Annotated in this window: 54 protein-coding genes, 1 tRNA gene and 3 pseudogenes (1 of these 58 only partly in view); 24 read left to right on the top strand and 34 right to left on the bottom strand. The window is 66.0% G+C overall.

Annotation, left to right across the window (positions count from 1 at the left end; all coding sequences use genetic code 11):
- The coding region (locus ACW2Q0_RS25880; RefSeq protein ID WP_457193514.1) for a hypothetical protein at positions 1–429 on the top strand (429 nt) is incomplete at its 5' end.
- A gap of 27 nt (positions 430–456) precedes the next feature.
- Positions 457–882 (top strand): DUF4870 domain-containing protein, encoded by a 426-nt coding sequence (locus ACW2Q0_RS25885; RefSeq protein WP_457193515.1) that lies wholly within the window; start codon positions 457–459, stop codon positions 880–882.
- A 155-nt stretch (positions 883–1,037) separates the two neighbouring features.
- Here ACW2Q0_RS25885 and ACW2Q0_RS25890 read toward each other — a convergent pair.
- Positions 1,038–1,250, bottom strand: a pseudogene (locus ACW2Q0_RS25890) (VOC family protein); the annotation flags it as partial.
- Between ACW2Q0_RS25890 and ACW2Q0_RS25895 the strand changes: the two are divergent.
- Complete coding sequence (locus ACW2Q0_RS25895) at positions 1,225–1,839, top strand: type II toxin-antitoxin system PemK/MazF family toxin (RefSeq protein ID WP_457193516.1); 615 nt, start codon at positions 1,225–1,227, stop codon at positions 1,837–1,839. The pseudogene ACW2Q0_RS25890 and the gene ACW2Q0_RS25895 sit on opposite strands and share 26 nt — an antisense overlap.
- 154 nt (positions 1,840–1,993) lie before the next feature.
- On the opposite strand, the gene ACW2Q0_RS25900 is transcribed toward ACW2Q0_RS25895, so the two are convergent.
- The 6 genes from ACW2Q0_RS25900 to ACW2Q0_RS25925 all read right to left on the bottom strand — a co-directional run bounded on the left by ACW2Q0_RS25900 (position 1,994) and on the right by ACW2Q0_RS25925 (position 7,832).
- On the bottom strand, positions 1,994–2,323 hold the full coding sequence (locus ACW2Q0_RS25900; protein ID WP_457193517.1) for a helix-turn-helix domain-containing protein: 330 nt from the start codon (positions 2,321–2,323) through the stop codon (positions 1,994–1,996).
- Positions 2,320–2,673 carry a type II toxin-antitoxin system RelE/ParE family toxin gene (locus tag ACW2Q0_RS25905; RefSeq protein WP_457193518.1) on the bottom strand — a complete coding sequence of 118 codons (354 nt, stop codon included), beginning with the start codon at positions 2,671–2,673 and terminating at the stop codon, positions 2,320–2,322. Before ACW2Q0_RS25905 ends, ACW2Q0_RS25900 begins: the two co-directional genes overlap by 4 nt.
- 142 nt (positions 2,674–2,815) lie before the next feature.
- Positions 2,816–3,370 (bottom strand): lantibiotic dehydratase, encoded by a 555-nt coding sequence (locus tag ACW2Q0_RS25910; RefSeq protein WP_457193519.1) that lies wholly within the window; start codon positions 3,368–3,370, stop codon positions 2,816–2,818.
- Positions 3,371–3,435: 65 nt separating this feature from the next.
- Positions 3,436–4,245, bottom strand: coding sequence for a tyrosine-protein phosphatase (locus ACW2Q0_RS25915; RefSeq protein WP_457193520.1), 810 nt, complete (start codon positions 4,243–4,245; stop codon positions 3,436–3,438).
- A gap of 3 nt (positions 4,246–4,248) precedes the next feature.
- Positions 4,249–6,840: a PEP/pyruvate-binding domain-containing protein gene (locus ACW2Q0_RS25920; RefSeq protein ID WP_457193521.1), complete on the bottom strand. Its 2,592-nt coding sequence runs from the start codon at positions 6,838–6,840 to the stop codon at positions 4,249–4,251.
- The gene (locus ACW2Q0_RS25925; RefSeq protein ID WP_457193522.1) at positions 6,840–7,832 is read right to left on the bottom strand and encodes a hypothetical protein; all 993 of its coding nucleotides are present in this window, start codon (positions 7,830–7,832) and stop codon (positions 6,840–6,842) included. Before ACW2Q0_RS25925 ends, ACW2Q0_RS25920 begins: the two co-directional genes overlap by 1 nt.
- Positions 7,833–7,912: 80 nt before the next feature.
- Between ACW2Q0_RS25925 and ACW2Q0_RS25930 the strand changes: the two genes are divergently transcribed.
- The 3 genes from ACW2Q0_RS25930 to ACW2Q0_RS25940 all read left to right on the top strand — a co-directional run bounded on the left by ACW2Q0_RS25930 (position 7,913) and on the right by ACW2Q0_RS25940 (position 10,938).
- Complete coding sequence (locus tag ACW2Q0_RS25930; protein ID WP_457193523.1) at positions 7,913–8,581, top strand: TetR/AcrR family transcriptional regulator; 669 nt, start codon at positions 7,913–7,915, stop codon at positions 8,579–8,581.
- 247 nt (positions 8,582–8,828) lie between these two features.
- Entirely contained in the window at positions 8,829–10,007 is a 1,179-nt protein-coding gene (locus ACW2Q0_RS25935) for a phosphotransferase (protein WP_457193524.1), read from the top strand.
- Between the two features lie 25 nt (positions 10,008–10,032).
- Complete coding sequence (locus ACW2Q0_RS25940) at positions 10,033–10,938, top strand: nuclear transport factor 2 family protein (protein ID WP_457193525.1); 906 nt, start codon at positions 10,033–10,035, stop codon at positions 10,936–10,938.
- Positions 10,939–11,629: 691 nt separating this feature from the next.
- Here ACW2Q0_RS25940 and ACW2Q0_RS25945 read toward each other — a convergent pair.
- The 9 genes and pseudogenes from ACW2Q0_RS25945 to ACW2Q0_RS25985 all read right to left on the bottom strand — a co-directional run bounded on the left by ACW2Q0_RS25945 (position 11,630) and on the right by ACW2Q0_RS25985 (position 20,094).
- The gene (locus tag ACW2Q0_RS25945; protein ID WP_457193526.1) at positions 11,630–12,853 is read right to left on the bottom strand and encodes a site-specific integrase; all 1,224 of its coding nucleotides are present in this window, start codon (positions 12,851–12,853) and stop codon (positions 11,630–11,632) included.
- Positions 12,854–13,286: 433 nt separating this feature from the next.
- Positions 13,287–13,613, bottom strand: a complete 327-nt coding sequence (locus ACW2Q0_RS25950; RefSeq protein ID WP_457193527.1) for a helix-turn-helix domain-containing protein — start codon at positions 13,611–13,613, stop codon at positions 13,287–13,289.
- Entirely contained in the window at positions 13,610–14,803 is a 1,194-nt protein-coding gene (locus ACW2Q0_RS25955) for a tyrosine-type recombinase/integrase (RefSeq protein WP_457193528.1), read from the bottom strand. Before ACW2Q0_RS25955 ends, ACW2Q0_RS25950 begins: the two co-directional genes overlap by 4 nt.
- Positions 14,804–14,952: 149 nt before the next feature.
- A pseudogene (locus tag ACW2Q0_RS25960) lies at positions 14,953–15,352 on the bottom strand (ATP-binding protein); the annotation flags it as partial.
- A gap of 95 nt (positions 15,353–15,447) precedes the next feature.
- Positions 15,448–15,520, bottom strand: a tRNA-Ala gene (locus tag ACW2Q0_RS25965).
- 93 nt (positions 15,521–15,613) lie between these two features.
- On the bottom strand, positions 15,614–16,756 hold the full coding sequence (sepX, locus tag ACW2Q0_RS25970; protein WP_457193529.1) for a divisome protein SepX/GlpR: 1,143 nt from the start codon (positions 16,754–16,756) through the stop codon (positions 15,614–15,616).
- Positions 16,757–17,088: 332 nt separating this feature from the next.
- On the bottom strand, positions 17,089–17,739 hold the full coding sequence (locus tag ACW2Q0_RS25975; protein ID WP_457193530.1) for a GNAT family N-acetyltransferase: 651 nt from the start codon (positions 17,737–17,739) through the stop codon (positions 17,089–17,091).
- Positions 17,740–17,751: 12 nt separating this feature from the next.
- Complete coding sequence (gene glp / locus ACW2Q0_RS25980; protein ID WP_457193531.1) at positions 17,752–19,011, bottom strand: molybdotransferase-like divisome protein Glp; 1,260 nt, start codon at positions 19,009–19,011, stop codon at positions 17,752–17,754.
- Positions 19,012–19,137: 126 nt separating this feature from the next.
- Positions 19,138–20,094 (bottom strand): UTP--glucose-1-phosphate uridylyltransferase, encoded by a 957-nt coding sequence (locus ACW2Q0_RS25985; RefSeq protein ID WP_457193532.1) that lies wholly within the window; start codon positions 20,092–20,094, stop codon positions 19,138–19,140.
- An 86-nt stretch (positions 20,095–20,180) separates the two neighbouring features.
- Between ACW2Q0_RS25985 and ACW2Q0_RS25990 the strand changes: the two genes are divergently transcribed.
- The 4 genes from ACW2Q0_RS25990 to mscL all read left to right on the top strand — a co-directional run bounded on the left by ACW2Q0_RS25990 (position 20,181) and on the right by mscL (position 22,461).
- Complete coding sequence (locus tag ACW2Q0_RS25990; protein ID WP_457193585.1) at positions 20,181–20,768, top strand: 5-formyltetrahydrofolate cyclo-ligase; 588 nt, start codon at positions 20,181–20,183, stop codon at positions 20,766–20,768.
- Between the two features lie 69 nt (positions 20,769–20,837).
- Positions 20,838–21,134 (top strand): FmdB family zinc ribbon protein, encoded by a 297-nt coding sequence (locus ACW2Q0_RS25995; RefSeq protein WP_457193533.1) that lies wholly within the window; start codon positions 20,838–20,840, stop codon positions 21,132–21,134.
- A 110-nt stretch (positions 21,135–21,244) separates the two neighbouring features.
- Entirely contained in the window at positions 21,245–21,943 is a 699-nt protein-coding gene (locus ACW2Q0_RS26000; RefSeq protein WP_457193534.1) for an SAF domain-containing protein, read from the top strand.
- A gap of 110 nt (positions 21,944–22,053) precedes the next feature.
- Positions 22,054–22,461: a large conductance mechanosensitive channel protein MscL gene (gene mscL, locus ACW2Q0_RS26005; protein ID WP_457193535.1), complete on the top strand. Its 408-nt coding sequence runs from the start codon at positions 22,054–22,056 to the stop codon at positions 22,459–22,461.
- A gap of 133 nt (positions 22,462–22,594) precedes the next feature.
- Here mscL and ACW2Q0_RS26010 read toward each other — a convergent pair whose 3' ends face one another.
- The 7 genes from ACW2Q0_RS26010 to ACW2Q0_RS26040 form a co-directional block, all read right to left on the bottom strand.
- Complete coding sequence (locus ACW2Q0_RS26010; RefSeq protein ID WP_457193586.1) at positions 22,595–22,912, bottom strand: MspA family porin; 318 nt, start codon at positions 22,910–22,912, stop codon at positions 22,595–22,597.
- A 325-nt stretch (positions 22,913–23,237) separates the two neighbouring features.
- Positions 23,238–23,909 (bottom strand): MspA family porin, encoded by a 672-nt coding sequence (locus ACW2Q0_RS26015; RefSeq protein WP_457193536.1) that lies wholly within the window; start codon positions 23,907–23,909, stop codon positions 23,238–23,240.
- 62 nt (positions 23,910–23,971) lie between these two features.
- Positions 23,972–24,640: an MspA family porin gene (locus tag ACW2Q0_RS26020; RefSeq protein WP_457193537.1), complete on the bottom strand. Its 669-nt coding sequence runs from the start codon at positions 24,638–24,640 to the stop codon at positions 23,972–23,974.
- 692 nt (positions 24,641–25,332) lie between these two features.
- Entirely contained in the window at positions 25,333–25,827 is a 495-nt protein-coding gene (locus ACW2Q0_RS26025; protein ID WP_364392993.1) for a MogA/MoaB family molybdenum cofactor biosynthesis protein, read from the bottom strand.
- A gap of 80 nt (positions 25,828–25,907) precedes the next feature.
- Complete coding sequence (locus tag ACW2Q0_RS26030; protein ID WP_457193538.1) at positions 25,908–27,341, bottom strand: S1C family serine protease; 1,434 nt, start codon at positions 27,339–27,341, stop codon at positions 25,908–25,910.
- Between the two features lie 188 nt (positions 27,342–27,529).
- Positions 27,530–28,933, bottom strand: a complete 1,404-nt coding sequence (locus ACW2Q0_RS26035) for an ATP-binding protein (RefSeq protein WP_457193587.1) — start codon at positions 28,931–28,933, stop codon at positions 27,530–27,532.
- An 84-nt stretch (positions 28,934–29,017) separates the two neighbouring features.
- Positions 29,018–29,704, bottom strand: a complete 687-nt coding sequence (locus tag ACW2Q0_RS26040; protein WP_457193539.1) for a response regulator transcription factor — start codon at positions 29,702–29,704, stop codon at positions 29,018–29,020.
- Positions 29,705–30,060: 356 nt separating this feature from the next.
- Between ACW2Q0_RS26040 and ACW2Q0_RS26045 the strand changes: the two genes are divergently transcribed.
- The 6 genes from ACW2Q0_RS26045 (at position 30,061) to ACW2Q0_RS26070 (ending at position 36,237) form a co-directional block, all read left to right on the top strand.
- Entirely contained in the window at positions 30,061–32,865 is a 2,805-nt protein-coding gene (locus ACW2Q0_RS26045) for an ATP-binding protein (protein ID WP_457193540.1), read from the top strand.
- The gene (locus ACW2Q0_RS26050; protein ID WP_457193541.1) at positions 32,862–33,269 is read left to right on the top strand and encodes a roadblock/LC7 domain-containing protein; all 408 of its coding nucleotides are present in this window, start codon (positions 32,862–32,864) and stop codon (positions 33,267–33,269) included. The genes ACW2Q0_RS26045 and ACW2Q0_RS26050 overlap by 4 nt, the downstream gene beginning before the upstream one ends.
- Before the next feature lie 8 nt (positions 33,270–33,277).
- Positions 33,278–33,652, top strand: a complete 375-nt coding sequence (locus ACW2Q0_RS26055) for a DUF742 domain-containing protein (RefSeq protein WP_457193542.1) — start codon at positions 33,278–33,280, stop codon at positions 33,650–33,652.
- A gap of 88 nt (positions 33,653–33,740) precedes the next feature.
- Positions 33,741–34,298, top strand: coding sequence for a GTP-binding protein (locus ACW2Q0_RS26060; protein ID WP_040695543.1), 558 nt, complete (start codon positions 33,741–33,743; stop codon positions 34,296–34,298).
- Positions 34,291–35,121 (top strand): MHYT domain-containing protein, encoded by an 831-nt coding sequence (locus ACW2Q0_RS26065; RefSeq protein ID WP_457193543.1) that lies wholly within the window; start codon positions 34,291–34,293, stop codon positions 35,119–35,121. Before ACW2Q0_RS26060 ends, ACW2Q0_RS26065 begins: the two co-directional genes overlap by 8 nt.
- 90 nt (positions 35,122–35,211) lie before the next feature.
- Positions 35,212–36,237: a glycoside hydrolase domain-containing protein gene (locus ACW2Q0_RS26070; RefSeq protein WP_457193544.1), complete on the top strand. Its 1,026-nt coding sequence runs from the start codon at positions 35,212–35,214 to the stop codon at positions 36,235–36,237.
- Between the two features lie 431 nt (positions 36,238–36,668).
- On the opposite strand, the gene rpmF is transcribed toward ACW2Q0_RS26070, so the two are convergent.
- On the bottom strand, positions 36,669–36,842 hold the full coding sequence (gene rpmF, locus ACW2Q0_RS26075) for a 50S ribosomal protein L32 (protein WP_457193545.1): 174 nt from the start codon (positions 36,840–36,842) through the stop codon (positions 36,669–36,671).
- Between the two features lie 159 nt (positions 36,843–37,001).
- Here rpmF and rpmG point away from each other — a divergent pair.
- From rpmG to rpsR, 3 genes and pseudogenes are all read left to right on the top strand, one after another.
- Positions 37,002–37,082, top strand: a pseudogene (gene rpmG, locus ACW2Q0_RS26080) (50S ribosomal protein L33); the annotation flags it as partial.
- Positions 37,082–37,387 carry a 30S ribosomal protein S14 gene (gene rpsN / locus ACW2Q0_RS26085; protein ID WP_457193546.1) on the top strand — a complete coding sequence of 102 codons (306 nt, stop codon included), beginning with the start codon at positions 37,082–37,084 and terminating at the stop codon, positions 37,385–37,387. The pseudogene rpmG and the gene rpsN, both read left to right, overlap by 1 nt.
- Before the next feature lie 33 nt (positions 37,388–37,420).
- Entirely contained in the window at positions 37,421–37,675 is a 255-nt protein-coding gene (gene rpsR, locus ACW2Q0_RS26090) for a 30S ribosomal protein S18 (RefSeq protein ID WP_355176510.1), read from the top strand.
- A 181-nt stretch (positions 37,676–37,856) separates the two neighbouring features.
- On the opposite strand, the gene ACW2Q0_RS26095 is transcribed toward rpsR, so the two are convergent.
- Positions 37,857–38,435, bottom strand: coding sequence for a LysM peptidoglycan-binding domain-containing protein (locus ACW2Q0_RS26095; RefSeq protein ID WP_457193547.1), 579 nt, complete (start codon positions 38,433–38,435; stop codon positions 37,857–37,859).
- 252 nt (positions 38,436–38,687) lie between these two features.
- Between ACW2Q0_RS26095 and ACW2Q0_RS26100 the strand changes: the two genes are divergently transcribed.
- Positions 38,688–39,146 carry a hypothetical protein gene (locus tag ACW2Q0_RS26100; protein WP_457193548.1) on the top strand — a complete coding sequence of 153 codons (459 nt, stop codon included), beginning with the start codon at positions 38,688–38,690 and terminating at the stop codon, positions 39,144–39,146.
- 462 nt (positions 39,147–39,608) lie between these two features.
- Here ACW2Q0_RS26100 and purH read toward each other — a convergent pair whose 3' ends face one another.
- From purH to ACW2Q0_RS26120, 4 genes are all read right to left on the bottom strand, one after another.
- Positions 39,609–41,183: a bifunctional phosphoribosylaminoimidazolecarboxamide formyltransferase/IMP cyclohydrolase gene (gene purH, locus ACW2Q0_RS26105; protein ID WP_457193549.1), complete on the bottom strand. Its 1,575-nt coding sequence runs from the start codon at positions 41,181–41,183 to the stop codon at positions 39,609–39,611.
- Positions 41,180–41,869 carry a phosphoribosylglycinamide formyltransferase gene (gene purN / locus ACW2Q0_RS26110; RefSeq protein WP_457193588.1) on the bottom strand — a complete coding sequence of 230 codons (690 nt, stop codon included), beginning with the start codon at positions 41,867–41,869 and terminating at the stop codon, positions 41,180–41,182. The genes purH and purN overlap by 4 nt, the downstream gene beginning before the upstream one ends.
- Before the next feature lie 59 nt (positions 41,870–41,928).
- Complete coding sequence (locus tag ACW2Q0_RS26115) at positions 41,929–43,455, bottom strand: cell division protein PerM (protein ID WP_457193550.1); 1,527 nt, start codon at positions 43,453–43,455, stop codon at positions 41,929–41,931.
- 84 nt (positions 43,456–43,539) lie between these two features.
- Entirely contained in the window at positions 43,540–44,580 is a 1,041-nt protein-coding gene (locus ACW2Q0_RS26120) for a DUF5336 domain-containing protein (RefSeq protein ID WP_457193551.1), read from the bottom strand.
- A gap of 133 nt (positions 44,581–44,713) precedes the next feature.
- On the opposite strand from ACW2Q0_RS26120, the gene ACW2Q0_RS26125 reads away from it, so the two are divergent.
- Complete coding sequence (locus ACW2Q0_RS26125) at positions 44,714–45,061, top strand: hypothetical protein (protein WP_457193552.1); 348 nt, start codon at positions 44,714–44,716, stop codon at positions 45,059–45,061.
- Between the two features lie 186 nt (positions 45,062–45,247).
- Here the strand turns inward: ACW2Q0_RS26125 and sucD are convergent, their stop codons facing one another.
- On the bottom strand, positions 45,248–46,162 hold the full coding sequence (sucD, locus tag ACW2Q0_RS26130; protein WP_457193553.1) for a succinate--CoA ligase subunit alpha: 915 nt from the start codon (positions 46,160–46,162) through the stop codon (positions 45,248–45,250).
- An 11-nt stretch (positions 46,163–46,173) separates the two neighbouring features.
- Positions 46,174–47,340 carry an ADP-forming succinate--CoA ligase subunit beta gene (gene sucC / locus ACW2Q0_RS26135; protein WP_457193554.1) on the bottom strand — a complete coding sequence of 389 codons (1,167 nt, stop codon included), beginning with the start codon at positions 47,338–47,340 and terminating at the stop codon, positions 46,174–46,176.
- A gap of 529 nt (positions 47,341–47,869) precedes the next feature.
- Between sucC and ACW2Q0_RS26140 the strand changes: the two genes are divergently transcribed.
- Both ACW2Q0_RS26140 and ACW2Q0_RS26145 read left to right on the top strand, forming a co-directional pair.
- Complete coding sequence (locus ACW2Q0_RS26140; protein ID WP_457193555.1) at positions 47,870–49,129, top strand: M23 family metallopeptidase; 1,260 nt, start codon at positions 47,870–47,872, stop codon at positions 49,127–49,129.
- Positions 49,130–49,920: 791 nt separating this feature from the next.
- On the top strand, positions 49,921–50,766 hold the full coding sequence (locus tag ACW2Q0_RS26145; RefSeq protein WP_457193556.1) for a M23 family metallopeptidase: 846 nt from the start codon (positions 49,921–49,923) through the stop codon (positions 50,764–50,766).
- Between the two features lie 355 nt (positions 50,767–51,121).
- On the opposite strand, the gene ACW2Q0_RS26150 is transcribed toward ACW2Q0_RS26145, so the two are convergent.
- Together ACW2Q0_RS26150 and pcrA are read right to left on the bottom strand one after the other, a co-directional pair.
- Positions 51,122–51,547, bottom strand: a complete 426-nt coding sequence (locus tag ACW2Q0_RS26150; protein WP_457193557.1) for a hypothetical protein — start codon at positions 51,545–51,547, stop codon at positions 51,122–51,124.
- Positions 51,548–51,599: 52 nt separating this feature from the next.
- On the bottom strand, positions 51,600–54,227 hold the full coding sequence (gene pcrA, locus ACW2Q0_RS26155; RefSeq protein WP_457193558.1) for a DNA helicase PcrA: 2,628 nt from the start codon (positions 54,225–54,227) through the stop codon (positions 51,600–51,602).
- A 375-nt stretch (positions 54,228–54,602) separates the two neighbouring features.
- Here pcrA and ACW2Q0_RS26160 point away from each other — a divergent pair, with 375 nt between their 5' ends.
- Positions 54,603–54,896, top strand: a complete 294-nt coding sequence (locus ACW2Q0_RS26160; RefSeq protein WP_327093861.1) for a chorismate mutase — start codon at positions 54,603–54,605, stop codon at positions 54,894–54,896.
- Between the two features lie 119 nt (positions 54,897–55,015).
- Here the strand turns inward: ACW2Q0_RS26160 and ACW2Q0_RS26165 are convergent, their stop codons facing one another.
- Positions 55,016–56,082 carry the 3' portion of an NAD-dependent succinate-semialdehyde dehydrogenase gene (locus ACW2Q0_RS26165; RefSeq protein WP_457193559.1) on the bottom strand. 388 nt of this gene lie beyond the right edge of the window, so the window shows 1,067 of its 1,455 coding nt (coding positions 389–1,455); its start codon lies beyond the right edge, outside the window; its stop codon occupies positions 55,016–55,018.

The following is a 56,082-nucleotide window of genomic DNA, read 5'->3' on the forward strand; positions in this document are numbered from 1 at the left end:
TGGTTGGCGATCCCCGGCGCGCTCCTGTGGGCCTTTCAAGCCTTCGGCGCATGGATACAGTCGCAGGAAGGCAAGTGGCAGAACGCCGAATACCTGCCGGTCGGCGACTCGATGGTCACCGCCGACCGCCTGCTGACGCTGCTCTCGTTCGCGTTCCTACTCATCGCGGGACTGCTTGGCTCCGGCGCGACACTTCTCCTGCGAGGCAAGATGTCCGGGCGCTATCAGCTTTTGTCAGGAGCGTGGCTGGTGGTCCTCGGCCAGTTGTTCGCGGCAGTGCTTGCGTGGATCCCGATCGACGCCTTCTACTACTCCACCCCCGCCAACCTCGTCTTCGTGACGCCGTTGGTGGTCTTCCCCCTGATGACGATCCTGTGTCTGACCCAAGGTAGGCGGTCATCCCGGTCGCCGGCTGGCCCGGACCTGTAGGTTCGGGCTGAAACCTGGGATCGGTAGGTGGCGCGCGCGGTATCTACTTGCCCCATGACATCTTCTCAACCTCCCGCGAACCAACCGCAGTCCGCCGGTTTGGACAAAAAGACCAGCGCGATCCTGTCGTACGCACTGGGATGGCTCACCGGAATCATCTTCCTGTTCGTGGGAAAGAACGATCCCGATGTGAAATTCCATGCCTCGCAATCGATCGTCTTCTTCGGGGCCGTCTCGGTGGTCAATATTGTTTTGAGCATCGTCGGCTCGCTCCTCGGAGTCCTGGGGATCATCTTCAGCCTCGCCGGACTCGCGGTCGCGCTCTTCGCGGTCGTCGTCTGGATCATGGCCATGGTCCAGGCAAACAGCACCGGCGGTGTCCGCGCAGAGCTTCCCATCGTCGGAAAATTCACTGCCCCCTATGCCGATCAGTTGGCCAACTCGGTCAAGTAGCGGCATATTCGAAGTCCCCAGTCATCGAGGATGCTGTCGGCACTCCTGCCTGCAGGCCAGATGCGACAGTCCGAAGATCAACGGCCCGAGGCTATCTCGGGCCGTTGGCGTCCGCGTGGAACGTCCGAGAATGCCGGCGAGCGGATGAGCGGCTGTCAGCTGGCGAATTTCGCGATGGCCCGCGCGGTGACCGGGGTGAAGAGGTTGATCAGGTTGCCGTCGGGATCGCGAAACAGCAACGACCGGTTTCCCCACGGCATCGTCGTGGGCTCGTTGACGAAATCCTGGACCGTATCCCGCAAGCGCCGGTAATCGGCGTCGACGTCGGGGACCAGGAATTCGATGATCGCGGTGTGGTTGTCGGCCGGACGCCTGGTGATCCGCGCAGCCGTCCATCAGGTAGATCTCGGTCAGGTCAGCCGCGGCCGCGAGCAACGCGGCAAACGCTATGGGGTAGTCCTATCCGAAATCGATTGGTCCATGGTCACGGTGGTACCCACCTCGACCTCGGCTCGAGATTCACCGTTCCGTCCGCGGGTTGAATTGCTCGGCAGCTCAACGCTTCTGCTGGTGGACCAGATCCGTTCCTTGGATACCCAATGTGTCCAGGACATGGTCGGGTACCTGTCCCGGAAGACTTGGAACGCGTGGAACGCGTGGAACGCGCCGTGCGGCTGTACCTCAGGCTGTAGACAAACCCACTGGTTCGAGCCAGTCCGGCTCGCGAGGCAGCGACGACGTTCTGTAACAGATACCCGACAAATCGGGTGTCCGGGAGCGAATCCGGCCGGCGCAAAGACATGCCGGGAACCGAACCGCAGTCCGCGCAAATCCGCAGGTACAGGCATAGGTCAAAGCGGACATACCAAGGTCACAATGGTTCCGCTTCTCGACGTGCAAGCTACATTTCAGCGGTCGACCTGCCAAGACGTACCGACAGCCCACGACTCTGCTTGACTGAACCCGCGCCCCTCCAAGCACCGACACCATATCCGTGCGCTCGATACCCTGGACCTGGCCGCCATCTCGTCACCGCGGACCAACCGCAGTCGCATGCCGCTGTCCTAGTGCATGCCGAATCCATCCGCGACTCCGCCGTCAGGCTTGCACGCTAGGCGACTTTGACGCTCCAATCACCAACGTGAGCAACAACATCCAGGGTTCCTCCGAGCGCGACGACGTATTCGCGAACCAAGTCCATGGACGTGATCTTGCCGTGCTCGATCTGCGACACCCGGGCCTGCGAAACCCCCATCAGCTCAGCGACCTTGGCCTGCGTCACTCCGCACTGCTTGCGGAGTTCGGCAAGCTGGTGCCCGCGCTGCTCCGCGCGCATCTGCTCGCGGCTTTCATCTCGCGCTGCGATGCGCTCAGGGGAATCCCATGTCGGGTCGATTTCACGAGCGCGATGCTTGGCCTCTTCCCAAGACACACCCTTCATGACTCCTCCTTCGTTGCCCGGTAGGCGTGGTAGCGCTGTTCAGCGAGGGGGATCGCATCTCGGTACCAACGATTCCACTGGCCCGACTTGTCCCCAGCGACCAACACGATCGCTTCCCGCGTTGGGTCGAAGACGAACAGCATCCTGATCTCGGAACCCACCGGGGTTCGAGGACGAAGCTCTTTGAGATTGTGCAGCGCCTTGCTGTAGTGGATTCGATCGACCAACGGCCTTCCTAGCTCCGGTCCACGCTTAGCCAGTTCGTCCAAGGCTTCCTCAATCTTGTCGGCGATCATCGGCTCGTTCTTCACCAGGTCGAGGAACCAGTCGTTGACCGGCTCGAGCAGCACAATGCTCCAACACACCGGACGATTATAACTAATCCTTATGTCTGTCGGGATTCGATTCAGCCTCAGAGACATGCTGGGAATCAATCCGCGGTCGGTGCAAATCCGCAGGTACAGGCATCGTCAACCACACAACTCGATCTAGTCACCAGAAAACAGAAGACCCGTAGGTCGTTGACCTGCGGGTTCCTATGAAGTGGAGGTTAGGGGAGCTTACTCGAACACAAAAGACCAGGTCAGAGCCCTGGAAGAGCTCCGCGAGAAGCTTCCCAGCCTCGATACGCCCGAGCCACTGTCGATCAAGCGCGACCGCCCCGCACCGGCAGCGAGTAGCCAGCGCGCCGAAGAGGATCGTTCGCCGGTAACGAACTCGGGGAAGGTACGAGAGCCTGGCTGCGGCCCCGAAGTGAAACGCCTTGTATGCCGAAGCCCTTGCGGTCGTGATGTCGGCGAGGAACCGGGCCAGCGGCGGAGTCTGGATGCTGGCTTCCAGAGCATGTGCGACGCGCGACTCGACCTGTCGACCGGTGGATATCTGAACGAGGTAGAAGCGGCGATCGTCTGCGGTGACGGCAAGGTCTGCCATCGTGATCAGGTTTTCGCCCGATTCGCGGTGTTCGGCAATGGGAATCGCGTGCGGCACCAGTTGTTCGGAGCGGACTAAGTTCTCGTTTCGTCGCTTGCGTGGCGTGAATGACATGCGGCCGCCCGAGCCGAGGTCCTCGACTCGAATGGCCGTCTGCTGCTCCTCGCGACGATGACGACCTACGCGGGACTCACCGCCGCGTGAGTCGTCCTTCCATCGACGGTCAGCCGGTCACGCAGCCTTTCGAGACCGACCGCGGACAGGCCGGCCCGCCTCAGCCAGCCGGCCGGCCCCCCCGGTGCCGCTGAGATCTCCCGGAGCACGGCGACGACGGCGTGCTCCGGAGCCTGGGACACGTCGCGACTGGGGTCCGCAGCGACCTCGCGCATCGCTCGGCGTTCCTCGGGGGGCCGCCCGAGAACCATGCGTGCGACGATCCCCGGCATGTTCGCCTCGGTGGCCCGGTAGTCCCGGACGATCTCCGACTCGGAGACGCCGACGGCGGCGAGCAACACCGCGACCACGACACCGGTGCGGTCCTTGCCCACGGCACAGTGCACCATCACCGGCGCCGGAGCTTCCGCCACGAGCCGCGCGATCCGGGCGATCCGCTCCGCACCGTCCTGCAGCATCGCCGTGTAGAGCCCGACAAGATGACCCATCTCCCGGTCGAGCGCCATTCGGACCGGATCGGCGTTGAGCAGCGGGATGTGCACATAGTCCGGAGGCCCCGCCGCCCACGGGTGCTCGCGATGGATCTCCGTGGGCGACCGCAGGTCGACGACCGTCCGGGGCGGCCAGGGCTGCAGCTCGGGGTCGAGGTCACCGATGAACGGTGCATCCGACCGGATGAGGATCCCGGACGCCGTCGTCCGCCCGTCGTCGGTGTGCAGGCCACCGATGTCGCGAACGTTGGCCAACTGGACGGGTGCGGGTCCGACCAGTCGCTCCGTGGCACCGTGGGTGGGGGTGGGCACGTCAGTCGTCATCCTTCACTCCGTGGCGAGCAGGTCGGGCTCTGGTATCGAGGCCGTCTCGTCGAGCTCCGCCCGTGCGACGACGGTGACCTGGCCGAGATCGCCGTCGACCCGGATCCGGTCGCCCGACCGGATCCGCGCGGTGCCGGTACGGGTGTTGACCACGCAAGGCTGGCCCAGCTCTCGGGCCACGACGGCCGCGTGGCTCAGCGCTCCGCCGACGTCGACCACCAGTCCCGAGGCGAGGAACATTGCCCCGCACCACGCGGGGTCGGTCACCGGCGCGACGAGGATCTCGCCTTCCGCGATTGCCGAGGGATCGGGGTGTTCCAGCACCCGCGCGATGCCCTCGACGACACCTGCGCTCACCCCGACACCGGTCAGGACGTCACCTTCCGCGGCGGACATCTCCGCGCGCGGGAGAGCCTCCGGTGTGCCGCTCCACGCGTCCGGGACGGCCAGTTCGGCGTAGCGGCGATGGGTGGCCCGACGAGCGGCGACCACCGCGGCCACCTGCTCGGGAAGCTCGCCGGTCAACTCCTCCACGGTGAGGAAACAGACGTCGTCGACCTCGCGCAAGACGTCCTGCTCCACGAGGTGCTCGCCGATCCGGCGAGCGGCCCCGCGTGCCGCGTCGAGCGACTGCAACATCGAGCGCTTGGCGAGCCCACGCAGGGGCAGCCGGGCACGCACGAGCGCAAGTACGCCTCGCGCCAGTGGACGAGCCGCACGCGGCAGTCCTCGGACGAACTCCTTCTCGTACTCGGCGCGCGCTGAACGGCGGGCCGCCATGTCGGCGATCGGACTCGAGGAGTCGTCCTGTTCGGCGTACCGCCGCACGAGCTCGGCCAGCGGGCTCGGGTCCTCACGCCACACCCGCGACGAGGCCTCGCCCTCCCGTGGGCCGTGGAAACCGTGGCGGGCGATGACGTCCGCCACCGTCAGCTCACCACGCGACGCCCGCCAGATGTCGGCGATGACGTCCATCTCCGGGCCACCGGGAACGGCACTCAGCGTCGACAGATCGGTTCCCGGTCGTATCTTCGCCACGGAGGCCAGCGCATCGTAGGCGGGCTGGATGGCGACCAGCGTGCTCACACACTGCATCGCAACCGCATCGGAGTGCCGCCGAACGGCGTGGGCCAGCGCACGGCGGGCGCCCGCCAGATCGAGCGCCGAGAGACCGTTGATCTGCTCGCTCCACCAGCGGTTCTGCTCGTCGGCGAACAGACGCACGGCCTTCGCCTGACGCCGGAAGCTCCGCGGCAGCCGCCAGGCGATGATCGGCAGTCGCCGGTTGGTGGGAGCCGAGACGAGATCCTCGGGCACTCCCCCGAGGTACGCCGTGATGATCTCCGCGCCCGTGGTCCCCGGAATCCGGTCACCTAGGAGCCCGAGAAAGCTCACTCGCTCGGCCACCCGGCCGAAAAAGATGTCGACCAGCATCTCGTCGTCGGCATCCCGCTCCGCGGCCGAGAAGGCGCCGAGTGCGTAGGCCCCCTCGCGCATCCCTCGATCGACCGTTCCGCGCCAGATCGTCCAGCTGAGCGGGGTCTGGACCCCGGGCATGGCCTCGCCGACGTTCGCGGTGGTCCAGTGGCTCCCGTCGACCCCCGAGTCACTGTGGATCGGGTCGGTCACCGCCACCGGGGCGGCTCGCCTCGCCCAGACGGTCTCCGGCCGGGCCTGCAGCAGGGCGACCTCCCCCTTCTCCCGGACGGCCCACTCGATGTCCATGGGCCGTCCGAACGCCTCCTCGACGGCCAGGGCGACTTCGGCGAGACGTCGAGCGGTACCCGCGTCGAGCGAGGGCTCGGATCGACGGTCGCCCTCGACCGACACCGGAACCACGGCCCCGGCGGTGGGGTCGAAGCGATACTCGATCGCCTTGTTCCCGACGCTGTGCGCCGTCAGGCCGAGATCGTTCTTGGCCAGTGTGTAGGTGTCCGGTTCGATCTCGCCGCGCACGATCGCCTCGCCCAGTCCGAAGGCCGACTCGAGGTAGACCACGGACCGGTCGCCGTTGGCCGGGTTCAAGGTCATGAGCACACCCGATGCGGCGGCCGGGACCATCTCCTGGACCACGACCGCCATGGCGGGTAGCTCCCCCGACCCGTCCTGCCCGGTCCGTGTCCGGTACTCGACGGCCCGCGCGGTGAACAGGCTCGCCCAGCACCGTTGGACGTGGGACAGGACCTGGTCCGCCCCGACGATCCACAGGTAGGTGTCCTGCTGTCCGGCGAACGAGGCGTCCTCGGAGTCGTCCGACGTCGCGCTCGACCTGACCGCCACGGGCACGTCGTCGCCGAGTGCGGCGTAGGCGGCACGGATCTGGAGGGCGAGCTCGCCGTCCAGGATGCCGTCCTCGGCGAGGATGGACTGGGCCTGCTCCGCGACCTGCTCAGGCCCACTCTCGCGAAGCGCCGCAGCCAGCCTGTCTTCGAGGCCGGCGGTCGCGCTCCGGTACGCCTCGCTCGTCACGACGAAGCCGGGCGGGACCGGCAGGCCCTGCCGGACGAGCCGACCCAGACCCGCTGCCTTGCCCCCGACCAGGTCGGTGTCCAGCGATGTCGACTCCAGGGTCGCCACCCATGGGTTGCGGGCCATCACGCTGTCGCCTCTCGTCGGGGGAACGCCTGCATACCGGCGAGCGGATGGGTGGTGATCGGCCACCCGACGTTCGCGTAGCCCCAGCCGTCACGCCCGTCGGCGTCCCTCAGCACGAGATGATGGTTCATCATGGCGATCAGCCGTTCGTTGTCCGCCGAATGAGCCTCGTGCATGGACAGGAACGTGGCGGTCAGATGCTGTTGACGCACGAGGTGCAACTCACGGCCGTCCGCCTCCGTGAGCCGGATCTCCGTCGGGATGGCGGCACCGTCGAGGACGATCTCCGCGTCGACGGCGGCGCGCACTCCCTCGGCGTCGGCCACCCAGCCGTACATGCGGCCGCCCTCCCCTTCCCGAGCCTCACCGCGGTAGAAGCCGATGGCGGAGTATGAGGCGTCGCCCGCGTGCCCCATGACCGAGATCCACCCGTGCCGGAGCAGGTCGTTGTGCTCGCGCCAGCCCCAGGAGCGATCACGGAACGCGTCGCCGGACACCTCGATCCGCTCGCCCCCGAAGTCGACCCACCCGCTGAACCGCATGGCGTGCTGCAGGTTGCGCATGACCGTGCCGCTGCTCTGGTCGACCGGCAGGAAGCCCGGGGCCAGCGCGGTGTTGTCCGTCGCGTCGAACCGCCCCGTGAGCGTCAGTTCGAAGGCGGCTCCGGGGATCGCCCCGTGGAGGGTCACCCGCTTGTCGTCCGTCCATCGTGGATCGTCGACCTCCACTCGGACCTCATCGGTGCCGTGTGACGGCGCGGCGATGGTCGACCGGCCCCGCCACACACTCTGCCGCTCCGCGGCGCCACGCCGCACCAGGGTCGCCGAGCGAGCCGCATCCGGCGCGATGAGCGTCAGATGGGTCTCCACGATGACGTCGGCCTTCTCGTCTCGACAAACGAACCACCACGTGTCGGTCCATGGCGCCGTACTCGTGCCGACCGGCTCGTGGGGGAACTCGTCGCTAGTCTTCAGGGGTTCCAGAACGCCCATGCCTCACCTCCGCGTGATAGAGGCCCACGATAAACTGTGAGTGGACACTAACAGCAAGTAGGAAGGGAGGCAACGGGTCGATGAGCGGAGCACGCGCCACCGCAGGCGACGACGCCCGGGAGCCCGACATCGCCGAGCCCCGCACCCGACGCCGCCAGCGCGAGGAGAGCCGCCGACTCCTCCTGGTGGCCGCAGGCGAGGTCTTCGGGGCCAACGGATACCGCGGCAGCACGACGAAGGAGATCGCCCTCCACGCCGGAGTCTCGGAGATGACGCTGTTCCGACACTTCCCCTCGAAGGCCGAGCTGTTCGACAGCGCCGTCCTCGAGCCGGTCCGCGAGTTCGTGGCCGCCCAACTCGTCGACCGGGTGTCGGGCGCGAACACCGGGACTACCGAGGAGAAAGTGCTGAGCTTCGTGTCAGCCCTGCTCGACCTGGTCCTCGAGCCGTCACATCCCCTCCTCACGGTGACCGCAGAGATCAACCAACCCTCGGGCGACGATGAGGTACTGGAGAAGGCGCGCGACACCATGACCGCCTTCCTGGCCCGCTTCGAGGCCGAGATGCAGTCGCGGACCATGCGCTACGGGTTCGAGACGGACCCCGTCCTGGTCCCTCGCATGATCCTGGCCGCGGTACTCAGCGTCGCCGAGCACCGCAGCTGGCTCCTCCCGGTCACCGTCGGACGGGCGACCCTGGCCTCTGAGATGGCGAAGTTCATCGTCTGGGGCCTGTCCGGGCGAGGCTGAACCTCACCCGTTGACCGGCCACGCAACTGCTGTTAGCGTGCACTCACAGTTTTTGTGAGTCGAGCGTCACACAGGGGTGCGGCGACCACTTCGGTCCGCCTGGACCTTCGTCGACCCCTTGCCGGCGCCACCGACCTAGTGCGTACGACCTCGACACGCCGGGTGCCCACTCCCCGACGACCGTGCGCACGACTGTGCGATCGCGACCGCGTTCCGCGCAGAGATGGCCGAACACGAAGGGGCACCGATGTCCGTTACCGCCAAGTTCGAGCTGGGCGCCAAGATCGCGCGAGTGGCGATCCAGGTGACCGAGGACCGCTTCCGCAACGCGACACCGGTCGACCTCCGCGACGTCCCGCACTCCGTTCGCCACCTCAGCCCGGAATGGCTCACCGCAGCCCTCTGTGCAGAGGTCCCCGGAGCGCGAGTCCTGGCCTACGAGATCGGATCCGGCAGCAACGGCTCGACCTACCGGGACCGGTTGACCGTCACCTACAACGAGACCGGCCGAGATGCCGGTCTGCCGGAGAACGTCTTCGCCAAGAGCAGCCCGGGCTTCACCTCCCGCCTGGTCTGCGGGCTGACCGGGGCGCTGGAGAGCGAGGCCGGCTTCTATCGCGACCTCCGCCCGAAGGTGGAGATGAACACGCCGCAGACCTACCACGTCGGGCTGAACATGGACCGCTTCCACTCGATGTTCCTCCTCGAGGACGTCGCGGCGGCGCGCGGCGCGGAGTTCGGCAACCCCATTTCGATGTACGTCGACCGACCGATGGCCGAGAGCATGGTCACCAACCTGGCCGCACTCCACGGCACCTTCTGGGACGACGAGATCCTCCGCACCACGCCCTGGATCCCCAGCTCACTGGAGTTCCAGGAGCGCGTTGAGGAGACCATCTCCTACAAGGGCCGGTCGCTGATCGGGGTGGAGCGCGCGCGTTCGATCGTGCCCGACGAGCTCTACCGCCGGCGGGCCGAGATCTGGCCTGGCCTGCTGCACTCGCTGCGCGCGAACACCTCCGGCATCCAGACCCTGCTGCACTGCGACGTCCACATCGGCAACTGGTACCGCGATGCCGATGGCGGCATGGGGCTGTACGACTGGCAGTGCATGGCACACGGCGGCTGGGCACTGGATGTCGTCTACACCCTCACCTCCGCCCTCACCATCGACGACCGACGCGCATGGGAGGAGGACCTCGTCCGCCTCTACCTGTCGGAGCTCACGCGCCACGGGGTGCAGGCCCCGGCCTTCGACGACGCCTGGATCGACTACCGGCAGCAGATCTTCCAGGCGCTCGGCAAGTGGCTTTACACCATCGGCTCCGGCCGGCTGCAGCCCAAGATGCAGCGCGACGACATCACCGCCGAGAACGTCAAGCGCCTCGCCCAGGCGACGATCGACCTCCGCAGCCTGGACGTCTGACCCACCGACGAGTCTGGAGACACCGATGTCCACCGACACTGGCACGACCACGTTCCACCCGCTGGCCGAGCGTTGGCGCGACCTGTGGAACACCGACCCGATGAGGATGGTCGACGAGGTGTACGCCGAAGACCTGACCGCCGGCGCACCCCAGACCGTCCGCTTCCGTACGCGGGCGCAGCTGCGCGTCGTCGAGACCATCTTCGTCGAGGCCGCGCCGCACAAGGAGATGATCATCGAGCGGACCACGGCCGACGACGAGGTGGTCGTCGTGGAGGCGACGATCGTCGACGGGGACCGTCCCGGGTGGTCGGTCCCGCTCTGCGCGCTACTCACCCTGGATGAGCACGGGCAGGTCATAAACGATACGTCCTACAGCGACTTCGCGGCCTGGCCCAGCGCGCCGGGTGGCGACGTGAAGATGCTCGAGGCGGGTGTCGAGTTCGCAGGCCCCGACGGTTTCGCGGGGGCGCCCCCGCTCCCGGACGCGCCACTCACCACGATCCCGATCACCTGGGTCACCCCGGCCGAACTCTCCGACGGCCTACACCGCTGGAGGGACGCCTGGGGCGCCGAGCCGGGAGGCGAGGAGATCTACGCCAAGACCGCGACGCTGGAGGTCCCGGGCGTTCTCTCGGCCCAGGGAAGCGACCGCATCGAGGCCCTCACCGGGGTGTTCCGCGAGTCGACACCCGGCCGGAACATCATCGTGAGCCGGACTGTCTCGCAAGATCACAGGATCGTTGTCGAGGCCGTAGCCACGGACCCGACCCGCCCCGACTGGGCCCTCCCCTTCTGCTCCGTCCTGACCTTCGACGGCGGAGTGATCACCGAGGAGACCCTCCACATCGACCTCACCAGGGTCGCGAGCGCTGTGGATGCATCCGAGCGACTCCGCCGAGAGGGGTTGAACCTGCTCCGCGACCTGTGACCGACGCTTCCAGCACCGTCTCTCCACACTGAGCCACGCCGGATGACGACCTTCTGTTGGGTACGGAACGGCCGGGCCCGCGAGATCCGGCGGAGCGGCGGCTCGGGGCCCTGGAGATCGCCGTCGCAGTGCTACCGCTGCTCAGCCGGCGGAGCGTGCTGTCGAGCACTCCACCGCCCCTACGCGTCCCTCGGCCTTCGCGCAATCCGGGGTCCGGGGTCCGACGCAGCGGAGCCGTCGTTCGGGCGGGTCCATGGATCCGAGGTGGGCGAGGTCCGCCGGGCGCGTTCGCTCTTGCATGGCGGCACTCTCGGGCGCGAGATCTCGGGTCCTGGGCAGCGCCCCGAACTCATGTCCGCACAATCCACAGAATCCGCACAACCCGGGTTCCGATCCGCTGAGTCAAAGGTTCTGCGGATTGTGCGGATTCTGCGGACGCGGGATGGACCTCCCAGCGCGGTGACGCCGGACGTCCGGCGCGGCGATCGGGAGTGTCAGCGAAAGTGCGACAGAGCCAGATCACGGACAGCCCCGAGGTGCTTGCGCGAGCCGGAAGCTGTCACCTCGAGTGACAACGACGTGCGCGTGATGGAGGAGCCGAAAGCGCGCGGGTTCGCAGATTCCTGCTGCTGATGAACGCGGAACCTGCTCGTGGCGACGGATATTGGGGTGGTTGCCGGTCGGGTTGGTGTTATCGGGGTGTTGTCGCGTGGCGTTCGGGGTGGGCGGCCTGGACGTAGGTCATGGCGGTCTTGGCGGCGATGCCGAAGACTCGCATGAGGTGGATCGGGTCGGCGGTGTGGGCGGCTTCGTCGAGGATGCGGTCGCGGCGGAGTTGGGTGGCGGTCAAACCGAGGCGTTCGAAGATGGTGTCGGTGACGTGGTGAGATATCGGGGGCAGTGTCGTGTCAGCGGCGGTGACCTGACTGATCAACAGATGGGGGTTGGGAGTCCGGTTCCAGAGGCGGTGGCGTTCGCGTAGCCAGGCGTTGATCAGGCTGTGGGTGAGTTCATCGAGGTAGACGGTGTGGTGCCGGTCGAGCCGGCGAACCAGTAGCCGTCCGGCTGGCAGGTCGAGGTCGGTCAGCAGCAGGTGGGCTGTTTCCTTCGGGCCCAGGGCGTGGATGGCGACCAGCGCGACAACGAGCTGGGCCATGGGTCCCTCGGCTCGGTTGATCAGTCCGTGGAGCCGCTCGGCGGGGATGGGGGAAGGCAAACGTCGCATCGCGGGCAGGGAGATCCCGCGGGTGGGATCACGGAAGACGGCTCGTTCTTGTTTGAGTGCCCGGAACAGACTGTGTAACGCCGACAACAGATTTCGTGCGGTGACGGGTGCCTGGCGGTCGAGTGCGTCGCGGATGTCGTCGGGGGTGATCTCACGCAGGCTGGTGATCCGGTCGGCCCAGACGGCCAGCACCGGCCGAAGGCAGTTCAGGTAGGAGCGGATCGTGGCGAAGGGCAGTTGCGGATGCGGCCGGCGACCTTGTCCGCGGAGAACCTTTATCCAGCAACGTATTTCGGTTGCGATGGGGTCCGGTAGGGTTGTGATGCGTTGCTCGATGGCTCGTTGGGTCGCGTCACCGTGGTGGGCCGGGTCGGGGATGAGCATGTCGTGGTGGTCGAGGAATTGCAGCACTCGCCGGATGCTGAAGTTGTGGCGGTGCTCGGCGACTGCGCGGATGTCGGCTTCATGGATAGGCGCCTCGGTGCCGAGCCAGCCAAGCACGATCCGCAGGGTCAGCGCGGCGCTGTTGCGTGGGCTGGGGTTCCAGCCGTGAGCGTGGGCTTGATCAGCGAACTGCGCGAGCAGTTCGCTGGCGGCCGGGGTCAGCGCGGGCAATGCCCGGTCGGATCCGACGCGGAAGCATTGCCAATCGCGCTGTGCCTCGAACAGCACGGTCTGCGCGGGGTTCACCAGGTGAGGCGACAGGATGGGCTGGGGTTCGGGTGTGGTCAGCCATCGCTGCTGCCTCGGGGTCGGCAATAGGTCGTTGAGTGGTTGATCTATTGCGGCGCTTGGGTTTTTCCGTTTCGTCGGCAATATCAGCGGTGTCGCTCGCGGGAACGGCAGTCCGGGCAGAATGAGCACGAGTTGGGTTGAGCATCCCGGGACCGGATCTGAGACCCATTCCGGGTGGGTCGTGCGAAGAACCTGCAGGCAGCAACGGCAGAGCCCGTCGCCGCTGAGGTGATTGCGGTGCCCGCATCGCTGGCAGCGCCCGTGCTCAGGGAAGGCCCGTCGCCATTTCCCGCAGGCAGCGCAGGTGGTGTATTGGCGCCGCTCGCCCCAGCCCAGGCAGACCGGGCATTGCCCGACCGGCCATTTCCTCGTCCCGGACGCCACTGGGTCAGTTCGGTGGCAGAGATCGCTTGTTCCCAGCCCGGCGCCGTGGTGTCGGGCGCGCCGCCTTCTCTGCGTCACCGACGGCTCGGCGCTGCCTTTGATTCTCCTCGGCGGCAAGGGGTTCGGCTTCGAGCAGGTCGGCGACTGCGCAGTCGAGCGCGGCGCAGATCTTGTCCAGGTCGTCGAGCCGGACGGTGGTGGGTTTGCTGCTCCACAACGCTGCGACCTTGCTCAGCGACGGTGTGAAGCCGACCTCGGTGAACGCGGTCAGAAGATCGCTGGGCCGCCAGATGTCGCGTTTGGCCGCGGCCCATCGCAGGTTCCACTTCATCGCAAATTTCCTTTGTCCATGACGAGTCGTTGCACCGCCCGGTCGGCGGCGGCCAAGGTGGCGGCTTCCGGATCTGCGTGGGCGGTGGCCAGGTAGGAAACCGTGGTGGTCGGCCGATCATGTCCAAGCAATTTCTGCACCTCCCAGAGTGACATTCCCCGCTCGTAGTTGTGGGTCGCGCAGGCGTGTCGCAGCAGGTGGGGATGTAGTTCGGTCACCGATCCGGTGAGGAATCGGTGACCGGCGACCTTGAGTGCGCGCCGGAACGTCGATGGCGTCACGGCGATCGCGGGTGTGGTCATATTCAATGCGCTGACCGCCTGTGGAATGCGTTCGGAGGGGAACAGTGGCGCGTCCGGGTTGTCGGGGTCGTCGCAGAAGTCGGCGCGGACATCCTCGATATACCACCACAGCAGTGCCCGGCCTTCCTCGAACAGGTATGCCTCCCGCTGGCGTGGGCCGGAACCGCGAGCTCCCTTGCCGTGCACCAGGAAACGTCCCCACTGCCCCGACTCCCAATGAATGTCGCCGAGCCGCACCGCGCAGAGTTCGGCGGCGCGGACGCCGGAGATATAGGTGATTTTGGCCATGACGTAATCGCGTCGGGCGATCAGCGGCTTGCGCGCTTGGGCCAGCGATTCGCGCCAGCGGCCGAAGAACTCACGAGTGGCTCGCTGTGACGGAGGGATTCGCAGCCCGAAATCGCCGCGATGGCGGGGCCGGTTGAACGGATCGATCGGCGACTCGACCGCCAGCCCGTAGTTGCGGGCGATCTCACCGCCATAGCGCTGCTCGAGGAACGCGAAGTAGTTGTCGATCAGCGTCAGCTTGCGGCGCACTGTCGACCGCGCCCGCTTGCCGACTCCGGCGAAGTATCGATCGACGTGACGGGGCGCCAACCGCCACGGCACCAGGCCGTAGTACTGGCAGATCTCGATGATCGGTTTCGTCAGGCCGTCCAGAGTTGCCGAGGCCAAACCTGCTGTGTCCCTTGCCCATTGATACTCGGCAACGGTATCCAGGAAGAAGCTCTCCTCGTCGCCGGGCGACAGCGCCGCTGCCTTGCGACGCTCCAAGGTCACAACGTCGGCCAGGCCGGGCTCAAACCCCGGTGCGCCGCCAGGTTCCCGGCCGGCCTGATCGGTCGCCGGCGGCACCACCGACAGCGTGCGTCTCCTGGAATCTGACACGGTGACGCAGATTACCGCGATTACTCCTGGATTCCTGCAGAATCTTGCCGATTCCGGAAGAAGTCCGGTCGGACCCTCAACCTGGTCATGAACTGCTGAAATGCACCGATACCACCCTAGATGGAGTGGGCGAACCCACGCCTACTCCATTTGTCGACTGTCGCGGTCGCCAAGGTTTTCGGCATGATCTCGTCGAACCCTGATGGGTGCAGGTTCGAGCTCACGGCGAGCGCGCGGCGTTCGTAGGCGGCGTCGACCAGCCGGTAGAACCCTTCAGCCGCGTCGGGGCTGACCGGCAGCAGCCCAATATCATTGATGATGATCAAGTCGGTGCGGATCAGCCGGGCCAGCGCTCGGGTGATGGAGTCGTCGACGCGGTGGCGGCGCACGAGTGCGCCGAGGTCTTCGATGGTGAACCAGGCAACGGTCAGTCCGGCTTCGATCGCGGCTTGACCGAGGGCTTCAGAAGTGTGATTTGCCGGTTCCGGATGGGCCGCAGATGCAGAAGTTTTCCTTGTGCCGCACCCATTCCAGGGTTTTCAGAGAGTCCACCCGCAATGCGGGTGGCCCTTGCTCGCCTTCAGGCGTCACGGTCCTACTTCGCGGCCTTCATTCAGGCACTTGTTCTAGTAAGACCTCTAGGGTGGAGCTAAGGGGAATCGAACCCCTGACCTTCTCGATGCGAACGAGACGCGCTACCAACTGCGCTATAGCCCCGTGCGGCTCCGGGGAACCGCGCTGTGACACTGTATCAGGCGAGGTGGGCAGACTCCGAATCGTATAGTTGACCTGGGCGGATGTGGGTTCGGCTCAGGCCCCGGCGGCGCGGCGCATGTCGTCGGTGCCGCGGCGGAGGGCGCGCGCGGTGGCGGGGTCGAAGGTATCCAGGGGTTCGAACAGAGGGTCTTCGTCGTCCACCTCGATGAGGGCGGAGCGGCGGCGGAGGGCGCGCGCGGTGTCGCGGTCCATGACGCGCTGTTTGGCGCGCTGTTCGGCCTTGCGCTCCGCCTCGATGTGCTCGCCTCGGCTGCGGGCCAGGCGGGCGAGGCGACGGCGACGAATTTCCTCCTCCATGCGGACCTGCTTGCGTAGGTAGGCCAGATAGGTCACCAGGATGAGTGCGGAGCCGCCGCAGCCCCACCAGAACATGGGGCTCAGCGCCACCGAGAGCCCACCGAAGACGACGGCGGCCAGGATGAGACCGAGCACCGCGCGCTGCCGGAAGGTGTAGCGGGCCGCGCGTGCGATTGCGTCGGCCTCCGGGTCGAAGCCGCCGCGCCCGCGCCGGGTCGGCACGAAATCCGGATCGTCGGAGTCGGATTCGTCGAGTCGAGCGGGTGCCGCCGTCGCGGCCTGGGAGTTCCGGGCACCATCCGGTTCGGTGCGCTCTACCGCCACCCGGTCATCATCGACGGTCGCGCGCCGCTTCGCAGCCGTTCGGGCCGTCGCGATTTCGGTGTTGTCGGATTCGGGGGTATCCCGCTCGCCGACGGCGTCGTCGAATTCGTCATCTGCGGTATCGGATTCGTCGTCGACGTCGTCCAACTCGCCATCCACCGTATCGGATTCGTCGTCGACGTCGTCGAATTCGTCGACTTCACCGTCCTGGTCGTCGATTTCGGCATCGGATTCCGACCTGGCTTCGGGCGGGTTGTCCGCGGGATCGTTGTCCTCGGTGACCTGCTCGTCGGCCGGTGGGGTCATCCGGTCCTCCGCATCATCGCTGTGGGAAAGTCTTCTCTGTACTCGGGTCGGCCGGTAGTCCGGATCACTGTCGTGTCCGGCGGCCGGACCGCTCTTGGCGCGCCGCTTGGAATCTCCGCGGTGCAATACGCGGGTCGCCAGCGCCGCGTCGGTCGTCTGCCTGATCCTCGGGTGCCGGTCGGCGAGGATCGGGAACAGCACGAAGACCCAGAGCACGACCAGTCCGATCCACAGGATCGAATTCGGCATCTCGCCTCTGCACCTCCGTCCCCACCGCATCGTCCGCTCGGCCTTTCGACCAGGTCGCACCGCGCCCCGTCGCGGTGCGTTCGCTCGCCGCAAAACGCCTCGGACGGACGGACGTCCGGCCGCTGTGAGGCGTATTCGGCACTGCCCCACAGGCTGGTCGCCGGTGGCACGGGACGCACCCCCGACGTCCGTAGGTTAATTCCGTGTCGCAGCAACTGCGGTCAGGCGCGCCGTGTACATACGCCACACCTGTCACAGATCCATCATTTTCCCCGCGCGTCGCAGGCAGCCGGGCGCGTCTAAAACGGTACGATCGTGCGGGTATCCGAGCTTCAGGGAATCGTCGCCCGACCATCGCGCACCAGTCGATCGACGACGGTCCCCGCCACCTCCTCCACGGTGATGCCGACCAGCAGATGATCGCGCCAGGCGCCGTCCACATCCAGGTACCGCTTCAGCAGCCCCTCCTCGCGGAACCCCACATTGCGCAGAACCGCTTGGCTGGGAAGGTTTTCCGGTCGCACGGTCGCCTCGACCCGATGTAGTCCGGTAGGGCCGAAGCAGTGGTCGAGTCCGAGCGCCAACGCGGCCGTCGCCACGCCCTGACCACTCAAATCCTTGGCGACCCAATAGCCGATCCACGCCGAACGCAGTGCACCGCGCACGATATTGCCGATGGTCAACTGCCCGCTGAACGCACCGTCGACCTCGATCACGAGCGGAATCATCGCACCGTGCCTGGCCTCGGCCTTCAGACTCGACCACAGCGACGGCCAGTTCGAGGCGTGATTGCGCTCCTCCCAGGCACCGCGTCCGGTCGGCTCCCACGGCTCCAGATGTGCCCTGTCGCGCAACCGGATCCGGCTCCATGCCGCCGCATCGCGCAACCGCACCGGCCGCAATCTCACCTCACCGGCCGCAACGCGCAGCGGCCCCAGATGCGCCGGCCAACCGGGATGCGGCGTGGGCCGGAATACATTCATCGTCTCCACGCCTCAGCCACGCTGTGCGAGAAATGCGACCCGGACCTCGTCACCGGTCCTGATCTCGGTGTCGTCCGGGTCGATCACGATCAGACTGTTCGCCTCGGCCAGTGTGGCGAGCAGATGCGACGAACCGCCCGCGCCGCCGCCGAGCGGCTGCACCAGGTAGTCGCCGGTGGCCTCATCGCGCATGAGTTGCGCGCGCAGATAGCCCTTGCGTCCGGCGATCGAGGTGATCGGGGTGATCGTTCTGGCACGGACGATCCGGCGCATGGGATGTCTGCGGCCCAATGCGATTCGGATCAACGGTCGCACCATGACTTCGAAAACCACAAGTGCGCCAACGGGATTCGACGGCAGGAGAAAGGTCGGCACCTCATCGCGCCCGAGCCGCCCGAAACCCTGTACGGAACCGGGGTGCATGGCGACCCTGGTGATTTCGAGTTCCCCGAGCCCCTCGAGCGCCTCGCGGACCTGCTCCGAAGCCCATCCGCCGATGGCGCCCGCGATCACCACGACCTCGGAGCGAACCAGCTGCCCCTCCACCACATCGCGCAGCCGCCGCGGATCCGAACTCACGATGCCGACCCGATTCACATCCGCGCCCGCATCGCGCGCGGCCGCGGCCAGCGCATACGAATTCACGTCGTAGACCTGCCCCGGTCCGGGCGTGCGATCGATATCGATCAATTCGCCACCCACCGAGATCACCGACAACCGCGGGCGCGGATGTACCAGCACCTTGTCCTGACCGACCGCGGCCAGCAGTCCGACCTGCGGCGCACCGATGATGGTGCCCGCGCGCACCGCGACATCGCCGGGCTGCACATCGTCCCCGATGCGCCGGACATAGTCACCGGATCGCACCGGTTCGTACACCTTGATCCTGGCCCGGCCACCATCGGTGAAATCCAAGGGCAGCACGGCATCCGCCAGCGTCGGCAGCGGTGCACCGGTATCGACCCGCACGGTCTGGCGCGGCTGCAACCGGATCGGCTGTTTGGAACCGGCGACCACCTCGCCGACCACCGGCAGCGTCAGATCAACCAGTTCGCCGTCCTCGTCGCGGATATCCGTGCCGGCGGCGGACACATCGACACTGCGCACCGCGTACCCGTCGATCGCGGCCTGATCGAATCCGGGCAGCGGCCGCTCGGTAACGACATCCTCGGCACACAGCAGGCCCTGGGCCTCGGAGATCGCGACCCGGACCGGCCGGGGCGCGACCGCCGCCGCCGTCACCTTGATCTGCTGATCCTCAACCGAGCGCATCCAGCCCTTCCTGCTCTCTCCGCATCGACCCGATTCCGCGATCGCGCAACCGATCCCGCGCGACGAAGATGGACCATCATTCGTACCCGACGGTCCATTATCGGTGAAACCCGAGGCCCACGCCTATCAGTCATAGGTCGTCAGCTGTGGGTCCCAGTCCGCACTGAGCCGATGCTGCAACCACTCCCTCAGGGCGGGGCCGTATTCCTCTCGTTCCAAAGCGAAATCGACCGCAGCACGAAGATAACCGCCCGGGTTGCCCAAATCGTGGCGCGACCCACGGTGGACCACCACATGGACCGGATGGCCTTCCTCGATGAGCAGTGCGATCGCATCGGTGAGTTGTAGCTCGCCGCCCGTGCCCGGTTCGATCCGCCGTAGCGCGTCGAAGATGGCGCGGTCCAACAGATATCGGCCCGCGGCCGCGTAGGTCGATGGTGCGTCCGCGAGCGCGGGCTTCTCCACCATTCCGTTGACCCGCAGCACATTCGGGTTCACCGCATCGGGCACCGGCGCGACGTCGAAGACACCGTAGGCGCTGACCTCGTCCTTGGGAACGTCGATGGCGCACAACACAGTTCCGCCGCGCTTGCGCCGGACCCGGCTCATCACATCGAGCACCCCGCAGGGCAGCACCAAGTCGTCGGGTAGCAGTACGGCGATGGCGTCCTCGTCGTCATCAAGGGCGCCCTCGGCCTGCGCGACCGCGTGGCCGAGGCCGAGCGGTTCGTCCTGGACCACCGAGGTGACATCCAGCAGCGCGGGCGCCTTGCGCACCTTCTCCAGCAGTTGGAACTTACCGCGCTCGGCAAGCGTGCTCTCCAGCACCAAGTCCTCGACGAAGTGTGCGACCACGCCGTCTTTACCCGGCGAGGTCACGATGACCAGCCGCTGCGCACCGGAATCGGCGGCTTCGGTCGCGACCAGTTCGATGCCTGGAGTGTCCACCACCGGCAGCAACTCTTTGGGCACGGTCTTGGTCGCGGGCAGGAACCGCGTCCCGAGTCCGGCCGCGGGTACGACGGCCGTGCGGAAACACGACACGACCTCGCCATTCGCGGATTGTCCGGCCTTTGCTGTCATACGCCTACCCTATCCATCCATCACAGGCCCGATGTGGCCATCACGGCGACTCGGGTCCCGGTGAGCTTAAGGTGATCACCGTGGAGATGCCCGATGAGCGCGACAAACATGCCTGGCGCGCCGAAATCATTGCTCGGCGGGCCGCGATGACCAGCGCCGACCGGGAAACCGAGGCGCGTGAGTTGGCCCACAGTGTCACCGAACTGGACATCCCCGCCTGGGTGTGCGCGTATGTGCCGGTGCGCGGTGAACCCGGATCGACCGCGATGCTGACGGCACTGCGCGCGGCGGGCGCCCGGGTATTGCTGCCGGTCACCGGACCGCCGGGACCACTGCAATGGGCCGAGTTCACCGGCACCGATGGCCTGCGACGTGCCGGATTCGGACTGCTGGAACCCACGGGCGAGGTGCTCGCCGATGCGATCACGCTGGCGGAACTGATCCTGGTCCCCGCCCTGGCGGTGGATCGCCGCGGTGTTCGGCTCGGCCGCGGCGCCGGATACTACGACCGGACATTGCCCGCGGCCCGACCGACGGCGCGGCTGATCGCGGTCGTCCGCGACGACGAACTGCTCGATCGGCTCCCCGAGGAGCCGCACGATCTGCGCATGGGCTGGGCCCTCACACCGCACGACGGGCTGCATCGATTGGGTAGCGGTGAGGATGCGGAATGAAATGCCGATTAGCGGTGTTGGCACTGTCGGCTGTAGAGTGCCAGATTGACGAACCCTGCGGAGGATCCAGTGCCAACTTATTCATATGCGTGCACCCAGTGTGACAACCGCTTCGACATCGTTCAGTCCTTCGCTGACGAGGCGCTGAGCGTCTGCTCGGAGTGCTCTGGCAAGCTGCGCAAGCTCTTCAACTCGGTTGGCATCGTGTTCAAGGGCAGCGGTTTCTACCGCACGGACAGTCGCAGCGGGTCCTCGACCGCCAGCGAGCCCGCGAAGTCGGACACCGCTGCCAGCAGCTCCGCGTCGAGTTCGGATTCCGGTTCGTCCAGCAGCGCGAGCACCGCCAGCACTGCCGTCGCCAGCTGATTTTTACCTGGTAGAGGCTGCCCTGTGGTAGTTGTCCCCAGGGCTGTCGTTATCCACAGGGCACGCCGGTCTCGGGCGAGTCTTGGTGCCGCTGACCATAGGCTCCGGGCATGGCTCCCTTGGGCACTATTTCCTCCGGCAAAGCCAGGTCCTTCGCCGATCTCGGCCGCGGTGACTCGCTGCGCTACGCGATCTGGAATCGACCGCCGTGGGCGGATGCGCTGCTCGCCCGGCGCCTGATCGCGGCGGCACTCACCGCCCTAGCGCTCGTTCTGTTCCTGCGTGGTGATCCCGGCAGTGCGCGCACCGAGGTCGTGGTCGCCGGCCGCGATCTGCCACCGGGTCATCTGCTCGAAGCCACCGATCTGCGTTACGAACCTCTCGAATCCGGCACGCTGCCCGCGGGCGCGATCGACGATATCGCCGTCCTGGTCGGTGCGACGCTGACCGGCGCCATGCACACCGGCGAGGTATTCACCGATCTGCGTATCGTCGGACCGCGACTGGCCGCGCTTGCCACCGGCACGGGCGATGCGCGCATCGTGCCCATTCGGCTGGCCGATACCGCGGTCGCGGAGATCCTGCGGGCGGGTGACCGCGTAGATGTCATCGGTGCGGAGGAACAGAGCGGTCCCGGCAGTCGGCCCGCCCGGCTGCTCGCGATCAATGCGGCGGTCGTGCTCGTATCGAGCCCTGGTGACCGGCGTGGCGCGCCCGAGCGGGTAGTGCTGGTCGCGATGGACGCCGAACACGCCACCGCGGTGGCCGCCGCCTCGCTGCGCACCGCCCTGACCGTGGTTTTCCATTGACCGTATTTCGCCGAGAATTTGCCATCAAGGTCAACTAGCATCGGTCGATACGGCAGCCCGAACCGCCGAGCACAACGAGTCAGCTCTCACCCGAAGAGGAGATATCGGCAATGCTCAAGGGTTTCAAGGAATTCCTACTTCGCGGAAACGTCGTCGACCTGGCAGTAGCCGTGGTGATCGGTACCGCGTTCGTCGCGATCGTCACCGCGTTCACCAACGGCATCATCAACCCGGTTCTCGCCATGTTCGGCGAGCGGGACGACATCACCCTGGGTTTCCGGTTGGTTGCCGATAAACCGGCGACCTTTGTGCAGGTGGGACCGCTCATCACCGCGGCCATCAATTTCGTGATCATCGCGACGGTGCTGTACTTCGTGCTGGTGCTTCCCGCACTACACGCGAAGAAGCGGTTCGGCACCGCCCCGGATACCGAACTCAGCGACTCCGACGTGCTGATCGAGATCCGCGACCTGCTCGCCGACGGTCAGCACAGCGGGGGTGGACGTCACGAATTCTGAATCGAATTCCCCTGCCCGACAATTCAAACGGGAATTCGGCTGCGCCACAATTACATACGGTAATCAGCTGCGCCACAGGGTAAACGGGCCCGTCGTACACGACGGGCCCGTTCTGCGTATTCGAGCGGAATACTCAGCCGAGGCGGAATGGCTGACCCCACAACGTCGTCCAGGTGATGACATTATCCGTCTCGACCTCGACGCTGATGAAGGACCGCGCCTGGGCGTTGCCACCACAGCCGCTGAGACTGATTGTCTCATCGGCCCAGGTGACCGAGCCGCTGCCGCTCTTGAACTTATTGCGCTTCTTGTGCGCCTCGTTGCCGAAGTCGTCGGCCTGCTCGAGATCGAGCACGTAGAACGACTGCGCGTGGCCGGGACCGAGACTCAGGTTGGCACCGCTGCTGGCGCTCACCTTCGGCTTGACATTCCGACTGTCACTGCAGTCCAGACCACCGGTGACGCCGCCTTCGCCTCATCGGATTCTAGCGGTCGTCCTCGGGGAACCGAGGACGAAGACCCATTCATGCGGACACCGCTCGCTGGAAAGACATTGGCCATCAAGCGGTTTGCCGACAATCCCGTCAGTGGACGATCTTGGGTGCGCCCAATGTTAGCGGTTTGCGCCGAATCCCTGTGAGATTTCGCAGACGTCACTGCCCTATCGGCTACGTTCGGCGAATTCAGCTGGATGCCAAGGGTTTCACAACAGAAAGCGGGCCCGCCGCGAATGCGACGAGCCCGCTGAGGTTTTCAGGGTGCGCTGCCCCTGTCGATCAGCCGAGGCTGAACGGCTGGCCCCACAGGGTGGTCCAGGTGATGACGTTGTCGGTCTCCACCTCGACGCTGATGAAGGAACGCGCCTGAGCGTAACCGGCGCAACCGGTCAGACCGATGGTCTCATCGGCCCAGGTGACCGAGCCGCTGCCGTTCTTGAACTTGTTGCGCTTCTTGTGCGTCTCACCGCCGAAGTCGTCGGCCTGCTCGAGATCGAGCACGTAGAACGACTGCGACTGGCCGGGGCCGAGGGTGAGGTTGGCGCCGCTGGTCGCGCCGACACCACCGGTGACATTCTTACCGTCACTCCAGTCCGCGGTGCCCTCGACACCACCGGTGGCGCCGCCACCGGAGATGTTCACCTGGCAGCCGACGGTGTAGCCCGGGTAGATCGAGCCACCGCCGTCACCGGACACCGTGACCTGGGCGCTACCGGAAACCCACGCATTGCGGTGTAGCGGGGTCGAGCCCATGGACGGGTTGATGTTGGCGGATTCGTTGGTCAGGCTGATAGTGACCACGGTGCCGTCGGACAGCGTCTTGGTGATCGAGCCACCCGGCAGCGGCACGAAGGTATCGGCGTTGGCGGCGCCGGTGGAGAACAGGCCAAGAGCCACGGTGGCAGCGGCGCCGACACCGGCCACCCGTGCCACGTTCTTACGGTTGATCATGCTAGTAGTCCCTCGAGGGTTGAATCGCTTGAGCGAGAAGAATATTCGTGGATTGACCGACGTCAGCCGATGCTGAACGGCTGCCCGTAAAGGGTGGTCTTCGAGTAGTTGTCACCGATGATCTCGACGACGGTGTAGGCGCGCGCCTGGGCATAACCCGCGCAGCCCTGGACCTCGATCTCGGCATCCTGGTACTCGACCGAGTAACGACCCGGCTTCAGAATGTCCTTGTAGTCGATCTGCACGAACTTGACCTCGCCGGGGCCGAGGTTGACACCGATCGACCCGCCGAGCGAACCACCCGAGAGGTTGATACTGCCGGAGAGACCCGCCGAGATGGCATCGCTGGCGATGCTGACCTGGCAGCCGACGATGTAGCCGGTGTTCAGCTGCGATACGCCATGGGTCGAGGAGTTGTTGGTACCCGGGGCGCCCGTGGCACCGTTGGTCGGGCCGACAGTACCTTCCGGCGTAACGTTCACATCCGCGATGGCATTGCCCGAAACCCAGACCACACGGCCGGCACCGTTGGCCGCCAGCGAAGGCGAAATCAGGGCGTGCTCACCGGTACGGGTGAGCGTCACGTCGGGACCGTTCTTCTGGCCGTCCGGCAACGGCACGAAGGTATCGGCATTGGCAGCACCGGTCGAAAGCAGGCCCATGGCCACGGCCGCGGCAGCGCCGAGGCCCGCGATCCGGGCACCGCGGCGCAGGGTGCGGTTCTCGCTCATACTTCCCCTCATCAGGTTGTAACAGTCAACCTCGACCATCGAGGCTGGACGTTGGTCCTCTCAGGCCCAGCTCAGTTTGTCGCCCGATTGTTGCCGATGTGTAACCGGCTGTTATTTCGGCGCAACGGTCAGGGCTGGCATCGGAACCGAGCCGGGTTCCGCCGGGTCGACAAACGTACGTGTCGCACCCGGACCTGCGAGGTCCAGTAGCGTGGGTGGCTCGTGGCGAGACTAAACCGACCAGTAACGGTCTGGCAACGTAAGTTTCCATTAAGATCAATGTGATCTAGATCACACCATCTCACATGCTCATATCGCTTGACGTGCATAAACAGAAATGCAACGACAACCGATCCGCCCCCAAAAGGCGACAGCCTTCACAACGACGCCGACGGTAACTACGAGACAGCACCGTAATTGATTGTTAAACAAATTTCGGCGTGAGGAATTCACGGTGGATGAAGGCGCAACCATGAACGGTCATACGTGGCGAGACCGTAGATGAGTCAGGAGCCGTGATGGGGTGGCACCTGCGAGCGGAACCAGTCGTTGGATAACGATTCGAAATCGGCGCGGTGCTCGTCACTCGTCGTGTCCGGAAGGACGTCTCCGAAAATCTTTGCCAGACGCGCCGCATCCCTCGACCGGCGTGTCGCCGGACGAGGGTCGTCGGAGGAGTCTGCGGCGGTAATTTATTCCGCCAATCCGGACAGCTCGCCGATCACTCGGCTGGCGAGCGGACCAAGGGTTGCCATGCCGTCGCGGACCGCCGCCCGGCTGCCCGGCAGGTTTACCACCAGGGTGCTGCCCGAGACGCCGGCCAGACCGCGCGAAAGACCGGCATCGAGCGAACCGGCGACGCGACCGGAGGACCGCAGTGCCTCGCTGATCCCGGGCAGTTCCCGGTCGAGTACCTGCGAGGTGGCCTCCGGTGTGACATCGCGCGGGGACATACCGGTGCCGCCGACGGAGATGACCAGATCGACACCACCGATCACCGCCGTGTTGAGCGCATTGCGGATCTCCACCTCATCGGCCTGCACCGACACCGAAGCGTCCACCAGGAAACCCGCCTCGGTGAGCAGCTCGGTGACCAACGGCCCGAGCGAGTCCACACCTCCATGCGCCGTTCGATCGTCGACGACCACCACCAGAGCACGCCCCGCGACAGGAGCATCGATTTCCATGGTGGTAACCGTAGCGTCCAGATCGGCGAGGTGGACGTCGGCTCCCGGTCGCGCCGACAATCCGCCCGGCACGACCCGCATCATCGGCCGCCGTCGGCGGCCGCACCGGAGAGGGTCACCTCGACGGTCTTGGGGTTGTTGCCCTGTTCATCGGTATAGGTGACCTTCACCTTGTCTCCTGGCTGATGGGAACGGACCGCGGCGATGAGTGCGTCGCCCGAGTCGATGGTCCGGCTGTCCACCTTGGTGATGATGGCACCGGCCGGAATGCCCGCCTTGGCCGCCGGACCGTCCGGCGTCGCCTCGAGCACCCGCGCGGCGGTGTCCTGCGGGCGCAGTTTGACGCCGATCTGGGCGTAGGTGGCGTGACCGGTCTTGATCAGTTCGTCGGCGACCCGGCGGGCCTGATCGACCGGGATGGCGAAGCCGAGGCCGATGGAACCGCTCTGCTGACCGGTCGCCTCGCTGCCGCCGAGGCTGGCGATGGCGGTATTGATGCCGATGAGCTTGCCGCTGCCGTCAACCAGCGCGCCACCCGAATTGCCCGGGTTGATCGCGGCGTCGGTCTGAATCGCGTCGATGACCGGCTGCACCTGGCTCGGAGTGCCCTCACCGTTGGTGGAGACCGGACGGTTGAGTGCCGAAACGATGCCGGTTGTCACCGTGCCGGCCAGCCCGAGCGGCGAGCCGACGGCGATAACCGGCTGGCCGACGGCGAGATTCGATGAAGTACCCAGTTCGATCGGGGTCAGTCCGTCCTTGCCCTGCACCTTGACGACGGCCAGATCGGAGACCGGATCGGCGCCGACCAGCGTGGCCGGTGCCGTGGTGCCGTCGGCGAAGGCGACCTCCATCTTGGCGTTGGCACCACCGCCGGAGGCGACGTGGTTATTGGTGAGGATCAGGCCGTCGGAGGACAGCACGACACCGGAGCCCTCACCCTGTGCGCGATTGCTGGCGACCTTGATCATCACTACGCTCGGCAGCACCTTCTGCGCCACCGCCTGAGTGGAACCGGCCGGTGCGTTGGTCACATTGCTGACATTGGGCTTGGGGGCGTCCAGGGCATTGGTCACCGTGGCGTGACCGCTATCGGAGCGGGTGACCAGCGAACCGACCGCGCCACCGACGCCACCGCTGACGAGTGCGAGCGCGAGCGCGCCGACGACGAGGCCGGTGCGGACCGGGCGGCGTGCGGGTTCGGGCGTCGGCTGGGCGCCGAACGCGGCACCCGGATACGGCCCGCCGGGTGGGGTGGGCGGTGAATAGGACGGCTGGGCGTATTCCGGGCCCGACTCGGGACCCGGAAATTGCTGAGTCGGGTTGCGCGACATGTGTTGCTGCCAGATCGTTGGATGCGGTGTCGGTCCCGGCGCCCCGTGTCCGGATTGCGGATAGGTCGGATTCGGCTGGCCCGGTGGTACGACCGGAATCTCCTGGGTCGGATGCGGACCGGACGCGGCGTCGGCGTGCTCGGGCTGCGGCGTCGAGCCTTCCTTGGATTCCTCGGTCATTTTTCTCCTTACGTCTTCGACCAGCTTGGCGACGACGACTGAGAGCGAACTGAGACCCTGCTTTCAGTTTTCCGAGATATCGGCGAACGGCCCGGAACCGGCCTGCTCACCATCGTCCGGCAATACGATACGGACCGCGGCGGCAACACGCATCGCCCCGCGGTATCACGACCGGGTCTCGAACGGGGTCAATCGGTTACGGATTCGGTGACACCGTCGAGCATGGTCGCCGCACCCGGCAGCACGATGCGGATCAAGGCGCCGCCGCGCTCGGAGGTCTCGACGGTGATCGTGCCGCCGTGCTTGGTCACCACCTGCTTGACGATCGCCAGGCCGAGCCCCGAACCCGGCATGGAACGCGACGCCGTGGTCCGATAGAAACGGTCGAACACGAGCTCGCGCTCGGCGACCGGGATGCCGGGTCCGGCGTCGTCGACATCGAGTTCGAGCAATCCGCGACCGGTTTCCCGCATGGTGACCTTGACCTGCGCACCCGCCGGACTCCACTTGGCGGCATTGTCGAGGACATTCAGAATCGCCCGCTCCAGACCCGCCTCATGACCGTATACGAACCAAGGCTGCAACTGCGCGGCGAATTCGATCGACCCGCGACGGCGCCGGGCCCGCTCCAGCGCACGCTCGGCCACCTCGCCGAGATCCACTCGCTCGTAGACGGTTTCGGGCGCGTCCTCGCGGGCCAGATCGACGAGATCGCCGACCAAGGTCGACAGTTCCTCGATCTGAGCCATTACATCGGCCCGCAACTCGGCCATATCCTGCTCCGGAATCCGCGGCGCGCCAGGACGACTCGAGGCGATCAGCAATTCCATATTGGTGCGCAACGAGGTCAGCGGTGTGCGCAATTCATGTCCGGCATCGGCGACCAATCGACGCTGTCGATCGCGCGATTCGGCGAGTGCGCGCAACATTGTGTTGAAACTCTCGGTAAGCCTTGCGAGTTCATCGTCACCCGTCACCGGAATCGGTGTCAGATCGTCGGTGCGGGCGACCCGTTCGGTCGCCGCGGTCAGCCGTCCGATCGGGCGCAGCCCGGTGCGGCCGACCGCGGTGCCCGCGGCCGCCGCCAGCACGACACCACAACCGCCCACGACGAACAGCAACCAGGCCAGTCTGTCCAATACCTCGCGGGTCGGCTGCAACCGCTGCGAGATGACCAGCGTCGCGCCGGAATGTGTCGGCACCGCGAGCACGCGCTGATTACTCACGGTGCGCAGTGACGAGGGCAACTCACCGTTCGCGACCGCGAGTTCCTGGCTGCCCACCGGCGGAATCGTTTGCTGCGGGGGCATATACGCCTTGTCTTTCGCGTATATCAGCGCAACTCCGACATCATTGGAGTACAGGCCGGCCAGCACGATCGACTGAAAACCCAAACTGTCGAAATTATTGTTGATCATGGTGTTCGCGCGAGCCTTGAGCTGCGCGTCCACATCGGCGTTCAGCGCGCGGGCCACCATGGCATAGGCGGCGATCGAGGTGACCGCCACGGCGATGGCGACTACCGACGCGGCGAGCAGGGTTACCCGCCAGCGCAGTGATACCGATCTGGTCAACGGCATGGGTGGACGCATATCCGCCCGCTCCGCGGGATACGCGCCGAGCGCGGCGACCACTTGCCGCTTGGGATTGGTTCTGGCCATGGGGTGCCGACTCCCCTATGGGGGTGTTTCGCGCAGCACGTAGCCGACACCGCGCACTGTGTGGATCAGCCGGGCCTCGCCCTCGGCCTCCGTCTTGCGGCGCAGATAGCCGATGTACACCTCGAGCGCGTTACCGGAGGTGGGGAAGTCGTAGCCCCAGACCTCCTCGAGGATACGGCTGCGGGTCAGTACCCGGCGCGGATTGGCCATCAGCATTTCCAGCAGCGCGAACTCGGTGCGGGTCAGGCTGATCGAGCGGTCGCCGCGGGTCACCTCACGGGTCACCGGATCCAGCGACAGATCGGCGAACGTCATGGTCTCGGAAACCTCGCCGGGATCGGTGGCCCTACGGCGCAACAACGCCCGCAATCGGGCCAGCAATTCCTCGAGTGCGAATGGTTTCGGCAAATAGTCATCGGCACCGGCATCGAGTCCGGCTACCCGTTCGGAAACCGAATCCCGCGCCGTCAAAACCAGAATCGGCAGATCGTCTCCGGTGCTGCGCAAGCGTCGGCAAACTTCGAGCCCATCCATCCGGGGCATCATCACATCGAGTACGAGTGCGTCCGGTCGCTGCACGGTCGCCTTCTCCAGCGCGTCCACTCCGTCGACCGCGAGGTCGACGGAGTAGCCGTTGAAGGTCAGTGACCGGCGCAGCGATTCCCGGACGGCACGATCGTCGTCGACTACCAGAATGCGCATGCCCCCAGTTTGACCGCATCGACTGAGAGTCGACTGAGAGGGCGCCGCTCGACACGCCGCGCCGGCATCGATACGGCGCCAGGGCTGGTCGAGCGACCAGCACGTTTGTGATCACGTACAGATCTCGACGGAAACCAGCAACCGTTTTGAGGTGCCGAAAGCCGTTCCGAGTAGGCATATTCGAGTGAATTACAGAGCGGCAGCCCCAGATTGCCGTTGGTCACTCTGCGCGGTATGTTTCCTGCGGTAAAAAGAAGACCTCTAGTTGGATCTCAGCGGGTTGAATCAAAACCGAACAGCCACGCGCCATCCGGGGGCACTCGTGCAAGCTCGTCAAGCGGAGGCAACGGAAGCGGATGGAAGCTGCACCGCAGTCCTGGCAATTCAGTCTGTCCAACTGGTCGGTCACTCGCAAGGTTGGCATCGTGCTGGTCCTGCCCGTGCTGCTGGCCACTGTCTTCGCCGTACTCCGTATCAACAACGAACTGCGCACCATGTCGCAGTTGGATGCGGCGACCGAACAGGTCATCATTATTCGGCCGATCGTCAAGTTCGGTACGGCCACCGAACAACTCGCGGTCGCGGCGACCGCGTCCTGGGGAAACACCGCAGATCCGGCAACCGACGCGGCGTTGACCAAATTCGATCAGGCGCTCGCCGATCTCGAGGCCGGAATGCGCACGACCAAGGTGAGCACCCGGGTCACCTCCGAATTGGCATCGGCCGTCGCCACCGGCACCACCATGCGCAACAGTCTGCGCAACGGATCGCCGATGATGGTCGGCGAACAGGCCGATGAGATCGCGGTTCGCATCGGCAACGCGTACGCGCTCTCGCCCTCGGTCGAGGACCTCGTCATCCAGCGCTACTTCCTGCAGATCGGCGCCCTCCAGAACGCCCGCCGGGTACTCACCCAGCAGCGCATGATGATCGGCTCCCCCGATGCCGGCCACAATCCGAGTGTGCGCCCGAAGGTGCTCACCTCCGCCGGTGCCGAGATGACCATGGTCAATACCTACGGCATCATCCTGCCGGACAACGCGCCGAATATGCGGCCGCTGCTGGACGCGGTCGGTATCCGCCTCGGCGCATTCAGTCAGAACGGCGGGGATCCGACCTCCAATCCCGCCGTGCTGGACTCACTTCAGTCCAGCGCGGATACCTACGAGAAGACCACCAACTCCCTCGCCGACACCATCGACAAGGCACTGGCGCATCGGACCACCGAGGCGCAAACCGGTGCGTTGCGCGAGACCACGATCGTCATCGGCATGCTGCTGGCCGGTCTGGCGCTGGCCCTGGCCGTCGCGCGCGCCCTGGTCGTCCCGGTACGCAGGCTGCGCCGTGACGCGCTCGAGGTCGCGCACGTCAAGCTGCCCGACGAACTCGCGGTGGTGCGCAGCGGTGGCGCCACACCGGAGATCACCCCGGTCGGTGTGCACACCACCGACGAGGTCGGCCAGCTGGCCCGCGCCGTCGACGAAATCCACGAGCAGGCGCTGAATCTCGCCGCCGATCAGGCCCGACTGCGACTGCAGATCGGGAATATGTTCGAAACCCTTTCCCGCCGTAGCCAGTCCCTCGTCGAACAGCAGCTGTCGCTGATCGAGGATCTGGAGCACGACGAGGACAACGCCGAACGGCTGCAGAGCCTGTTCCGCCTCGACCACCTCGCCACCCGCATGCGCCGCAACGGCGACAACCTGCTGGTGCTGGCCGGTACCGCGCTGCGCCGCGGTCAACTACATCCGGTCCCGCTATCGGACATGCTCTGGAGTGCGGTCTCCCAGGTGGAGGACTATCAGCGGGTCGAAATCGGCGCGGTGCCCGACGGCATCGTCGCCGGTGAGCCCGCTGTCGATATCGAACATCTACTCGCCGAACTGATCGATAACGCGCTGCGCTACTCCCCGCCGACCACACCGGTCGCGGTGATGGTGGCGCGCGCGGTCGACGGCGGATACCTGATCGAGATCACCGACCGCGGCCTCGGCATGTCACTGGAGGATCTGCAGCTCACCAATGACCGGCTGGCCTCCGGTGGTGAGGTCACCGTCGAAACCGCCCGCCGCATGGGCCTTTTCGTCGTCGGCCGCCTCGCCAAGCGGCACACCATCACGGTGAGCCTGCGCCGCACCTCGACCATGGCACAGCAGCCCGGCATCACCGCCAGCGTGCACCTGCCCGGCGCACTGGTCGCGCCGCCGCTCGATGCCACCGATCCGAACAAGCGGGCCATCGAGGCGCAGGTCATGGCCGCGCTGCCAGCCCCATCGCACCAGCAGCCGCCGCGCACGCTGGTGCCGGTGCCGAGCCTGCCGCAGCGGGAGCCGTCCCGGTTCGCGGTCACCAGTTCCGGTCTGCCACAACGTCGTCCAACCATGCGCGTCGCCGACGCACCTGAGGTATCGATACCCGGAGATGACCACGCCGAAACCTCGGCGGACGTATTCGCCGAGAATCCGAGCAGCCGCCGCGGCGCGGACGGCCGGTCCCACAGTGCGCTGTTCGGGCCGCCGACCCAGACCGATGATCCTGCCACCGGGCCGAATTCGGTCATCGATGTGGAACCGCAGCAGGTGTCCCTCGGCGCGGTCACCGATATATGGGCCGAGCAGCCCGACAAACCGGCGCACACCGGATCGAACCCGATCGTCTCCCGCGAGCCCGCCGAGCCGTATCAGACCGGGTCGCATCCCATCGTGCGGCCGCCGCTGCCGAGCCGAAAGCCCGCCGCCGCATCGGAACCCGAGCCGACCTCGACCCGACTACAGCCGGTCTCGGCCGAGACCGCGACCAACACCTCGACCCGACTACAGCCCGTGCAGGGCGAATCGCCCACCCCGATCTATCAGCGGATGGTCTCGGAGTGGCTGGTCGAACCCGCGACGGCACAATCCGCGCCGTCGGCATGGACCTCCCCCGCCGACGCCGGCTGGACAGCCGCCGAACAGGCCAGCCATCCGACCGCCGACGCCCGTACCGTCGGCGGACTGCCGATCCGCAGGCCCGGGGCGCAATTGGTGCCCGGCGGCCTCGCGCCGGTCGAGGAACCCGGCGTCCGCGATCCGGAGGAGATCCGGAACAACCTGACCAGGCATCTCAGTGGGGTCCGCAGCGGGCGGGCCGAAGCGCAGTACAACGACGGAGGGCTTGTATGACCAACCCGAACAGCACCACGGACGAGAACCTCAACTGGCTGGTTGCCCGCTTCACCAAGGATGTGCCCGGAGTGTCGCATGCGGTGCTGGTGACAGCGGACGGTCTGCTGCAGGCGACCAGCCCGCATCTACCCGCGGACCGGGCCGAGCAGCTTTCCGCGGTCACCGCGGGTCTGGCCAGCCTGGCCACCGGTGCGGCCGGGCTGTTCGACGGCGGCAAGGTCATGCAGTCGATCGTCGAGATGCAGCGCGGCTATCTGTTGGTGATGAGCGTCGGTAACGGGTCGCACCTGGCCGTGCTCGCCAACAAGTCGCACGACATCGGCCGGATCGGCTACGAAATGGCCCTGCTGGTCGACCGTGTGGGCACGGTGGTCTCCGCCACCGCCCGGACAGCCGTCTGATCCAGACGATGTCGAGTCCACTCGGCCACGGGCCGAACCGGCCGACCACCCGGGTCAGACCGTATGCCCTGACCTCTGGCCGCACCGAACCCGCGGTCGACCTACCACTCGAAGCGGTTATCGAAACCCTGTCGTACACTGCGCATCTCGATTGGCCAGCGGGCGATCTGCGCACTGAGATCCTGCGGCTGGGTACGCATCGGCTCTCGGTCGCCGAGCTCGCGGCCCATCTGGATCGACCGCTCGGCATGGTCCGGGTCATGGTCGGTGACCTCGTCGTCGACGGCGCGCTGCGCGTGCATTCGACCCTGACCGACGAGGCGAGCTTCGACGAGCGCCGTTCCCTTATGGAGAGGACTTTGCGTGGACTCCGTGCCCTATAGGCAAGGCGGAAATTATGGGCAGCCCGGCAACTCCGGATCCGGTAACACCGGACCTGCCGAGCCCGACACTCGCGTCGCCTCGACCAAGATCGTGGTCGCGGGCGGCTTCGGCGCGGGTAAGACGACCTTCGTCGGCGCGGTATCGGAGATCGTCCCGCTTCGCACTGAGGCCATGGTGACCCGCTTCTCCGACGGTATCGACGATCTCGCCGATACCCCGGATAAGGAAACGACCACGGTCGCTATGGATTTCGGCCGCATCATCCTGCCGGGCAACCTGGTTTTGTACCTGTTCGGCACGCCCGGCCAGCGCCGCTTCTGGTTCATGTGGGACGACCTGATCCGCGGTGCCATCGGCGCGGTAGTGCTCATCGACACTCGGCGGCTCGAGGACAGCTTCGCGGCCGTCGACTTCTTCGAGGCGCGCAAGCTGCCGTTCCTGATCGCGGTCAACCGCTTCCCGGACGCACCCCGCTTCCCGATCGCCGAACTACGCGAGGCTCTTTCGGTGCGCGAGGGGGTGCCGATCGTGGATATCGACGCGCGCAATGCCATGGAGGTCCGCCAGGCACTGGCGGCCGTCACCGAATACGCGATCGCCCAACTGAAGGCGCTCGAATTGGAAGGAACCGCCCGACATGCATGACGTCCGGTTGTTCGCCGCGGCGAACGACGGCGCGGCGGTGGACCAGTTCTCGATGGGGTACTGGATCGCCGCACTCTCCTTCGGTGTTTCGGTGCTGGGCGCCGTGGTTGGGCTGGCCTGCGTGTTGCACGCGGCGCGGTCATCCCGGTTCCGGTTGGTGTGGGTGACCTCGGCCGCGGTGGCGATCGGCGGCGTCGGGGTGTGGCTGTCGACCTCGGTCGCGCTGCTCGGCCTCGATATTGCGGGTACCGCGGCGCGCTTCGACGGCGGCAGGGTGGTCGCGGCCATGGTGACATCGTTCGCCACGGTATTCGTCGCGTTGCTCATCATCGGCCGTCGGCTGCAACTGACCCGACTCATTCCGGGTGGACTGGTCATGGGGTTCGGCATCGGTCTCGCCCTGTATCTGGGGCTCGGGTCCATCCGGATCCAGGGTTCGGTCGATATCTCGCCGTGGCTCTCGGCGGTCGCTGTGGTGGTCGCGCTGATCACCGGTGTGGGCACGCTGTGGTCGTTCCAGGCGCTGCACGGACTGCTCGCCCGCGCGGCGACGGTGCTGCTGTTCGCCGTCGGTGTGGCGGGCATGTATAGCGCCGGGATCGCGGCCCTCGACCCGAGTATTGATCCCACCGCGAAGGCGCCGGACGGACTCACGCTATTCGAATTCGTTTTTCCGATGTTCGTGATCGGATCGCTCGCGCTGACGATCCCGATCAGCGCCGTGCTCATCGCACCGGACCGGCGCGAGACCGCGGCATCGCTCGAGGCCAAGCGCCGGGCCGAACTCCGGGTGAGCCGGTCCGAGTTCCAGTCGGTGCGCTGAGATATCGCGGGGCCCTGGTCGACCACGGGGCACCGACAGTTTCGGCAATGCCGCCGATTTCGGCCGACGACACCCCCTACAGTTAGGGTCATGCGTCTCGGTCTCGACTACGCTGCTGGCCGTCCCGGCGGTGCGGCCATCCGAGCGGCCGGTTTCGATTTCGTCGTACGCTACCTCTCCGAGGGCGGTCCGACTCTGCCAGGCAAGCAGTTGACCCCTACTGAGGCCAATGACTTGCGGGCGAACGGTATCTCCATCGTGTCGAACTGGGAGACGACCGCGGCCCGGGTGCTGGACGGCTACGACGCCGGAATCGTCGACGCCCGTGCGGGTTCGGCGCAGGTGCTGCGCTGTGGCGGTCGGTCGGATCGGCCGATCTACTTTTCCGCGGATTTCGATTCGACACCGCAGGATCAGCTCTCGATCAATGCCTATCTCGAAGGCGCGGCCACCGTGCTCGGCGCCGCGAATGTGGGTATCTACGGCGGTTATTGGTCGATCAGCCGGGCGTTGGACGCCGGCGTCGCGGCGTGGTCGTGGCAGACCGATGCCTGGTCGGGCACCAATGTGCAGACCAGACGCAATATCCATCAGACATTGCGACAGGTGGTCGTCAACGGCGTGCTCTGCGATGTAAACGAATCCGAGACAATAGATTTCGGCCAGTGGGACTTCGTACAGGAGGAACCGGATGTGACGCCGGAACAAGATGCACTACTGCGCGATATCCAGATCCAGCTGCGCGGTCCGGGGCTGTCCGGTTGGCCGCAGCTCGGCACCGATGCCGGGGGCCGCCATCTAACTCTGGTGGACGGCGTGGCCGCGGTGCTACAGCGAATCAAGGAGCTCGAGGACGAATCAGCCGACTTGCGTGCGCAAGTCGGCGAATTGCGCACGGAAATCAGCGAACTCGAAGCCACCACAGCGGATCTGATCGAAGAGGTCAAGCGGTTGGGCGGGCCACACTGGCCGTGGCCACTCTCGCTGATCGAGGGTCCGGCCGACTTCGTGGGTGAGCAACTGGCCCGGCTCGAGTCACTATTGCTGGATTTACCAGGTTTGCCCGGAGGCCGGGAAGCGGGGAAATCGCCAGAGAGGCCGGAAGTTTGGCGATGAGCGGGTTCTCGGTGATCCACGTGAACCGGGGGTTCCGAGAACCCGCCCTCCCGGATGAGGCTACCGGTGCCAGAGCACGAAATCATCACTGCGCCAGGACTTTTACGGCCACGAAAAACCAACTCCCAGTACGTAATTGATCCGGTAGCTACCGTTTCGCAATCGAAGCCGCGGAAGAATGCCATGTGACTTACACCAATAAAGTTGCTAGCAGGTTGCCACGCTCTCGATTGGATCCGATCCGAAACCGCGTTCCTGTCCCGCGCCAGCAGCATGCGAGCTATCGCCGGATTGCACATACCGGTTCGTGGGAAGGAGTTCGCATGACCGTCGACGTGGTGCTCGACAAGGCCCTCGACCGAGCAGCCCCGCATCGGTACACGGCGGCTCGACAGCCGCAGCCGCCGAGCCGCCGCCCGTTCGACCGCGGATCAGATCCGTTCCGGATCGATGAGCCCGCGTTGCACCGCCCGCGCTAAACGGCGCGACACCTGGTGGACGACACCACCGACACCGACCGGCACCAGGTCCGGCGGGGTCACCTTCCACCACGCGCGGCGACTGCGGGTATTCGACCGCCACATCCTGCGCTTGGGCACCGCCATATCAGCCCTCCCCTCATGAAGGCTGGGACGCGGCCCACGCCCACATTCGGAAACGATTTTCATTTTCCACCAAGCGACAGTACAGTGTCGAAGTGCAGTTGTCGAAAATGATTGTCAAATACTGCAGGGAGGCCGCGTGTCGGCCCACTGCCAGGTCACCGCAACGATCCGGACCGCACGGTGATGCGCAAATACGATCCGGCGGTGCGCAGGCACGTCGACTTCCGGGAGAAGCGCTGATGGCCAAGAAGTCGAAGATCGCCCGCAATGAGCAGCGCAAGGAGATCGTCACCCGCCATGCGGTGCGGCGTGCGGAACTCAGGGAGCTGATCCGCAGGCCGACCACGTCCGAAGGCGACCGCGCCGCGGCACAGTCCGCGTTACAGCGGCTGCCACGTGATGCCAGTCCGGTACGATTGCGCAATCGGGACGCCGCGGGTGGACGACCGCGCGGTCATCTCCGTAAGTTCGGACTCTCCCGCGTACGTGTGCGCGAGATGCCCCATCGGGGTGAACTCCCCGGTGTACACAAATCGAGCTGGTAGACAACCACTGATCTCGAGAAGGAAACCCGTCACATGGCAGTCAAGCGAGCACCCTCGAAGAAGGTTCGCGCCGAGCAGGCCCGCCGCCCGAAGAAGAACCCGCTGATCGCGGCGGGCGTCGAGACGGTCGATTACAAGGACATCAACCTGCTGCGCACCTTCATCTCCGACCGCGGCAAGATTCGCAGCCGCCGGGTCACCGGACTCACCCCGCAGCAGCAGCGCCAGGTCGCCGTCGCGGTGAAGAATGCCCGCGAAATGGCGCTTCTGCCGTTCACCAGCCGGTAGACACCCACGCAGCAGGGCCCCGAAGCAGAATCGGCTTCGGGGCCCTCGTTATTTTCGGCGGCCATTCAGGCAAACGCGGATCGATGCTCACATGACCACCGCGGAGCGAGTCTTACGAGCGACGTTCGCGGCCCGTCTCGTCGAAGCGAATGCGCCGCAGGCGCGGCAAATCAGCCCGATATCACGGAATCGTCAGCACTTGGCCGGGATTGATGGCGTCCGGGTTGTCGATACCGCTGGCGTCGGCGATCTCCTGGTAGCGATTGCCGTCGCCGTAGAAGCGCTCGGCGATCGCCCACAGGGTGTCGCCCGGCTCGACCGTGTAGATCTGCGCGGCGGGCGGCGGGGGCGGCACCTCCTCGGCGGCGGGCGCGGCGGCCTGCACGGCGACCGGCTCGGGCTCCGACTCCGGGGTGGGCAGCGGGTTGTCGGTCTGGGTGTCCGACGCCCACAGCGCGCTGCCGTCCGTACCGTAGAGCACCACATTGCGGTCGGCCTGCACGGTCAGCCGGTCGGCTTCCCGGCCATCGGTATCGGTGGCCCAGGCGGCACCATCACCCTTGTAGAGTACGAAGTTGCCATCCTCCTGCAGGATGGCCCGCTCGACACCCTGATCGTGAGTCAGGGTGGACCACAAGACATTTCCACCCGGTTCCGACAGCACCAGATTGCCATCGGCCTGCAGAGTCAGGGTGTACGCACCGCCGACCAGAGACTGGCCGAGCCCGAGTTCTTCACCAACGCGCAGCGTGTCGCCCACGTTCTTCCTTTCAAACGTTCACTGTGCCAAGCATCCGACTCGATGTGCGCCGCGAACCCGATTGGCGCGCATCGGCCCCGAATCTACTGTGCGAGCACACGGCGCGCAGGTATTACGCGCAGGCTTAGCCAAATGTTTACTGTGTGAGCTTTATCGCTCTATCATCTTGTCGCACAATCTGAAGCAGCCGTTCTCAATGTTTGCTGATGTGGTTCGCGTCAGCGCGCTGTCGTGTCGATTAGGGTGGTCGGCATGTATCGGATGTCGCGAGTTCGACCCGCCGCTGTAGCCGTCGCATTGTTCGTCGGCCTCGCCGTCACTGCCTGCGGTGGCTCCGATAACGGTGGGACACAAGGCAAGACGACGACCACCAGCGCGGCGAAGAGTACGCCGACCGAGGGGTCACCGGCCGACGCGGGCCGGGCGTTGACCGCCGATCCGACGATCGTTGGCGCACATCCGATTCCGTTCACGTCCTGGTCACGGGTGACCGGCGATCGGATCGCCGTCAACTTCGAGATCGGATCGCCGGAGTGCTACGGCGTGGATGCCGGCGTCACCGAGACCGATGCGACGGTCACCGTGGAACTGCGATCGGGTACCCGCGCCGATGCCGTCGGCCGAATGTGCACCATGATCGCGGTTTTCGGCACCCTCGAAGTGCCGTTGAAGGCTCCCCTCGGAGGTCGACAGGTCCTCAGCGCGGTCTAGAGGAGTTCGGCGATTCAGTCCAAGATGGCGCCGAACTACAGATAGTTTGTGGGTTTGGCTGGGCCCCATGTCTTTTGCACCACGACACGCAACGGCATGCGTAATCGATATGACGATCCGGTCAGAGCTTTGTGCGGTCGGATGGTCGCACCATACGTATCGGCGGGAGCCGAGATTGCTCGCGTTTTGTTCCGGAGTCAGACGGGCGTTGTCCACGAAAAGTGTTGGGCCCCACAGCTCATAGGCCATCGGGCTGGAATATTGCCGATGGCGGCCGGTCCGCCGGTCGCGAAAGTAGGCACGCGTCGGCACCGAGATGTCAACAGCGGACCGGGAATTGGGGAAGGAATTCCTCCGGGATACCGCGCGCCCGGCCTGCCTTACCCGGCAGTTTGCGGAGGCGAGTCATATGACCTGCGCAGCGGACGGGAGCCGATAGCTCCCATCCGCTGCAGCGGTAACTCAGTGCGCGAAGTGGCGCGAGCCCGTGAGGTACAGGGTGACCCCCGCCTCGCGGGCCAGGTCGATGGTGTCCTGGTCGCGAACCGAGCCGCCGGGGTGCACAATTGCCCGGATACCGGCCTGGATGAGCTGCTGCGGGCCGTCTGAGAACGGGAAAAACGCATCCGATGCGGCGACCGAACCCTTGGCGCGATCACCGGCGCGCTGCACCGCGAGACCGACCGCATCGACCCGGTTGACCTGGCCCATGCCGACGCCGACCGAGGCCCCATCGTGGGCGAGCAGGATCGCATTCGACCGCACGGCACGGCAGGCGCGCCACGCGAATTCGAGATCGGCGAGGGTTTCCGCATCGGCCGCCGCACCCGCCACCAGGGTCCAGTTCTCCGGGTTGTCGCCAGGGGCGTCGAGGATATCGCGGCTCTGCAGCAGTGCGCCACCGCTGATCGGGCGCAGCTCCACACCGGCGCGTTGCGGCGGCTCGGCGACCAGGATGCGCACATTCTTCTTGCGCTGCAAGACCTCGACCGCGCCATCGGCATAGGACGGTGCGACGATCACCTCGGTGAAGATCTCGGCGACCTGTTCGGCCATCTCCACGGTGATCTCGCCGTTGGCCGCGATCACGCCGCCGTAGGCGCTCACCGGATCGCAGGCGTGCGCCTTGCGGTGCGCCTCGGCGAGGTCCGCACCGATCGCGATACCACAGGGATTGGCGTGCTTGATGATCGCGACCGCCGGTGCCGAATGGTCGTAAGCGGCGCGCCAGGCGGCGTCGGCATCGGTGTAGTTGTTGTACGACATTTCCTTGCCGTGCAACTGCTTTGCCTGCGCCAGGCTCGGGCTGCCCTCGTTCTGGGTGTACAGCGCGGCAGCCTGATGCGGGTTCTCGCCGTAGCGCAGCACCGAGGCACGCTCCCAGGATCCGCCGATCCAGCTCGGGAACTGCTGCGCGGCAGCCTCATTCGGCTCAGCGGCCGGGGCGAGCACACTGGTCATCCAGCTCGCGACCGCGACGTCATAGCTTGCGGTGTGTTGGAATGCCTTGGCCGCCAACACGGTCCGCTCGGACAGGGTGAAGCCGCCGGACTGCACAGCGGCGAGCACATTGTCGTACTCGCCGCTGTCGACGACCACCGCGACGGACGGGTGGTTCTTGGCGGCGGCGCGCACCATGGACGGACCGCCGATATCGATCTGCTCGACGCATTCGTCATTGCTCGCACCGCTGGCCACGGTCTGGGTGAACGGGTACAGATTCACCACCACAAGCTGGAATGCCTCGACGCCGAGTTCGACCAACTGGTCGACATGTTCGGCCTTACGAGTATCGGCGAGGATACCCGCGTGCACCCGCGGGTGCAGGGTCTTCACCCGGCCGTCCAGGGTCTCCGGGAATCCGGTCAGATCCTCTACCTTGGTCACCGGGATGCCCGCTTCGGCGATCTTGCCGGCCGTCGACCCGGTCGAGACCAGTTCGACGCCCGCTGCGTTCAGCCCGGTCGCGAGCTCGATCAGCCCCGTCTTGTCGTAGACGCTGATCAGCGCCCTGCGAATCCCCTTACGCTCAGTCACCGAAGTACCCACTCATCTGGAATAACTGCCTTTCGTCCGTCGGAGACAATGCCTCTGGTGGCGACGGCGGCGACAACCTCCGCCAGCAACCGTCGCTCGACAACCTTGATGCGCTCATGCAGCGTGGCCTCGTCGTCATCGTCGAGCACCGGCACCGCCTCCTGAGCCAGGATCGGTCCGGTATCTATGCCGGAATCGACCAGGTGCACGGTCGAACCGGTGACCTTCACCCCGTAGTCCAGAGCGTCGCGGACCCCGTGCGCGCCCGGGAATGCGGGCAGCAGCGCGGGGTGGGTATTGATGATCCGGCCGCCGTAGCGGGCGAGGAAGACCGGGCCGAGGATCTTCATGAATCCGGCCGAGACCACCAGATCGGGTGCGTAGGCGGCGACCGCATCGGTCAGCGCGACATCCCAGGCGTCACGATCGGGGAAATCCTTCAACGTCATCCGGAAGGCCGGAATCCCCGCGGCGGCCGCGTGTTCGGTGGCCTGGCAGATACGGTCGACCCCGACAGCGACGACGGTCGCCGGATACTCCGGCGCGGCAGCGGCCTCGATGAGAGCGCGCAGCAAGGAACCGGCGCCAGAGGCCAGCACGACGACGGTTGCCGGGGCGGCGGTGGGCACCCACGGGACATTCGGGGACGCCTGGGGGACGGCAGCCGGCGGGGTGGGCAAGCTCAGCGGTCTACTCCTGGATGTCGGTCAATTGGCTGGGGCGGTGCGACACCACCACGTAGAGCCTAACGACCGTCCACCCGGTCACTTTCCGGCAGGTCCGCCTCGACCACTTCGGCATCGACGATATCGGGAACGGTAGCGCTGCCCGAGGTAGCGATGGCGGTCTGCTCTTCGACCAGTTCGCCGTCGAGTTCCACCTCGAGGTCGGGGCCGTCGTAGTCCGCGTATTCATCGTCTTCGTAATGATCGTCTTCGTAACGATCGTCGTAGTGATCACTATCTTCGTAATACTCGTCGTCGTAATCGGGGTACTCGTCGTCGTAATCGGTCACCGGCGCACCGACGGGAACGACGAACCAGCGCGCGAACATCAGACCGACATATCCGGTTACGGCCAACCACCCGAAAGCCACCACTGCGAAGATCGGCAGGTCGAGGCCCACCTGTCCGAACGTCCCGAGGTCACCGCCGGCCACCGCGCCCAGCACAACCAACACCACCGTCGCCACCCCGGCCGAGGTCAGCGTCGCCCAAGGGGCGCCCGCCCGGTCGTGGGAGGTCCGTCCGATATCCAATCCGCCGAGCACACCGACCGCGGCCGGAATCAACAGCAGCGCGGCCCACCAGTCCGACGGGGGTCCCGTCGGCACCGCCACCATGAGCGGAACCGCCGGAATCGGGCCGCCGACTACGGAAAACAGCCCGATCGACGCATCCCCGAAATGCGCGCCGGAGCCGACGAGCACACCGACCGTCGCAACCACCACATTCGGCAGATACGCCACCGAGAGCAGGATCAGTCCGAGCGCACCAGCCGCATTGCCTGCGGTGTGAAAGGTGTCACCGATGCGCGACCAGTGCGCGAAAAAGGACACGATCACGACCGCGGTGGCGCAGACCAGCAGTCGCACCACCGTCCGGCCGGCACCGAAGGCACCCGCGATCACCCAGTCCGGTAGCCGCATCAGGGTGAACAGTCGACGCCGGTTCCGGCTCGCGATACCACCGGCCGTCGCGACCAGATGCACGCCGCCGACCCAGCCGAAGGCGGCGAGCGTACCCGGCGGCTGCAACGCGACGACACCGGAAGCATCTTCGGCGACCGCCAAACAGACAGCCGTGACCAGCAGCGGTCCGGCCAGCGCCGCACCGACGAGCCAGCCGATATCCGCGCGCGAACTGTCCGGCTCCACCGCGCGGGCACAATCCCGAGCGGTCAGCCAAACCAGCAATCCGGTGGGCAGCAGCGGCAGGAAGGCGAGTGAGGTTTTGCCGATCACCAGCGGAACCTGATGTGCCGCAAACCAACCCGCGGCGATCGCACCCGAGGTACCGGCCAGGCTGCTGTCCGAGGACAGCAGGGCGGCAAGCATGACGACGACGACGGCGACGAGTGCGTAGGTCGTCGGCCGGGCGGCGACCAGGAGCAGCACACGGGCGCGCTCGGGAGTCAGCGACAGAAACCCGACCTCGTCGAAACCGTCCGCGGGTGTGTGCGGCGCCGTTGATCGGTCGCTCCGCGCCGAACGATCCGACGCGCCGCGGGACTCGGCGGTCCGGCGAACAAGAGAAGGTCTCGAGGAGCTCATGGAAAATCAGCGTGGCAGCTCTCCCGGCGCGAGCGGGTCAGGCGCGCCGCGACCGGGCCTCGGCGCGCCGGGAGAGGCGACGAACTACTTGTTGTTCTCGTCCGACGGACGGAATGCGTGGGTGGCGTCCGACGACGGGTCCGAACCGGTTTCACCGCCGAACGGCTGGTTCTGCTGACCCTGCTGGCCCTGGCCGAAACCCGGTGCACCGTACTGCGGGGCCCCGAAGTGCTGGGTGGCACTCTCATCCGGACGCGGTTGCGCGGCGGGTGCGGCACCATAGGGCGAACCCTGCTGTGCCGCACCGTATCCGGGCTGTTGACCATAGGAGGGCGGCTGCTGGCCGTAGGAGGGCGGCTGCTGACCATAGGTCGGCTGGCTCGGCTGGCTCTGACCGTAGGGCTGCTGGGACTGGTACTGCGGAGCGCCCTGCCCGAACTGACCCGGCTGACTCTGACCGTATTGACCCGGCTGGCCCTGACCGTACTGGCTCGGCTGGCCTTGACCGAACACCGCGGGCTGCCCCTGACCGAACGCACCCGGCTGGCCGTATCCGCCGCCGAATCCACCCGGCGGGCCCTGGGGGGTCGCGGGCTTGGGCGCGGGCGGGGTCAGGATGCCGGCTTCGAACAGGACCGCGACAACCGCGATGGCCGTCTGCGCGAAGGCCAAGGCCAGCAGCACGTAGGCGCCCCACTTCAGCTCGACATTCAGATCGTCGGGCGTGGTGAACGACAGGAACAGCGTGCCGAGGAAGCCCGCGGCCGATGCCGCGGCGGCGGCGCCGATCCAATTCTGCTTGGGCAGCAACGAAAGTCCGGCGAGTAGGCCGCCGAGCAGCAGGATCGCCAGCAGTCCGGCCGCACCGAAATACTGGAAGAGGCTGAGCGTGTCATTACCTTCGACCGTGACACCGCGGCCCAGATCCCGCGGCTTCTGGCCGAAGAACGGGAGGAAGCCGAGCAGGAAGTTGATCACACCGAGCGCGGCGACGCCGACCACCAGCAAGTACGGCAGGCCCTTAGCGGTGGACGCGGCGCCGGTCCCGGCGGATTGGCCGGGGCCGGCAGGTGCGGGTGGCGTCGCGGGTGCGTTGTACCCGGAGCCCCCGGTCGGGTATGACATGGTCGTCGTCTCCTAGGTCGAGTCGTAGGTCTGGACGGCTGGATCTGTCTCCGACGCTACTGCACTCGCTGGCCCAGGTCACCCTCAACAAACTGTCCAGGCGCCCGAAAAACCGCAACTATGCTGGTCTTATATGGATCTGCGCCGACCGATAACAATTCTGCGCTACCACCTCCGATGGGAACGCACTTCCTGCTATGCGCCCGGGCGAACTGAGCGCTTGCGCCGACTCGGCCGGCGATACCGTGTCGGCGGGCAGCGACTCGATCAGCGCGCCATAGTGGTCGGCTTCCGCACCACACTGCGCACCCGGCGAATCGACACCTCGACCCAGCGGCCGGCCTGGCTGGTGCTCCTGGCGAACGTACCGGTCGGCGTTCTCGGATCGCTGCTGGAACATCCCCTGCGCACGTTGTTCGCGAAACCCCTTGCGGCGGGCCTGTTCCTGACGCTGAACGGAGTCGAGCTGGGTCACCGGTGAGGTGCTGCGTCGCCGCAGCCGGCCGACTACGGGCGCCGCTTCGCCGAAGCCAAGGCACGGGCCCAGGCCATCGACGGGGGGCTTATATACAGCCTCGTGTTCGGTATCGCATCGGTGGTCCACTTCTTTTGAATACGAAGGAAGCCGCCACCCCAATCGGATGGCGGCCTTCGCGTGATCAGCGAATCAAGCGGTGACGCTTGCCTTCTCCAGGATCTCCCGCGCGAGGGCGGCGGTCTCTGACGGCGTCTTGCCGACCTTGACACCGGCGGCCTCGAGCGCATCCTTCTTCGCCTGGGCGGTACCGGCCGAACCGGACACAATGGCGCCCGCGTGGCCCATGGTCTTGCCCTCGGGGGCGGTGAAGCCCGCGACATAGCCGACGACCGGCTTGGTGACATTGGCCTGGATGTAGGCCGCGGCCCGCTCCTCGGCATCGCCACCGATCTCACCGATCATCACGATCAGCTTGGTCTCGGGATCCTTCTCGAACGCCTCGATGGCGTCGATGTGGGTGGTGCCGATGACCGGGTCGCCGCCGATGCCGATGGCGGTGGAGAAGCCGAAGTCACGCAGCTCGTACATCATCTGGTAGGTCAGGGTGCCGGACTTCGACACCAGGCCGACCGGGCCCTTGCCGGTGATGTTGGCCGGGGTGATACCGACCAGCGACTCACCGGGGGTGATGATGCCGGGGCAGTTCGGGCCGATGATCCGGGTCTTGTTGCCCTTTTCCACGTTGTAGGCCCACGCGTACGCGGTGTCCTGCACCGGAATACCCTCGGTGATGACCACGAGCAGCGGGACCTCCGCGTCGATGGCCTCGATGATGGCGTCCTTCGAGAACTTCGGCGGCACGAACGCGATGGACACGTCGGCGCCGGTCGCCTTCATAGCCTCTTCGACGGTGCCGAAGACCGGCAGCTCGACCGCGTTGCCGTCCTTGTCGACGTGCGCGACGGTGGTGCCCGCCTTGCGCGCGTTGACGCCGCCCACGACCTGGGTGCCGGCCTTGAGCATCAGTGCGGTGTGCTTGGTGCCCTCACCGCCGGTGATGCCCTGGACGATGACCTTGGAATCCTTGTTGAGGAAGATAGACATTTCCGGTTTCCTTACTTGGCCGCTGCCAGTTCGGCGGCCTTGTCGGCGCCTTCGTCCATTGTCTGCGCGAGTGTGATCAGCGGATGCGCGGCATCGACGAGAATCTTGCGACCCTCGTCCACCTTGTTGCCGTCGAGCCGGACAACCAGCGGCTTGTTCGCCTCGGCGCCGAGGATTTCCAGCGCCTTCACAATGCCGTTCGCGACCGCGTCACAGGCGGTGATTCCACCGAAAACGTTGACGAACACGCTCTTGACCTGGGCATCGCCCAGGATGACATCCAGACCGGCGGCCATGACCTCGGCCGAGGCGCCACCACCGATGTCGAGGAAGTTGGCGGGCTTGACGCCGCCGTGGTTCTCACCCGCGTAGGCGACCACGTCGAGGGTGGACATGACCAGACCCGCACCGTTGCCGATGATGCCGACCTCACCGTCGAGCTTGACGTAGTTGAGGTCGTTCTCCTTGGCCTTGAGCTCCAGCGGATCGGTCGCGTCCTTGTCCGCGAAGGCCGCGTGACCCGGCTGGCGGAACTCGGCGTTCTCGTCGAGGGTCACCTTGCCGTCGAGCGCGAGGATCTCGTTGTCGGGAGTGCGGACCAGCGGGTTGACCTCCACCAGGGTGGCGTCCTCGCCGATGAACACCTCCCAGAGCTTCTGGATGGTGACGGCCGCGGCGTCCAGCACGTCGGCGGGCAGGTGGCCCTGCTCGGCGATCGAGCGGGCGAACGCGAGGTCGACACCCTTGACGGCGTCGACGGGCACCTTGGCGAGGCGCTCGGGCTTGGTCGCGGCGACCTCTTCGATCTCCATACCGCCTTCGACCGAGCACATGGCCAGGTAGGTGCGGTTGGAGCGGTCCAGCAGGAAGGAGATGTAGTACTCCTCCGCGATGTCCTTGGCTTCGGCCACCAGGATCTTCTTGGTGATGTGGCCCTTGATATCCAGGCCGATGATGTTCTGCGCGTGCGTGAACGCGTCGTCCGGGGTGGCGGCGAACTTGACGCCGCCCGCCTTGCCGCGGCCACCGGCCTTCACCTGGGCCTTGATCATCACCGGCTTGCCGATTTCCGCCGCGATGGCGCGGGCGTCCTCGGCCGTGTCCGTGACGCGGCCCTCGGACGAAGGCACTCCGTGCTTAACGAAGAGCTCCTTCGCCTGATATTCGAAGAGATCCATGTACTCACCGTCTCGTCTGCGTTGTGATCACAACGTCTTTGTTGGCGGCCCGACGTCGGAAGCGGGTCGGGTCGGACTTTAACCAGTCACATGGAGGGCCAAACGGCCACGTTCATCCTAAGTGGCGCAGGTCACGGGGTGCCGCCCGGGCGGGAAAATGCCTGGCCGAGGCTACTCGCCAGTAGGTTGCTGACGGCGCGCCAGGTAGAGCGCCGAACCGGTTGACCGACAACCTTCTACTACGTTTCGTCGTCGCCGAACCTCACCCGCGCGCCCCGATCACAGTGAGATGCCCCGATGCGTTACCGTGATCAATCTCACATGTTTGGATTGATCGCACGTAGCGGTTGCGGACCTCGCAATCGTTTCGTTACCGTCATAGCGGTCGATGTCACAACACGGTCACGACTAGGAGGACGGCCAGCTTGACGCAGCACAGCGCTCCGCCGATGGAGAGCCGTTCCCTGACAATGCATCTGATCAGACAGTTCGATACCGTGATCTCTCACTCGATGATGTGGCACCACCGATGAACCATCGCTCGACCTTCGCAACCGAAAATCGCACTCGCTCCGGACATCGTTACCGGCCCGATGATGACGAGAACTTCGGTGGGCATTCCAATGCCGCGGTAGATCCGTTCGGGACGTCGTCGCGGCGTGGCGTTGGACACAGATATGCCGCCCCTGCCGCGGCGGGCGGATACGAACACGAGGACCGCGAGTGGGGTACGCGCGATTCGTGGGCGCAGTCCGGTTCCGCTTGGGAACAGTCGCGGGCCGATGCGCCATCGCGCGGTGATTCGTGGGGACAGCCGCAGGCATGGACCGAGGCCGATTCCTGGTCCGATGGCGGTGCGTGGGCGTCCGATGATTCGTGGACTTCCGAGGGGGAGGATTCCTGGCACGCCGACTCCGACGCGTCCTGGACGCCGGAGGCCGATGATTCCTGGGGCGGCGATGGGTCTTGGGACGACGATTCCGCTTGGGAGCCCGAGGATCCGGAAGCTTCGGCCGCTCCCACCGGTATTCCGGCCCGTCGGGCGAATCGCGGTAATGGTGGCGCGCATCGGATGCCCGCGCCTCCCGCTTCACTCAAGGGCCGCGCCGCGGTAGTCGCCGTGGCCGCCGGTGCCGTGGTCGCCGCCGGGCAGGCCGCATTCGCCTCGCCCGAACAGCCTTCGCAGGCCGTAGATTACGAGGCCGCCGGGCAGATTCACGAAATCGCGGCGCAGTCGGTCAGCGTGGTCGATCCGAATACTTCGCCGGATTCGCCGCAGGTACTCAATGTTTCGGCACCGACCAATATCGGTCAGTTCGGCGACATGCTGCAAAAGGGGCAGAAGTTCGCCGACGATATGGCGGCGCAGGAGGCCTCGAAACTCCGCCCGCTGTTCACCAAATTCGCCGCGGGTAATTTCACCTCCGGATTCGGCGCCCGCTGGGGCGTACAGCATCTCGGCGTCGATATCGCGGGCCCGATCGGCACTCCGATCTACGCCGTCGCCGACGCGACCGTGATCGAGGCCGGGCCGGCATCCGGATTCGGCATGTGGGTGCGACTGCTTCACGATGACGGCACCATCACCATCTACGGCCACATCGACACCGCGACGGTTTCGGCGGGGCAGCGCGTTCTGGCTGGTGATCAGATCGCGACGATCGGCAACCGTGGTTTCTCCACCGGTCCGCACTGCCATTTCGAGGTGTGGCTGAACGGGGTCGACAAGGTCGATCCGCTGCCTTGGTTGGCGACGCGCGGTATCAGCTTGGGGCCGCAGCGCGACTGATCGGCCCTTCGGGACCGAAGTTCGTCGAGGCTGGGCAATGCAGCTGAGCTATATGGCACAAACACACACTGGCTAGTCGATCGGCGGTTCACCGTTTACATTTGGGCCGCATCGACTCGTCTCAGCGTTTTTGTATGCGCTTGGAGCCGAATTCGAAGTGCAGCAATGGGATTCATCGAAAGCCGGGTTGCGATCCCGCTATCGATTCGTTACCGTCGACGCACCCGTTTTCCTTGTGCAGTTGTGACCGGAGGATGAAAATCTCGATGCGTGTTGCGAGCACCCGAGCGCCGACCACGACACTCGAAGGCCAGGACTTTCGAACTTCCTCGCGTTCAGGACAATTCCGGACTTCTCAGTGAAGTGATGTGGTCGCGACGATGAGACGAGAGCAGTTATCCGGCGCCGATGGGCGAGGCGTGCCGGTTCAGCATTACCTAGATAATTCTTGGCAATCTTCGAAGCAGTCGAGTAGCGGCGAATCCTGGGAACTGAGTGATTCATGGTCGCAAGCGGATTCACCGTTCGATATTCAGAGCTACAACACCGGCCAGGATTACGGCGCGGGACAGAGCTACATCGCTAGTCGGAGTTACGCCGCAGCTCAAGGCTCCGGCGCTGGTCAGGGTTACAGCGCGGGTCAGAACTACGGCGGCGTAAGCCAGAACTGCGGCGAACGTACGGATTACGCCGACAGCCGGGGTGATGGCAGCTGGCATGGGTTCGATGAGGGCGTGGACTGGGGCGGCACAGCACTTCAGGATCACGATGTCGCTCGGCGGGCTGAGGACGTGCGGAATCGCGGCGAGCGTTGGGGTGGTGGCGAATTCGGTGATGGTGTTCGGGGTGTCGACGGGTGGGCGCGGGTCGATCGGGTAGGTGTTCCTACCGGTTCGGTGGAGCGCGCACCGCGGAAGCCGCGAGGTGGGGCGCATCGGGTGCCTGCGCCGCCGCGGGCGTTGAAGGGCCGGGCTGCGGTTATTGCGATGGCGGCGGGGGCGATCGTTGCGGCGGGGCAGAATTTGGTGGCGGGCAGTGAGAAGTCGCCGCAGACGGCTGAATTGCAGGCCGTTGGGCAACAGCAGGCCTTGGATCCGGTGGGCGGAGAGTTGCCGACGACACCCGAGCTGCTCGACACCGCGACACCGACGAGCCTCGAGCAGTTCTCCGATGTGCTGGACAACGGCGATAAGTTCGCACAAGATTTGGCGGCGGAGGTGCAGGCGAAACTGCGGCCGCTGTTCATGAAATTCGCCTCCGGCACCTTCACTTCCGGCTACGGCGAGCGCTGGGGTGTGCTGCATCCCGGTGTCGACGTCGCCGCCCCGATCGGCACACCGATTTACGCGGTCGAGGACGGTACCGTCATCGATGCCGGACCGGCCGCCGGTTTCGGCATGTGGGTACGAATGCGCGGCGACGACGGCACTGTCACGGTGTACGGCCACATCAACACCGCACTGGTCTCCGTAGGCCAGCACGTCCTCGCAGGCGATGAAATCGCCACCGTCGGCAACCGCGGCGAATCCACCGGCCCGCACTGCCATTTCGAGGTCTGGCTCAACGGCACCGACCGTATCGACCCCCTCCCCTGGCTCGCCACCCGCGGCATCAGCCTCGGCCCCGAACGCGACTGACCCGCGGTGCTCACCCCCGCGCTATAGCACCTGCGCCGGATTCGCACTACTCGCGCACACCCGGCCTGGACAGAGCCGCGCACCACCGGTGTCCTGCCCCGCGACTTGGCACCTGCTGATGGGATTCGTACAACTCGTGGACGCCCGGTCCGGCTAAAGGCGCGAACCCCGACGATGCCCGCCCCGCGACGTGCCACCTGCCCCGCAGTATGAGGCGATAACCGCGACTGATGCATTGTGATCGTTCGACCAGCAGTGCGGTGTCGGTGGTGCGGATGGTGAACTTCCTGGCTGGCGCGAGTGGAGCGCCCTTGGCTTCCGGGGGCGGCCGAGACCGGCGAGTCGCAGCCCGTGACTAGGGCGCGGCGGCGATCGCGAGGCCGAGCAGGCCCACGACCTTGACCACCTCCAAGCCCACATACCAATAGTGGGCGTGCGAGCGCGGCGACTCCATACCGGCGAGCACCTGATCCGAGCGGCGCTTCAGCAGTGGCCGCACCACCAGGAGTTGGACGGCGAGAATGGCGGCGGCAATGCCGAGCCAGATCCGAACAGCACCGCTCGGCGCGATCACCAGGGTCGCCACGATCAATAGAGCGGCGAGAGCGATCTCCACGATATTCAGCGCTCGGAATACCAGCCGTCCGATACCGAGGCCGAGTGGCACGGTGATGCCTGGCGCCCGGAACTTCAGTGGCGCTTCCAGGAACGAGATGGCGAGCACCATGCCGAGCCACAGCATCGGAAGCAACCACAGCAGATATTGTGCGACGGTTTCCATGTCGCGCACGCTACCGACCGCATCGTCGACAGATCAGGGCCGAAGGGCCCCATCAGAGTTTGACGAGGGTGCGGCTGTATTGCGGGATGAGCCGGATCTTACCCGCGGTGCCGAAGTCGATGGTGACGGTGGCAAGGGGCCCAAAGCCTTCGGCGGCTACCACGCGGCCGAGGCCGTACTTGTCATCACTGACTCGATCGCCCACTGCCAGTACGAGATTGGCGTTATTGCGCGTCGCGCCGCCGGGAGCGGGTCGGCGCGGAGCGCGGTCGCTGACGCCCGGCCGCTGCTGATTCCAGCCGTCGCGGGTCCAGTCGTGTTCCAGGCCGTCGTCGTCGCCGCGGCGGCGCAGGCCGCGAGTCAGCGGCGAACCCTTCGGCTCCAACCGCTTCCAGTCGACGAGGTGAGCCGGAATCTCCTGCAGGAATCGGGATTCCGGATTCGAGACCGGCTGCCCCCAGCCGGAGCGCACCACCGCGCGGGTGACGTAGAGCCGCTGCCGCGCCCGGGTAATGCCGACATAAGCGAGGCGGCGTTCCTCTGCCAGTTCGGTCGGATCGCCGAGTGCGCGCATATGCGGGAACTGCCCGTCCTCCCAGCCGGTCACGAAGACCACCGGGAATTCCAGCCCCTTGGCGGTGTGCAGCGTCATCATGGTGACCACGCCGCTGCCCTCCTCGGGCAGCTGATCGCTATCGGCCACCAGCGACACGCGTTCCAGGAAGGCAGCCAGCGAGCCAGGATCGGGTTCGCCCTCGGCCACCTCCGGCACCAGCCCCTCGGCCCGCGCGGCCTCGGCATTGTTGTATGCCTCGGAAATGAATTCCCGTGCGACGCTGACCAATTCGTTCAGGTTATCGAGCCGGGCCCCGTCCTGCGGATCGTCGGAGCCCTCCAACTCGGCCCGGTAGCCGGTGCGGTCGAGTACCGCTTCGACCATACTGCCGAGGTCGGGGTAGTCCTGACCCGCCTGCGCACCGGCCGCCCGCACCTCTTCGAGCAGGTCGAGGAATCCGGCGATGGCGCGCTGCGACCGGGTATTCAGCAGCGCCACTTTGCCATCGGCCGCAGCGCGCAGCGCCTCGGCGAAACCGATGCCGCGCTGCTCGGCGTGTACCGCCACACAGGCCTCGGCCCGGTCGCCGATGCCACGGCGCGGGGTGTTGAGGATGCGGCGCAGGCTCACCGTGTCTTCCGGATTGTCGAGCACGCGCAAATACGCGACGATATCGCGCACCTCCTTGCGCTCGTAGAAGCGCACGCCGCCGACCACCTTGTACGGCAGTCCCATGCGAATGAAGATTTCTTCCAGCGCACGGGAGTTGTTGTTGGTGCGGTAGAAGACCGCGACATCGCTGTAGTTGACATCGCCCGCGTCCACCAGTCGGTCGATTTCGCGCGCCACGAACGCGGCCTCGTCGTGCTCGTTGTCGGCGACGTAACCGGTGATCAGATCGCCCTCACCGGAATCGGTCCACAGCCGCTTGTCCCGGCGTTTCTCATTGCGCGATATCACCGCGTTCGCGGCGGACAGGATGTTCTGCGTGGAGCGGTAATTCTGTTCCAGCAGAATAGTTTCCGCATCCGGGAAGTCACGTTCGAATTCCTCGATATTGCGGATCGTCGCGCCGCGGAACGCGTAGATGGACTGGTCCGCGTCACCGACAACGCACAGTTCGCTCGGCGGCACCGCGTCTTCGGCCTGCTCGAGCGCGTGATGCCCGACCAACTCGCGGACCAGGACGTACTGGGCGTGGTTGGTGTCCTGGTACTCGTCGACCAGCACATGCCGGAACCGGCGGCGGTAATATTCGGCGACCTGCGGATGGTTCTGCAGCAGCGCCACCGTTTCGCCGATCAGATCGTCGAAGTCGAGCGCGTTCGCCGAACGCAACCGGCGCTGATATTCGGTGTATACACGGGCGACGAGTGTAGGCAGTTCGGTTTCGTCGGTCTCGGCATCGGCGGTCGCCTGCTCCGGGCCGATGAGTTCGTTCTTCAAATTCGAGATGGCGGTGGCCAGCAGTCGCGCCGAATATTTCTTGACGTCGATATCGAAGTCGCGGCTGATCATGGTGAGCAACCGCCGGGAATCGTCGGCGTCGTAGATGGAGAAATTGGAATTCAGACCTGACAGCAGCGCGGCCTGCATGCGCAGGATGCGGACGCAGCTGGAGTGGAAGGTCGAGACCCACATGTTGCTCGCGCGCGGGCCGACCAGCCCGCTCACCCGCTCGCGCATTTCGGCGGCGGCCTTATTGGTAAAGGTGATGGCCAGGACCTGGCCCGGCGTCACCCCGCGGGCGGCCAGTAAGTAGGCGATGCGCCGAGTGAGCACGGCCGTCTTACCCGAACCCGCGCCCGCGACGATCAGCAGCGGCGCACCGGTGTGCACGACCGCGGCGCGCTGCTGCTGGTTGAGGCCCTCGAGCAGTCGGTCGGCCTCCTCCGCGCGACGTTGCTCACCTTCGGCGCGGCGTTTTTCTTGTTCGACACGGTGCTTGTCGTCGACGACACGCCGAGACGTATCATCGACGGCCGAGTGCGGGACCTCCGCTGCGGTGGGCACGGCAGAGTCACCCATCTCCTCGCTGCGAGCAGCGTCGACCTGCGGTTTCTGGGCTGAATCCGGGTGCCGAGTCCGCCCGGCCTGCGTCTTGGGAGCCACCGTGATGTCCATCGCCCATCCACGCTACCGGCGGGCACCGACAGAGATGAAGTCCCGGTCCCCATCAGTGTCCAATCGGCGAACGGCAGATGAACCGCCCCGGGTCGACACGGGGCGCCCCGCGTGCGAGCCGTGCTCAGGAGTTTCCCAAAATGAAGTGTTTTGCATTGCTCCGCCCCCGTGGCACACTGGCGACATGGCCTGCGCGACCGCGAATCATCCGATTCGGTTGACCGCCGGATACCGTGACCGCGGACTTCGTACCTCAGCGCGCTGCCCGGGGAAAGATTGCAAGGCCCGCCAGGATTGTTTTGCACGGTGAAAGAACCGATCGGTAACGGGCTCCGCTCGACGGCCGATCCATGTTCTGACACGAGGAGATGAATGATGAGCACCCCCGCCACGACGACTGGGTCCGACTCGGCTCTGCCCCACACCGAAGCCGAAATCGACAAGCTCCGCAAGGAGATCGACCAGCTCGACGCGGAAATTCTGGCCGCCATCAAGCGCCGCACCGAGATCTCGCGGATCATCGGTCGCACGCGCATGGCCTCCGGCGGCCCCCGTCTCGTACACAGTCGTGAGATGAAGGTGCTCGAGCGCTTCAGCGAACTCGGCCAGGAGGGTCACACCCTCGCCATGCTGCTGCTGCGCCTCGGTCGCGGCCGACTCGGCCACTGACCGTCTGCGGCCGCCACCAGCGGCCTCACTAGAACTACGCGGCGTTCGCGAGATCGCCGCCTTCCACAAGGCCGCCCCGGGTGTATTTCACCCCGGGGCGGTCGCATCATGTCCGCGGGTCAGGTGAGAGCGATGTACTTGGTGGACAGGTATTCCTCGATGCCCTCGATACCGCCCTCGCGGCCGAAGCCGGAGGCCTTGACCCCGCCGAAAGGTGCTGCGGGATCGGAGATTACGCCGCGATTGATGCCGACCATGCCGGATTCCAGGCCCTCGGCGATGCGCAGGGCGCGGCCGAGGTCACGGGTGTAGACGTAGCTCACCAGGCCGAATTCGGTGTTGTTCGCGGCGGCGAGGCCCTGTTGCTCGGTCTCGAAGCCGACGATGGGTGCGACAGGACCGAAGACCTCCTCGCGCAGGATCCGAGCATTCGCCGGAACCTCGCTGAGGATGGTCGCGGGATAGAACCAACCGGGGCCGCCGGGTGCCTTGCCGCCGAGGCGGACCTGCGCGCCGAGCGCCACCGCGTCGTCGACCAGTTGGCTGACGGTATCGAGCTGTTCCTCGTTGATCAGCGGGCCGAGCGTAGTGTTCGGATCGGTGCCCGGTCCGAGGGTCACGGTAGTCGACATCGCCTCGACGAGTTTGGTGGTGAACTCTTCCAGCACGGCGTTCTGCACGTGGAAGCGGTTGGCCGCGGTGCACGCCTCGCCACCGTTGCGCAGTTTGGCAAGCATCGCGCCCTGTACGGCGGCGTCGATATCGGCATCGTCGAAGACGACGAACGGTGCGTTGCCGCCGAGTTCCATCGACGTGCGCAGCAATCCGTCAGCCGACTTCTCCACCAGCTTCTTGCCGACCTCGGTGGATCCGGTGAAGGTGAGTTTGCGCAGGCGCGGATCGTCGAGCAGTGGCTGGGTGACGGCGCCGGACCGGCTGGAGGTGATCACCGAGAGCACCCCGTCCGGCAGTCCGGCCTCAGTGCACAGCTTCGCCAGCGCCAACATGGTCAGCGGTGTGGCCGATGCGGGCTTGACGATCATCGTGCAGCCCGCGGCCAGGGCGGGTCCGATCTTGCGCGTCCCCATGGCGAGCGGGAAATTCCACGGCGTGATGGCCAGACACGGGCCGACCGGTTGCTTGTGCACCATGATCCGCCCGGTGCCGGACGGCGCGTGCAGATAAC

Source organism: Nocardia citri, from assembly GCF_054065835.1.

Excerpts from the sequence above, each read along its gene's own strand:
- ACW2Q0_RS26150 (WP_457193557.1), bottom strand. The coding sequence starts at position 51,547 with ATGGAAACCGTCGCACAATATCTGCTGTGGTTGCTTCCGATGCTGTGG.
- ACW2Q0_RS25950 (WP_457193527.1), bottom strand. The coding sequence starts at position 13,613 with ATGAAGTGGAACCTGCGATGGGCCGCGGCCAAACGCGACATCTGGCGG.
- ACW2Q0_RS26120 (WP_457193551.1), bottom strand. The coding sequence starts at position 44,580 with ATGTCATACCCGACCGGGGGCTCCGGGTACAACGCACCCGCGACGCCA.
- ACW2Q0_RS25985 (WP_457193532.1), bottom strand. The coding sequence starts at position 20,094 with ATGACAGCAAAGGCCGGACAATCCGCGAATGGCGAGGTCGTGTCGTGT.
- ACW2Q0_RS26050 (WP_457193541.1), top strand. The coding sequence starts at position 32,862 with ATGACCAACCCGAACAGCACCACGGACGAGAACCTCAACTGGCTGGTT.
- rpmF (WP_457193545.1), bottom strand. The coding sequence starts at position 36,842 with ATGGCGGTGCCCAAGCGCAGGATGTGGCGGTCGAATACCCGCAGTCGC.
- ACW2Q0_RS26140 (WP_457193555.1), top strand. The coding sequence starts at position 47,870 with ATGAACCATCGCTCGACCTTCGCAACCGAAAATCGCACTCGCTCCGGA.
- sucD (WP_457193553.1), bottom strand. The coding sequence starts at position 46,162 with ATGTCTATCTTCCTCAACAAGGATTCCAAGGTCATCGTCCAGGGCATC.
- glp (WP_457193531.1), bottom strand. The coding sequence starts at position 19,011 with ATGCGCTCGGTTGAGGATCAGCAGATCAAGGTGACGGCGGCGGCGGTC.
- ACW2Q0_RS25900 (WP_457193517.1), bottom strand. The coding sequence starts at position 2,323 with ATGAAGGGTGTGTCTTGGGAAGAGGCCAAGCATCGCGCTCGTGAAATC.
- pcrA (WP_457193558.1), bottom strand. The coding sequence starts at position 54,227 with ATGGACATCACGGTGGCTCCCAAGACGCAGGCCGGGCGGACTCGGCAC.
- ACW2Q0_RS25920 (WP_457193521.1), bottom strand. The coding sequence starts at position 6,840 with ATGGCCCGCAACCCATGGGTGGCGACCCTGGAGTCGACATCGCTGGAC.
- ACW2Q0_RS25990 (WP_457193585.1), top strand. The coding sequence starts at position 20,181 with ATGCCCGATGAGCGCGACAAACATGCCTGGCGCGCCGAAATCATTGCT.
- ACW2Q0_RS25930 (WP_457193523.1), top strand. The coding sequence starts at position 7,913 with ATGAGCGGAGCACGCGCCACCGCAGGCGACGACGCCCGGGAGCCCGAC.
- ACW2Q0_RS25940 (WP_457193525.1), top strand. The coding sequence starts at position 10,033 with ATGTCCACCGACACTGGCACGACCACGTTCCACCCGCTGGCCGAGCGT.
- sepX (WP_457193529.1), bottom strand. The coding sequence starts at position 16,756 with ATGCCGAATTCGATCCTGTGGATCGGACTGGTCGTGCTCTGGGTCTTC.
- ACW2Q0_RS26045 (WP_457193540.1), top strand. The coding sequence starts at position 30,061 with ATGGAAGCTGCACCGCAGTCCTGGCAATTCAGTCTGTCCAACTGGTCG.
- ACW2Q0_RS26100 (WP_457193548.1), top strand. The coding sequence starts at position 38,688 with ATGTATCGGATGTCGCGAGTTCGACCCGCCGCTGTAGCCGTCGCATTG.
- ACW2Q0_RS26000 (WP_457193534.1), top strand. The coding sequence starts at position 21,245 with ATGGCTCCCTTGGGCACTATTTCCTCCGGCAAAGCCAGGTCCTTCGCC.
- ACW2Q0_RS25975 (WP_457193530.1), bottom strand. The coding sequence starts at position 17,739 with ATGAATGTATTCCGGCCCACGCCGCATCCCGGTTGGCCGGCGCATCTG.
- ACW2Q0_RS25910 (WP_457193519.1), bottom strand. The coding sequence starts at position 3,370 with ATGTCATTCACGCCACGCAAGCGACGAAACGAGAACTTAGTCCGCTCC.
- ACW2Q0_RS25915 (WP_457193520.1), bottom strand. The coding sequence starts at position 4,245 with ATGACGACTGACGTGCCCACCCCCACCCACGGTGCCACGGAGCGACTG.
- ACW2Q0_RS26065 (WP_457193543.1), top strand. The coding sequence starts at position 34,291 with ATGCATGACGTCCGGTTGTTCGCCGCGGCGAACGACGGCGCGGCGGTG.
- ACW2Q0_RS26115 (WP_457193550.1), bottom strand. The coding sequence starts at position 43,455 with ATGAGCTCCTCGAGACCTTCTCTTGTTCGCCGGACCGCCGAGTCCCGC.
- ACW2Q0_RS26160 (WP_327093861.1), top strand. The coding sequence starts at position 54,603 with ATGAGCACCCCCGCCACGACGACTGGGTCCGACTCGGCTCTGCCCCAC.
- sucC (WP_457193554.1), bottom strand. The coding sequence starts at position 47,340 with ATGGATCTCTTCGAATATCAGGCGAAGGAGCTCTTCGTTAAGCACGGA.
- ACW2Q0_RS25925 (WP_457193522.1), bottom strand. The coding sequence starts at position 7,832 with ATGGGCGTTCTGGAACCCCTGAAGACTAGCGACGAGTTCCCCCACGAG.
- ACW2Q0_RS26055 (WP_457193542.1), top strand. The coding sequence starts at position 33,278 with ATGTCGAGTCCACTCGGCCACGGGCCGAACCGGCCGACCACCCGGGTC.
- ACW2Q0_RS26035 (WP_457193587.1), bottom strand. The coding sequence starts at position 28,933 with ATGCGTCCACCCATGCCGTTGACCAGATCGGTATCACTGCGCTGGCGG.
- ACW2Q0_RS26020 (WP_457193537.1), bottom strand. The coding sequence starts at position 24,640 with ATGAGCGAGAACCGCACCCTGCGCCGCGGTGCCCGGATCGCGGGCCTC.
- ACW2Q0_RS26015 (WP_457193536.1), bottom strand. The coding sequence starts at position 23,909 with ATGATCAACCGTAAGAACGTGGCACGGGTGGCCGGTGTCGGCGCCGCT.
- ACW2Q0_RS25935 (WP_457193524.1), top strand. The coding sequence starts at position 8,829 with ATGTCCGTTACCGCCAAGTTCGAGCTGGGCGCCAAGATCGCGCGAGTG.
- ACW2Q0_RS26070 (WP_457193544.1), top strand. The coding sequence starts at position 35,212 with ATGCGTCTCGGTCTCGACTACGCTGCTGGCCGTCCCGGCGGTGCGGCC.
- ACW2Q0_RS26125 (WP_457193552.1), top strand. The coding sequence starts at position 44,714 with ATGGATCTGCGCCGACCGATAACAATTCTGCGCTACCACCTCCGATGG.
- rpsN (WP_457193546.1), top strand. The coding sequence starts at position 37,082 with ATGGCCAAGAAGTCGAAGATCGCCCGCAATGAGCAGCGCAAGGAGATC.
- ACW2Q0_RS26040 (WP_457193539.1), bottom strand. The coding sequence starts at position 29,704 with ATGCGCATTCTGGTAGTCGACGACGATCGTGCCGTCCGGGAATCGCTG.
- rpsR (WP_355176510.1), top strand. The coding sequence starts at position 37,421 with ATGGCAGTCAAGCGAGCACCCTCGAAGAAGGTTCGCGCCGAGCAGGCC.
- ACW2Q0_RS26030 (WP_457193538.1), bottom strand. The coding sequence starts at position 27,341 with ATGACCGAGGAATCCAAGGAAGGCTCGACGCCGCAGCCCGAGCACGCC.
- mscL (WP_457193535.1), top strand. The coding sequence starts at position 22,054 with ATGCTCAAGGGTTTCAAGGAATTCCTACTTCGCGGAAACGTCGTCGAC.
- ACW2Q0_RS26025 (WP_364392993.1), bottom strand. The coding sequence starts at position 25,827 with ATGGAAATCGATGCTCCTGTCGCGGGGCGTGCTCTGGTGGTGGTCGTC.
- ACW2Q0_RS25895 (WP_457193516.1), top strand. The coding sequence starts at position 1,225 with ATGATCGCGGTGTGGTTGTCGGCCGGACGCCTGGTGATCCGCGCAGCC.